At 62.2% G+C, this 57,671-nt stretch carries 43 protein-coding genes, 5 tRNA genes and 1 pseudogene (1 of these 49 running past the window's edge); 24 read left to right on the top strand and 25 right to left on the bottom strand.

Annotated features, from left to right (window positions below; translation table 11 throughout):
• Together ACF8R4_RS19480 and ACF8R4_RS19475 are read right to left on the bottom strand one after the other, a co-directional pair.
• Positions 1-142, bottom strand: the beginning of a protein-coding gene (locus tag ACF8R4_RS19480; protein ID WP_392493243.1) for a hypothetical protein. Its footprint begins 2,354 nt before the window's first position; the window shows 142 of its 2,496 coding nt (coding positions 1-142); it begins with the start codon at positions 140-142; the stop codon falls past the left edge of the window.
• Positions 143-213: 71 nt separating this feature from the next.
• Positions 214-2,046, bottom strand: a complete 1,833-nt coding sequence (locus tag ACF8R4_RS19475) for a hypothetical protein (protein ID WP_156342122.1) — start codon at positions 2,044-2,046, stop codon at positions 214-216.
• A 376-nt stretch (positions 2,047-2,422) separates the two neighbouring features.
• Between ACF8R4_RS19475 and ACF8R4_RS19470 the strand changes: the two genes are divergently transcribed.
• The 3 genes from ACF8R4_RS19470 to ACF8R4_RS19460 all read left to right on the top strand — a co-directional run bounded on the left by ACF8R4_RS19470 (position 2,423) and on the right by ACF8R4_RS19460 (position 11,422).
• Positions 2,423-7,516 carry an RHS repeat-associated core domain-containing protein gene (locus ACF8R4_RS19470; protein ID WP_392493240.1) on the top strand — a complete coding sequence of 1,698 codons (5,094 nt, stop codon included), beginning with the start codon at positions 2,423-2,425 and terminating at the stop codon, positions 7,514-7,516.
• 250 nt (positions 7,517-7,766) lie between these two features.
• On the top strand, positions 7,767-10,340 hold the full coding sequence (locus ACF8R4_RS19465; RefSeq protein ID WP_104835349.1) for a fimbria/pilus outer membrane usher protein: 2,574 nt from the start codon (positions 7,767-7,769) through the stop codon (positions 10,338-10,340).
• Complete coding sequence (locus tag ACF8R4_RS19460; protein ID WP_392493238.1) at positions 10,340-11,422, top strand: fimbrial protein; 1,083 nt, start codon at positions 10,340-10,342, stop codon at positions 11,420-11,422. Before ACF8R4_RS19465 ends, ACF8R4_RS19460 begins: the two co-directional genes overlap by 1 nt.
• A gap of 733 nt (positions 11,423-12,155) precedes the next feature.
• Here ACF8R4_RS19460 and ACF8R4_RS19455 read toward each other — a convergent pair.
• The 5 genes from ACF8R4_RS19455 to ACF8R4_RS19435 all read right to left on the bottom strand — a co-directional run bounded on the left by ACF8R4_RS19455 (position 12,156) and on the right by ACF8R4_RS19435 (position 12,718).
• Positions 12,156-12,231 (bottom strand) — tRNA-Gly (locus ACF8R4_RS19455).
• An 85-nt stretch (positions 12,232-12,316) separates the two neighbouring features.
• Positions 12,317-12,392, bottom strand: a tRNA-Gly gene (locus ACF8R4_RS19450).
• Positions 12,393-12,395: 3 nt separating this feature from the next.
• A tRNA-Glu gene (locus tag ACF8R4_RS19445) sits at positions 12,396-12,471 on the bottom strand.
• A 91-nt stretch (positions 12,472-12,562) separates the two neighbouring features.
• Positions 12,563-12,638: transfer RNA gene (locus ACF8R4_RS19440), tRNA-Gly, on the bottom strand.
• Positions 12,639-12,642: 4 nt separating this feature from the next.
• Positions 12,643-12,718 (bottom strand) — tRNA-Glu (locus ACF8R4_RS19435).
• Between the two features lie 273 nt (positions 12,719-12,991).
• Here ACF8R4_RS19435 and ACF8R4_RS19430 point away from each other — a divergent pair.
• Positions 12,992-13,759 (top strand): hypothetical protein, encoded by a 768-nt coding sequence (locus tag ACF8R4_RS19430; protein WP_104835351.1) that lies wholly within the window; start codon positions 12,992-12,994, stop codon positions 13,757-13,759.
• Positions 13,760-13,826: 67 nt separating this feature from the next.
• On the opposite strand, the gene ACF8R4_RS19425 is transcribed toward ACF8R4_RS19430, so the two are convergent.
• Together ACF8R4_RS19425 and ACF8R4_RS19420 are read right to left on the bottom strand one after the other, a co-directional pair.
• On the bottom strand, positions 13,827-14,309 hold the full coding sequence (locus ACF8R4_RS19425) for a GAF domain-containing protein (RefSeq protein WP_060498725.1): 483 nt from the start codon (positions 14,307-14,309) through the stop codon (positions 13,827-13,829).
• Positions 14,310-15,197, bottom strand: coding sequence for an ATP-binding protein (locus ACF8R4_RS19420; protein WP_060498724.1), 888 nt, complete (start codon positions 15,195-15,197; stop codon positions 14,310-14,312). It abuts the gene before it with no gap.
• A 76-nt stretch (positions 15,198-15,273) separates the two neighbouring features.
• Here ACF8R4_RS19420 and ACF8R4_RS19415 point away from each other — a divergent pair, with 76 nt between their 5' ends.
• On the top strand, positions 15,274-17,631 hold the full coding sequence (locus tag ACF8R4_RS19415) for a response regulator (protein ID WP_060498723.1): 2,358 nt from the start codon (positions 15,274-15,276) through the stop codon (positions 17,629-17,631).
• On the opposite strand, the gene ACF8R4_RS19410 is transcribed toward ACF8R4_RS19415, so the two are convergent.
• Positions 17,621-18,109 (bottom strand): glutathione peroxidase, encoded by a 489-nt coding sequence (locus ACF8R4_RS19410; RefSeq protein ID WP_060498722.1) that lies wholly within the window; start codon positions 18,107-18,109, stop codon positions 17,621-17,623. The genes ACF8R4_RS19415 and ACF8R4_RS19410 overlap by 11 nt on opposite strands.
• 13 nt (positions 18,110-18,122) lie before the next feature.
• Entirely contained in the window at positions 18,123-18,518 is a 396-nt protein-coding gene (gene msrB / locus ACF8R4_RS19405) for a peptide-methionine (R)-S-oxide reductase MsrB (RefSeq protein ID WP_164524229.1), read from the bottom strand.
• Positions 18,519-18,685: 167 nt separating this feature from the next.
• On the opposite strand from msrB, the gene ACF8R4_RS19400 reads away from it, so the two are divergent.
• Positions 18,686-19,897 carry a pyridoxal phosphate-dependent aminotransferase gene (locus ACF8R4_RS19400; RefSeq protein WP_019099440.1) on the top strand — a complete coding sequence of 404 codons (1,212 nt, stop codon included), beginning with the start codon at positions 18,686-18,688 and terminating at the stop codon, positions 19,895-19,897.
• Positions 19,898-20,345: 448 nt separating this feature from the next.
• Positions 20,346-21,233: a protease HtpX gene (gene htpX, locus ACF8R4_RS19395; protein ID WP_016500929.1), complete on the top strand. Its 888-nt coding sequence runs from the start codon at positions 20,346-20,348 to the stop codon at positions 21,231-21,233.
• A gap of 94 nt (positions 21,234-21,327) precedes the next feature.
• Here htpX and ACF8R4_RS19390 read toward each other — a convergent pair whose 3' ends face one another.
• Entirely contained in the window at positions 21,328-21,978 is a 651-nt protein-coding gene (locus ACF8R4_RS19390) for a thiopurine S-methyltransferase (protein WP_060498718.1), read from the bottom strand.
• A 110-nt stretch (positions 21,979-22,088) separates the two neighbouring features.
• Here ACF8R4_RS19390 and ACF8R4_RS19385 point away from each other — a divergent pair, with 110 nt between their 5' ends.
• A complete protein-coding gene (locus ACF8R4_RS19385) occupies positions 22,089-22,856 on the top strand; it encodes a class III extradiol ring-cleavage dioxygenase (RefSeq protein ID WP_164524228.1) in 768 nt (255 codons plus the stop codon).
• A 90-nt stretch (positions 22,857-22,946) separates the two neighbouring features.
• Here ACF8R4_RS19385 and ACF8R4_RS19380 read toward each other — a convergent pair.
• A pseudogene (locus tag ACF8R4_RS19380) lies at positions 22,947-24,660 on the bottom strand (DEAD/DEAH box helicase).
• A 293-nt stretch (positions 24,661-24,953) separates the two neighbouring features.
• The gene (locus ACF8R4_RS19375; RefSeq protein WP_104835354.1) at positions 24,954-25,709 is read right to left on the bottom strand and encodes a spermidine synthase; all 756 of its coding nucleotides are present in this window, start codon (positions 25,707-25,709) and stop codon (positions 24,954-24,956) included.
• A 116-nt stretch (positions 25,710-25,825) separates the two neighbouring features.
• Between ACF8R4_RS19375 and ACF8R4_RS19370 the strand changes: the two genes are divergently transcribed.
• Positions 25,826-27,172: a class II 3-deoxy-7-phosphoheptulonate synthase gene (locus ACF8R4_RS19370; protein ID WP_060498715.1), complete on the top strand. Its 1,347-nt coding sequence runs from the start codon at positions 25,826-25,828 to the stop codon at positions 27,170-27,172.
• A gap of 135 nt (positions 27,173-27,307) precedes the next feature.
• Here ACF8R4_RS19370 and ACF8R4_RS19365 read toward each other — a convergent pair whose 3' ends face one another.
• A complete protein-coding gene (locus tag ACF8R4_RS19365) occupies positions 27,308-27,526 on the bottom strand; it encodes a DUF1127 domain-containing protein (RefSeq protein ID WP_060498714.1) in 219 nt (72 codons plus the stop codon).
• A 97-nt stretch (positions 27,527-27,623) separates the two neighbouring features.
• On the opposite strand from ACF8R4_RS19365, the gene ACF8R4_RS19360 reads away from it, so the two are divergent.
• Positions 27,624-28,475, top strand: coding sequence for a LysR substrate-binding domain-containing protein (locus tag ACF8R4_RS19360; protein ID WP_060498720.1), 852 nt, complete (start codon positions 27,624-27,626; stop codon positions 28,473-28,475).
• A gap of 28 nt (positions 28,476-28,503) precedes the next feature.
• Here ACF8R4_RS19360 and ACF8R4_RS19355 read toward each other — a convergent pair whose 3' ends face one another.
• Entirely contained in the window at positions 28,504-29,253 is a 750-nt protein-coding gene (locus ACF8R4_RS19355; protein ID WP_223624235.1) for a sulfite exporter TauE/SafE family protein, read from the bottom strand.
• Between the two features lie 113 nt (positions 29,254-29,366).
• On the opposite strand from ACF8R4_RS19355, the gene ACF8R4_RS19350 reads away from it, so the two are divergent.
• The 3 genes from ACF8R4_RS19350 to ACF8R4_RS19340 all read left to right on the top strand — a co-directional run bounded on the left by ACF8R4_RS19350 (position 29,367) and on the right by ACF8R4_RS19340 (position 31,403).
• Positions 29,367-30,320, top strand: coding sequence for a LysR family transcriptional regulator (locus tag ACF8R4_RS19350; RefSeq protein WP_060498713.1), 954 nt, complete (start codon positions 29,367-29,369; stop codon positions 30,318-30,320).
• 57 nt (positions 30,321-30,377) lie between these two features.
• Positions 30,378-30,833 carry a MarR family winged helix-turn-helix transcriptional regulator gene (locus ACF8R4_RS19345; RefSeq protein WP_060498712.1) on the top strand — a complete coding sequence of 152 codons (456 nt, stop codon included), beginning with the start codon at positions 30,378-30,380 and terminating at the stop codon, positions 30,831-30,833.
• A gap of 141 nt (positions 30,834-30,974) precedes the next feature.
• Positions 30,975-31,403: an organic hydroperoxide resistance protein gene (locus ACF8R4_RS19340; protein ID WP_060498711.1), complete on the top strand. Its 429-nt coding sequence runs from the start codon at positions 30,975-30,977 to the stop codon at positions 31,401-31,403.
• A gap of 56 nt (positions 31,404-31,459) precedes the next feature.
• Here the strand turns inward: ACF8R4_RS19340 and efp are convergent, their stop codons facing one another.
• Positions 31,460-32,029, bottom strand: coding sequence for an elongation factor P (gene efp / locus ACF8R4_RS19335; RefSeq protein ID WP_012271109.1), 570 nt, complete (start codon positions 32,027-32,029; stop codon positions 31,460-31,462).
• A gap of 48 nt (positions 32,030-32,077) precedes the next feature.
• Entirely contained in the window at positions 32,078-33,205 is a 1,128-nt protein-coding gene (gene earP / locus ACF8R4_RS19330; protein ID WP_104835356.1) for an elongation factor P maturation arginine rhamnosyltransferase EarP, read from the bottom strand.
• A 130-nt stretch (positions 33,206-33,335) separates the two neighbouring features.
• Here earP and ACF8R4_RS19325 point away from each other — a divergent pair, with 130 nt between their 5' ends.
• Positions 33,336-33,734: a hypothetical protein gene (locus ACF8R4_RS19325; protein ID WP_060498709.1), complete on the top strand. Its 399-nt coding sequence runs from the start codon at positions 33,336-33,338 to the stop codon at positions 33,732-33,734.
• A 2-nt stretch (positions 33,735-33,736) separates the two neighbouring features.
• On the top strand, positions 33,737-34,207 hold the full coding sequence (locus ACF8R4_RS19320) for a GreA/GreB family elongation factor (RefSeq protein WP_060498708.1): 471 nt from the start codon (positions 33,737-33,739) through the stop codon (positions 34,205-34,207).
• A 40-nt stretch (positions 34,208-34,247) separates the two neighbouring features.
• Here ACF8R4_RS19320 and ACF8R4_RS19315 read toward each other — a convergent pair whose 3' ends face one another.
• Entirely contained in the window at positions 34,248-35,186 is a 939-nt protein-coding gene (locus ACF8R4_RS19315; protein ID WP_104835357.1) for a LysR family transcriptional regulator, read from the bottom strand.
• Positions 35,187-35,304: 118 nt separating this feature from the next.
• On the opposite strand from ACF8R4_RS19315, the gene ACF8R4_RS19310 reads away from it, so the two are divergent.
• A complete protein-coding gene (locus tag ACF8R4_RS19310; protein ID WP_392493230.1) occupies positions 35,305-36,054 on the top strand; it encodes a 3-oxoacyl-ACP reductase family protein in 750 nt (249 codons plus the stop codon).
• A 41-nt stretch (positions 36,055-36,095) separates the two neighbouring features.
• Here ACF8R4_RS19310 and ACF8R4_RS19305 read toward each other — a convergent pair whose 3' ends face one another.
• The gene (locus ACF8R4_RS19305; protein WP_060498705.1) at positions 36,096-36,980 is read right to left on the bottom strand and encodes a LysR family transcriptional regulator; all 885 of its coding nucleotides are present in this window, start codon (positions 36,978-36,980) and stop codon (positions 36,096-36,098) included.
• Positions 36,981-37,086: 106 nt separating this feature from the next.
• On the opposite strand from ACF8R4_RS19305, the gene ACF8R4_RS19300 reads away from it, so the two are divergent.
• The 3 genes from ACF8R4_RS19300 (at position 37,087) to ACF8R4_RS19290 (ending at position 40,962) form a co-directional block, all read left to right on the top strand.
• Positions 37,087-38,256 (top strand): MFS transporter, encoded by a 1,170-nt coding sequence (locus tag ACF8R4_RS19300; protein WP_392493228.1) that lies wholly within the window; start codon positions 37,087-37,089, stop codon positions 38,254-38,256.
• 116 nt (positions 38,257-38,372) lie between these two features.
• Positions 38,373-38,753, top strand: a complete 381-nt coding sequence (locus tag ACF8R4_RS19295) for a hypothetical protein (RefSeq protein ID WP_060498703.1) — start codon at positions 38,373-38,375, stop codon at positions 38,751-38,753.
• 76 nt (positions 38,754-38,829) lie between these two features.
• On the top strand, positions 38,830-40,962 hold the full coding sequence (locus tag ACF8R4_RS19290; RefSeq protein WP_060498702.1) for a TonB-dependent siderophore receptor: 2,133 nt from the start codon (positions 38,830-38,832) through the stop codon (positions 40,960-40,962).
• A 40-nt stretch (positions 40,963-41,002) separates the two neighbouring features.
• On the opposite strand, the gene ACF8R4_RS19285 is transcribed toward ACF8R4_RS19290, so the two are convergent.
• Positions 41,003-42,130: a GNAT family N-acetyltransferase gene (locus tag ACF8R4_RS19285; RefSeq protein WP_392493225.1), complete on the bottom strand. Its 1,128-nt coding sequence runs from the start codon at positions 42,128-42,130 to the stop codon at positions 41,003-41,005.
• Positions 42,131-42,392: 262 nt separating this feature from the next.
• Here ACF8R4_RS19285 and ACF8R4_RS19280 point away from each other — a divergent pair, with 262 nt between their 5' ends.
• On the top strand, positions 42,393-43,637 hold the full coding sequence (locus ACF8R4_RS19280; RefSeq protein WP_016711900.1) for a putative porin: 1,245 nt from the start codon (positions 42,393-42,395) through the stop codon (positions 43,635-43,637).
• A 137-nt stretch (positions 43,638-43,774) separates the two neighbouring features.
• Here ACF8R4_RS19280 and ACF8R4_RS19275 read toward each other — a convergent pair whose 3' ends face one another.
• Together ACF8R4_RS19275 and hrpA are read right to left on the bottom strand one after the other, a co-directional pair.
• A complete protein-coding gene (locus ACF8R4_RS19275; protein WP_019099150.1) occupies positions 43,775-44,896 on the bottom strand; it encodes a beta-ketoacyl-ACP synthase III in 1,122 nt (373 codons plus the stop codon).
• A gap of 174 nt (positions 44,897-45,070) precedes the next feature.
• A complete protein-coding gene (gene hrpA / locus ACF8R4_RS19270; protein ID WP_104835362.1) occupies positions 45,071-48,976 on the bottom strand; it encodes an ATP-dependent RNA helicase HrpA in 3,906 nt (1,301 codons plus the stop codon).
• 537 nt (positions 48,977-49,513) lie between these two features.
• Here hrpA and ACF8R4_RS19265 point away from each other — a divergent pair.
• Positions 49,514-50,878, top strand: coding sequence for a glutamine synthetase family protein (locus ACF8R4_RS19265; protein WP_104835481.1), 1,365 nt, complete (start codon positions 49,514-49,516; stop codon positions 50,876-50,878).
• Positions 50,879-50,902: 24 nt separating this feature from the next.
• Positions 50,903-52,210: an NAD(P)/FAD-dependent oxidoreductase gene (locus ACF8R4_RS19260; protein ID WP_392493222.1), complete on the top strand. Its 1,308-nt coding sequence runs from the start codon at positions 50,903-50,905 to the stop codon at positions 52,208-52,210.
• Between the two features lie 103 nt (positions 52,211-52,313).
• On the opposite strand, the gene fadD1 is transcribed toward ACF8R4_RS19260, so the two are convergent.
• Entirely contained in the window at positions 52,314-54,011 is a 1,698-nt protein-coding gene (fadD1, locus tag ACF8R4_RS19255; protein WP_060498696.1) for a long-chain-fatty-acid--CoA ligase FadD1, read from the bottom strand.
• Between the two features lie 296 nt (positions 54,012-54,307).
• Positions 54,308-55,996: a long-chain-fatty-acid--CoA ligase FadD2 gene (fadD2, locus tag ACF8R4_RS19250; RefSeq protein ID WP_164524222.1), complete on the bottom strand. Its 1,689-nt coding sequence runs from the start codon at positions 55,994-55,996 to the stop codon at positions 54,308-54,310.
• Positions 55,997-56,214: 218 nt separating this feature from the next.
• On the opposite strand from fadD2, the gene ACF8R4_RS19245 reads away from it, so the two are divergent.
• Both ACF8R4_RS19245 and ACF8R4_RS19240 read left to right on the top strand, forming a co-directional pair.
• Positions 56,215-57,159: an alpha/beta hydrolase gene (locus ACF8R4_RS19245; RefSeq protein ID WP_164524221.1), complete on the top strand. Its 945-nt coding sequence runs from the start codon at positions 56,215-56,217 to the stop codon at positions 57,157-57,159.
• 34 nt (positions 57,160-57,193) lie between these two features.
• Positions 57,194-57,664 (top strand): MaoC family dehydratase, encoded by a 471-nt coding sequence (locus tag ACF8R4_RS19240; protein WP_051099445.1) that lies wholly within the window; start codon positions 57,194-57,196, stop codon positions 57,662-57,664.
• Positions 57,665-57,671: the final 7 nt, after the last annotated feature.

Raw genomic sequence — 57,671 nt, 5'->3', positions numbered from 1 at the left:
CACTGTCCGACCGCAGGATATGTTCCTGCATCAGCAAAAGATTGGCTTTTTGACGGTCATAGATCAAAAATGCGCCCCAGCCGCGGGTGCGCGGAGCCTCTGCCATGTAAGTGTAAAGTTCAGAAAAAGTTGGTCTGGTCATGATCATTCTCCAGTAACGTGGGTGCACGGCCACCTAGGGCCCTGCAGATGAAAAAAAGTCAACAATGAAAATTACGGGTTGAGCGGATATGACTGCGACCTGAACTTCAAAAAGAACTCCCCGCCGTTGAAGCTCACCCGGGCATACAACGTAAAACGCTCGCCCACTTTCAACTTCATGAATTCCGACCTGGGCAGCATTTCACCCACACCGGTGCGTGCTTCGTCGGCCGTCACTGGCTTCGCATCCCTGACCGTAAAGCTCACAGGGTTGTTTTGCAGGTCTACCCCTTCCATCACAATCGTCAGCAGTTGCCCGGGTGCAATGAACATCCAGGTGCCCATCTGCAACCTGGCCCCCGCTGCTGGTAACTGACTGAGGTACACCGGGCCATCGGGCAAGTCGACGGTCGGCAATGTCGCGTTATCCAGTGGTTTGATACGCAACTTGTAAGGCGGCGAGTCGGTGTAGTTGTCTTCATCCCTCACCAGCCTGAAGAACACATTAAAACGAACACTGACATCTACAGGCGAACGCCCCATGTTGGCGGGTACATACGCGGGCGGAATCAGGAAGCGCAACGGCTTATCAGGGGAAACCGGTGCTTTCGCCACATATTCGCCAAGCGCGGTAGCGCCAGACCAGTGCACATGCAGCTCCTCACCCGGCAGCACATTACCGGCAGGCACATTGATATACACACCCGAAGTGGACAGATCAGCCAATATGTTGCCGCTGTCGGCTGCGCCGTCGCCCGTGGCGCCTTCTACCACGGGCACTGGCAGGTCGCGTGCACTTTGCACGTCAACTTGCAGCACTTGCGAACGCAACCCCTCGCCCTCGCGGCCATACAAGTAGGAAACACTTACCGTGGTGCCTTGGCTTTTACTCAGGGCTTCTCGGCCGATCAGGAACGCTATCGAGTCGACAGCCCGCATGCTCGGGTCGACACGCGCCGATGGCATATACTGCAGGCCCCCGGCGCCAGGGACCGACCATAGCAGGGTCAGGTAGTCGGAGTCCGCGATGCCGGGGTAGGCAGGCAGCTTGACCAGCAGACCATTCGGCGATTTGTCCGGGTCCAGCGGGTCACCTTCGTTATACCCATCAATGGCGGGCTTGCTGAGGTAGCCAGGCAAACTGCCTTTGGAGTCAACGTCCAGCCGCTGCACCGGTGATTTAAGGCGCCCACCCACTGCGAACTCGATCTCGTAGGAGGCCAGTACATAGCCTGGGTCGATCCAGTCAAAGTAACTTTTAGGGACCACATCACTGATAGCGTCTTGCACGAAGTGTTTTTCCCCGACGGTGACGACTTTTTTCCAGGTGTCGTCGAGCGTGCCGTCTGGCTCGTAGCACGCTACCGTCAAGGTAACCTTGTCGTTCACCTGCATGGCCTGGTAGCGGGGCACCATCACACTCATCCCGCTGCTTGGCAACTGGTTGGGCTGAATGATCAGGCCATGGGAGTGAACCACTTGCAGGACTGACAATGCTTCAACTTGGCCTCGGGGCCTGATGCCTATGTAACTAAAAGTTCGAAGCGATTGAGCTTCGGGCCTGGGGCCGTCCGCCACGCGGGTATATGAATAAAATGCCTCGCCGCCTGCGGCGCCTGTAATATAGCTATTACCAATAACTACTTTCATACCATCGATCAAATCAGGTGCCTTGACAGTGAACGTCCCGGTAAAATCATACCCTTCACCCGCAGCACCTCGCCCCAGCCAGCGCACCAACACTTCATCGTCAACAGCCATACCGGTATAGTTGACCCAGGTCTCCAGGTCCTGACTGCCAAGTTGATCAAGATCAATCTCATTGAATGCCGTCAAACCCTCGATGGTGGGCGCCTCCAGGGTTTCACCTTCTCTTATTCGCTCATTCATATATAAAACTTCCAAAAAATTGGCGAACGCCTGCCGCTTGCACAAAGAATCCCGTGCACCCGTCAATTAAATAGATGATCGCGTTATGCCAGTGCCTGTTGCCCAGCTCGGTGATCTGCCAGCACATTTTTAGAACAGCCAACCTGCCCCCGCAACTGGCAAAAATAACAGGTAGCCCATACACCGCCTGCGGTGCCGGACGCGCGTACACCTAGTAGTTTTGCCAGGTGCGTGGGAGGGGCTTTTTTTTTAGGCTTCGCGGTAGACAGCTTGTCGTGGATGTCCACTGACCACGGCCAAAGGGCTTATTACGCCCCTGACGACACCCCATACAGGGCCATGCGCTGAACACAGGCTATTCAACGGCTACCGCCCCCCAGGAACCCGCACCATGGCAACTACATCGAATGCTTTCAATTTTTCCAGTTTCATGCAGAGCAGCGTCGACCCTCGAACGGGCCTGTACACGTTGTCCATTGCCCTTCCGGCGTTGAATGCCAACGACCATTGCGGCCCGGACCTGCCCTTGCAATTGAGCTTCAGCCCAATGAGCAATGAAAACAACGGGTTTGGCATTGGCTGGAACCTGAAACTCAGTAGTTTCAATACCACCACCGGGATGCTCTCACTGCACACTGGCGAATCGTTCAAAGTTGCAGACAATGGGCCTGGCAACGCACCCGTCATCGAAGAGCGGAAACTGGACAGTTTTCGTTTCAGCAACATCAGCAAAGGCAACAGAACACGTATTCGCACTGCCCATAAAGGCGGCCTTGTTGAAATACTTGAGCCCCAGGCAAATGACGCGACTACCGCTGTACCTGTTCGGGTAATGGGCGCCGCGGGCCATGGCGTGACTCTCGGCTACGACACAACCCGCAGCAAGGCACGGCTGCAATCCATCGTCGATGACACTGGCCGCTTGCTGCTTGAAATAAAATACCCCACCGATTTCCGCGCAGAGTTCACGGTCAACCCAACCACACGCAACCCGGCCACATACCTGCTCGACCTGGAAAATAACCAACTCAAAAGAATCACATTGCCCACTTCCAGTGATGAATACTGGGAAATGAAGTACAAGATTTTCGACACACTGCCTTTTCTGATCAGTGTCGAAAACCCCGACAAAGGCATAGACACAATCAGTTACCACGAAGGCAACGCGGGCCATAAATACCCAGGTATTCAGCGGTACCTGCCTTCGGTCGATGAACACTGGGTCAAGCCTGATGTGCGCGATAGCAGCACGCACATACTGACCAAATACACGTACTCCACCAATAACTTTTTGGGCAACGGCACCGGCTTGGTTTACGGCAATGAAGACGGTACGGACCAACTCTACCGGTTTACCGGCCATACCTTTGAATACGCCTCTACCGCCGAGCATTACCGGGATGGCGAACGCTACCGAACGGTCGTGAGTACGTTCAACCGTTTCCATTTGATGACGTCCCAGGCCACCACGGACAACGGCTGCGTCGAAACCGTCACCACGAAGTACCACGAAAAGGAAAACTTGCCGTTCAAGGACCAGCCTGCGTACTTCCAGCTTCCTGCTACCGTGACCAAATCCTGGGCGATGGAGGGTGACCCAACGGTCGGCGACGAGGAAATCACGACGACCACCTACGACGACTATGGCAACTTGCTGACCGAGGTTAAACCTGACGGCACACGCATGGTACGTACCTACTACCCTGGTACGGATGACCCGGAAGGCTTCGAACGCAACCTCAAGTCCGTCACCATCTACCCTGCCGCCCCGTCCAGCCCGAACGAACCGCTGGCGCAGACCCTGAGCAGTGAATACACCTATGCCAGCCTGCCCCCGCTGCCACAAGACCCCGACTGGAAGATGCAGGCCTGGCTGTCCCTGGAGCAGGAGGACATGTTCGAGGGCGTGGGTACCGGGCGCAAGTTGCTGAACCGCAAAGTGCGCCGCTACCTGAATAAAACCGACAACCCGTTCCTGCACGGCCGGGTTGACCAACAAGAGTTGCAGGTCAACGGGTTCACGACCACCAGCAGATGGAAGTACGAAAAGGTCAATGATGACGCGGGCCAGCTCACCTGGAGCCGCAGCACCGAAACCTTCACTGACCATACCCGTACGCTGGAAAAGAAAACGGCCACCACCTACTCCCTGCATAACGGCCAGGTGGTGCTGGAGCACGATGCCAATGGCATATTCACGCGCTATGACCACGATGTGCTGGGCCGCGTCACCTCGGAAACCGCCAGCCCCGGCACCGCTTTCGCCACGACCCGTACTACCGCCTACAAGCTGCTTGACGATGACGGGCGTAAACGCGCCTGCGAAGAGGTTACCGACAGCAAGGGCGTGATCACCCGCACCGTATTCGATGGTAGCCGCCGCCCGGTCAGGCAGGAGCGTGAAGCCAAGGATGCGGTCACCGGGAAGATTGTCAAACGCACGGTTGCCGAGCTGAAATATGACTCGGCTGGCCGCCTGGAGCGTGAAACCAGCTATGACTACCTGCCGGCCAAAGACGATGCAGCAGAGCCCCGTGTGCTCAAATTGCAGTCATCCTACCGCTACGACAGCTGGGGCCAACGCTGCGAAACGGTGCGCCCCGATGGCATCCGGGAATGTGTCGAAACCTCGCCGCTGGAACCTGGTGGCCAGCGGGTGACCCGCTGGATCGAGAGCCCGAACAAGCCAGAGCAGAGGCTGCAACAGACTGTCAGCAAACTTAACCGCTTCTACAAGCCGGTTCATGAGTACCGTCTGCTGGAGGAGGAGGTAGACACCCCTGAGGGGGGCAAGAAACGCGTTGCCCGCCAGGCTGGCCGCACAGACTACACCTATGACGGCCTAGGCCGCTGCCTGAGCCGTACCGAGACGACTCAGGCCCCCGAAGGCAATAACCAGTCCATCCAGCGCACCAACCGGTTCACCTATGATGCCCTGGGGCGTATGGCCAGCAATGAGCGGCCAGACGGTGCCATCCTGTTGCGCACGTTCGCCCCTCACAGCATGGGCGAGCTGGTCACCGCACTGCATTTGAAAGCGCACAGCGATGCACCTGAACAGGTGCTGCACGAGCGCAAATTCGATGGGCTTGGCCGCGTCGAGCGCATGACCGTGGGTGCTCGGGTGGAGGCGTACACCTATCAAGGCACCACACACCTGGTCGACAAACGCACGCTCTTCAGCCTGGACACAACAACCAAAGGCACACGCAAGCGGATTATCGGTTATGAATACAAGCAGGAACTGACCGATCAGCCCAGCAAACTTGTTGCATCGCTCGAAGACGAGGACAGCCCCGCACACCTGAAGAGCCAACTGGTTGCAGACTTTGGCTATGACCCGAAAAGCGCGGAAATCACCGAAGCCAGTAATGCGCTGGGTAAACGCCGTTATGTATACACCGACCAGGGCGACCTGTGCGAAGAACACCTGACCGACACCGACGGTACGCCTTACAGCGCCACCTACCAGCAGTCCTGGCAAGGCCTGCCAACGCAGCACAAGCACAGCGATGGCCTGGCCCGTGATTACGATTATGACGAGCACGGCCGGCTCACGACGGTGACACAGGGCAAGGTGGTGTCGACACTGACCTACAACGAAGACACCGGTTTGCTGGAAACCACCGAGACCCGCGACACCACCCACCCCACCCCTGAGCAACAACCTGTCACCCTGTGCATTCAGGCCTACGATAGCCTGGGCAGGGAGACCCTCCGGACATTGAGCGTCAACGGCAAGGTGCGCACACTGGAACACGTGTGGCTGGACAACGACATGCTGCATTCGCGCACCCTTTGGCAAGGTGAGCAAAAACTGCGTGAGGAAACATTCGAGTATGACGACCTCGGTCGCCTGACCAAATACGATTGCCCCATCCAAACCGCGAGTGGCCGACAAATTACCAGCCAGCTGTTCAGGTTTGACGCTGTAGACAATATCGAGCGTTGCCGCACCACGTTCAGTGACGGCGAGCGGGACGACGCGAACTTCACCTACTGTGCTCACGACAGCTTCAGGCTGGAAAAGGTCACGCATACCCTGCCGCCTGAAGGTTGCCCGGCGGAGCAAACATTCAGCTACGACGAGCAGGGCAACATGCTCAACGATGAGCGTGGCAACGCGCTTTACTACGACAGCCTTGGCCGCCTGCACCAGGTACAGGATGCCAATGGCACGGTAACGGCGCAGTATGGCTATGACGGGCATGACCAGTTGCTGTATTCCGGTACTGGCGCGCACAAGGTACAGCGCCGCTATGAAGCGCATCGCCTGGACAGCCTTGTGGAAGACGGCCTGCTCACCGAGTACCTGCATGTTGGCGGCCAACCCCGGGCGCAGCAACAAGCCGGGGCCAGCACACTGCTGCTTACCGACCATGCCGGCAGCGTGAACACCGAGCACGATGCAGACGGCACCCGGCATGCCCACTATGCCCCTTATGGTGAACAACAGCCCGAGGACGCTGACCAGCAAATGCGCAGCCTGTTGGCGTTCAACGGCGAAGCCCGTGAGCGCGCCTTTGACTGGTACCTGCTGGGCAGTGGTTACCGGGCCTATAACCCAGGCTTGATGCGCTTCCACAGCCCCGACTCGTTACCGCCTGAAGAAGCCGGCCTCAACCCGTACACCTACGCCTTGGGCAACCCGGTTTACTGGCACGACCCAACTGGCCACCGCGCGGAGCCCGCAGCACGAGGCCGCCAGGCACCGCTGGAGCGCTTCAAGGAAGAAGAAAAGCCCAAGGTGCCCTGGTATGCCTGGCTTGGCGTCGCCGTCGCCGCAGCCATTTTCGTTGCATCGGCGATAGCCATGCCATGGTCGGCACCGGCTAGTATCGGCTTGACCACCAGCTATGTCATTGGCGTGGTCGGCGTGGCGGCCAACGGTGTTGCCCTGGGCATGCAGGCAGCAGCGACAGCGGTCATGTACAGCGACCCGGAACAGTCCAACCTGCTGTATCAGCTCAGCAATGCTTTCGCGGTTATCGGCATGTTTGCCGCCGGGTACGGCGCCGCTGCCACGAAAGCGGCGGTGAGGGCAGCGAAATCCGCAGCGCAGGGCGCGCAAGCGGCACCTGCGGTGGCAAACGCAGGTGGGAAGGTCATAGTTCAGAACATTAACTCGGAGTCGACCAACACAACCATTATCAATCAAATCAAAAAATTTACCGTTGCCCGCTCACGTCGCACGGTACGCCCGAGTACCGGCTACGCTCGTGCTGAGGCAACCCCACACAGCTCACCAGCCTTAACATCAACATCAACATCAACATCAACAAGCACTAGCCCCACGGTGCTTGAGCCGACAATGGCCAATGGCCCTGGACAAGTCCGTGAAGCGATAACGACAGTGAGTGAGACCTCCAGGGTGATTAACCAGTCAACCGGTGCGCCAGCAAGCCCATGGGGTCATTTCATTGTGGGTCGAAACAAAGGGCGAGATTACGGACCTGTAGGCACAGGACAGTTTGGCCCTCTCTAGAAACGCCGATACCCGAAGCCCGCCGCTAGAAGGCAGCGGGCTTCTTCACTGCAGCATCTTTGAATACAAAGCACGCCATACACCAGAATTTTCCGACATACCAAGCCTCGCCCTCCCGCTTACCCTGCCCCCCGCCTGTAAACCGTGACCCGGCAGCCAAACCTGCCCTGACACCCATCCATTTCCAGCACCAGGCGCCTACCACGAGCCTACCTGTGCATCGTCCGTAGACGCCGCCCAGGAAACGCTCATGCCCCAGCTCGAACGGCGCAGACTTTTGCCGTTGCGCCTGCGCCTCGCCCCGCTGCCGCCACTGCTTGGCAGTTGCCTGGCGCTGACCCTTGCCCACCCAGCCCTGGCCAACCAGGCCGACATCGCCTTCCAGCCCGGCTTCATGCGCCAAGCCCCTGGCCAGCCAGCCGACGCCGGAGCCTTGGCCCTGCAAAACCTTGCCGCCCAGACCCGCCTGCCGCCAGGGCGCTACCGGGTGCAGCTCACCCTTAACCTCAGCCCCCTGCACGAACAGGACATCGACTTCATCGAAGGCCCAGATGGCCAGGGTTTGCAGCCCTGCCTGACCAGCACGCTACTGCGCACCCTCGACCTGCGCGAACAGGCCCTGGATGCCCCCCTGCCTGACGACGACACCTGCCTCGACCTGGCGCAACGGGTGCCACACGCCAGCGTCGACTTCGACCCCGCGCAGTTGCGCCTGTCGCTGTCGATCCCGCAGATCGCCCTGCGCCAGGACCGTTCGGGCAGCGTGCCCGAGGCGCAATGGAGTAACGGCATCAACGCTGCCTTCATCAGCTACCAGGCCTCGGCACAGCACAGCAGCCAGCGTGGCCGGGGCAACCAAAGCAGCCAGGACCTGTACCTGGACAGCGGCATCAACCTGGGCGCCTGGCGCCTGCGCAGCAAGCAGGCGCTGCGCGACGAGGCCGACGGGGCACGCCACTGGACCCGCAGCGACACCTATGCACAGCGCGACCTGCCAGGCCTGCAGGCCAACATCACCTTGGGCGAAACCTTCACCAACAGCGACATGTTCCGCAGCGTACGCTTCACCGGTGCACGCGTGGCATCCGACACGGGCATGCTGCCCGATGCCATGCAGCATTACGCCCCAGTGATCCGCGGCGTGGCCCAGAGCCGCGCCAAGGTAGAAATCCTGCACAATGGCTATCCTATCTATTCCAGCTACGTGGCCCCCGGGCCCTACGCCATCGATGACCTCAGCGTAGGCTCTGGCCATGGCGAGCTGGAGGTGGTCATCACCGAGGCCGATGGCCAGGTCCGCCGTTTCACCCAACCCTATTCCAGCATGGGCACTCTGCTACGCGACGGTGTATGGCGCTACAGCGCGACCGTGGGCCGCTACGACGGGGCCGAGCAGCTCGACGACCCGCTGTTCTGGCAAGCCACACTGGCCCGAGGCGGTGCCTGGGATACCACCCTCTACGGCGGCCTGCTTTCCAGCGAATACTACAAGGCCAGCGTGCTGGGCCTGGCCCGCGACGTCGGCAATTTGGGGGCATTGTCGTTCGATGTGACCCGCTCTTCCACCGACCTGGGCGGTACACTGGGCGAACCCCAGGGCCACAGCTTTGCCCTGCGCTATGGCAAGAGCTTCCCCACCCGCACCAACCTGCGCTTTGCCGGCTACCGCTACTCGACCGAGGGCTACCGCGACTTCGACGAAGCCGTGCAACAGCGCAGCCATGCCAGCAGCTACCTGGGCAACCGGCGCAGCCGCCTGGAAGCTTCGGTGTACCAAACCGTGGGTGAGCGCAGCACGCTGAACCTGACGTTTTCCCAGGACACCTACTGGCAAACCAGCAACCAGCGCCGCCAGTACCAGCTGCAATACACCACCCGCGTAGGCAAAGTGTCGGTCAACCTGTTCGCCTCCCAGGCATTGAACTCGCAAAACGACGACAGCCGCATGTTCGGCCTGAGCCTCAGCGTGCCACTGGACTTCGGCCGACAGCACCAAGCCAGCTTCGACCTGCGCAACGACGGTGGCAAAACCAGCGAACGCGCCAGTTTGAGCGGCGGCTTGTTGGACAACCAGCTCAGCTACAGTACCTCGCTGAGCAACGACGGCCAGGGGCGCAGCAGTGGTGGGATGTCGGTCAATTACCAAGGCAGCCTGGCCAATGTCGGCATGGGTTACAACCAAGGCAGCGATTACCGCACCCTTTCGGTGAATGCCAGCGGCGCCATCATGCTGCATGGCGATGGCGTGGCACTCGGCAGCCAACTGGGCGAAACCATGGCCCTGGTACATGTGCCCGACGTGGCCGGCGTCGGTGTGCAGAACACCCCTTCGGCGCGCACCAATGCACAGGGTTATGCGCTGGTGCCGTACCTGCGCCCCTATCGCCTGAATGCACTGGTGCTGCAAACCGACGACCTGTCGCCGGAAGTGGTGATTGGCAACGCCAGCCAGCACGTGGTGCCGCGCCGGGGTGCGGTGGTCAAGGCCAGCTACACCGCCGAGCATGTGGCACGCCTGGTGCTGACCTTGCGCCAGGCCAACGGCCAACCCGTGCCGTTTGGCGCCCAGGTACTCGATGCCAACGGCCAGAGCCTGGGGGTGGTCGGCCAGGCCGGGCAGGCGCTGGTGTCCACCCGCACCACAGGCCCACAGGCCATACGTGTGCTGTGGGGCGACGCCAGCGATAACGCCTGCCCACTGATTATCGACCCGCAAGCACTTGCGCAAAACGGTGGCTACCGCCTGCAAACCCTGCACTGCCAACCGCCTCAGGCCAGCGGCCAGACCCGCCTGCCCGGCGACAATATCCAGGAAACGCTGTGATGACCGTGTTTACATTCACCCCCCGCCGCCGCATGCGGCTGGCCGCCTGCTGCCTGGCCCTGGGCCTTGGCGCTGGCAACGCGTACGCAAGCTGTAGCTTCTCGACGGGCGCCACCTACATGACCTTCGAGCGTGACATCGGGACATTCTGGGTACCCCGCGATGCTGCAGAGGGGACCGTGATCGGTACCAGTTCAATAACCAAAAGCAGCAATGAAGGCGCGATAGCCAGGTGCGTATGGGACCCCGCCAACCCCCCCAAGTCAACGCTCCCCAACACCGCGGCCATCTTCGCTGGAAGCTTGCCACCTATCGGTGGCAAGAACATCGATGGCCATGTCATGGAAACCAACATCCCCGGCATTGGGGTCTACATAGAGCTTGGTTCACCGTTTGACGGGGTGGCCAATAACTCCTTCGTTCCCGATTCCGGCAGCCGCCCCGTCATCCCTTACAGCGGCACCATGCGCGACCAGCCGTTCAACACCGAATTGTCGACCATCAGGGGGCAGGCCTGGCTCATCAAGACAGGGCCGATCGCCCCCGGTCCCCAGCGTATCAATGGCGAGCTGTTTCATGGCTATATGCATAACCTGGGTAAAATGATGGAGTTCCGCCTGAGCGCAACGGTGAACCAGGCACAGTGCTCCCTGAAAGCCGACGCGGTAAGCGCCGACCCTGTGCAACTGGGCAGCCATCCGCTGGCAGATTTCAAAGGGGTGGGCAGTACCACCCCGGCGGTACCGTTCAATATCAGGCTCAGCGACTGCGAAGATGCCAGCGCCCCCAACCCCACCCCCGCCAACGTTCACCTGATACTGGACGGTGCGAACGGCTCGGTACCTACCGTTCCGGCCGAAGGACGCTTCAGCCTGGGCACGCTGTCCGATGCCGCCGGGATTGAAATCCAGCTGTTGCGCGGTGATGGCAGCCCCATGCCACTGCAATCCGACGAATCGGTCAAGCCGGTGAGTATCGGCATCACCCAGCTGGACTTTCAGGCACGCTATTACCAGAGCGCACCCACTGTAAAGCCAGGCGTCGCCGAAGGGGGCCTGACCTTTACCGTCACCTACAAATAACGCGCAAAAAAAGGTCGCAGGGAATACCCTGCGACCTGTGCAAAGTTGAAAATTAAACGAACAGAATCGAGTAGGAGGCGGGTCACACCCGCCGTCCTCTCACATCAGCGTGCTTACGGTTCCGTACACGGCGGTTAGCGGACGAAGCGATGGCCCCGCCGTTCTAGTATGCGGTCAAGTTCGTCGAGCAGGATATTCGACAGCAGCGACTACGGCTTCGGCTGACTTCTGCATGCTCATCCCGTCGCCTCACGACGCTCGGTAGCACAATGGCAAACGTACAGATCTCCCAGAGTAATTCGCGTGACCTTCCTGCTTATGCCTGTCGGATCTACGTCACAGCGTTCAGGTATTGGGCTTTGGCGATTGTTGCCGCCTAACCCCGCTGTGCCGCCTGATCCGCTTCATGTTCGTCAGGCCAGCATTTTGCCTCTGGCTAACACTTCCCCTTGCCGGGTGTGAACGGGCGCTTCCTGCTGCGACAACTCGAAGGGACAAAAGCTGAGATGTCGCCGGCCGTGACCGCTTACAACCTCAAGCGAGCGATCAGCGTCCTGGGTGCCAAGAAAATGATGCAGCTGATGGGCTGAAGAGCCTTTTTCAGCACAAAAACAAACGCCCCGAACAAGTCGGGGCGTTTGGTCTAAGACCTTTCAGTGTGTTTTCACACAGCCTGTCCGGCCTCTTTTTCCGGATAATCACAACGTTTCAAGGAAACCTGTGAATTTATGTTTGGAGCGGGAAACGAGACTCGAACTCGCGACCCCGACCTTGGCAAGGTCGTGCTCTACCAACTGAGCTATTCCCGCATTTTGAAGCTTTTAACGCTTTCGGCGTGAAGCACCATGAAGACCTTCACCACCACTGCACCGCATAGACGCCACAGTATTTAACTGGAGCGGGAAACGAGACTCGAACTCGCGACCCCGACCTTGGCAAGGTCGTGCTCTACCAACTGAGCTATTCCCGCAAATGGCGTCCCCTAGGGGACTCGAACCCCTGTTACCGCCGTGAAAGGGCGGTGTCCTAGGCCACTAGACGAAGGGGACACACAACACTTTTCATTGCACCAGACTTGAACCTCACGATTCACCCTGGATTTTCTTTTCCTGCCCCGCCGTTAAGCGTTGCCGGAGAAACTGGAGCGGGAAACGAGACTCGAACTCGCGACCCCGACCTTGGCAAGGTCGTGCTCTACCAACTGAGCTATTCCCGCAATTTGGCGTCCCCTAGGGGACTCGAACCCCTGTTACCGCCGTGAAAGGGCGGTGTCCTAGGCCACTAGACGAAGGGGACACGCTGCTGGCATTACTGCCTGCTTTCACTCCCTGCCGCGTTTCGCTGTGTGCTTTACGCTGCAAGTGGCGCGCATTCTAGGGATGGTTCAGAGGTGCGTCAACCCCTTTGTAGAAATTTATTTAAATCAATGACTTCCGGCTGGAGGAAGGTGCAGATGCGGGGCGGGTTGTCGATATAGAGAGAAGCCAGTGTCGGCATATAGCCGCTGTTCGTCCTCCGGCGAACTCACTACACTCAAAGCTGTAATTCTTCTTCAATGAGGCATTAACGGTGACACCACTTCTGATCACCCTGCTCATCGTGGCGGGCATCGCGTTGCTGATCGTGATCGGCTACCTCAACAATGTGGTCGAGAACGGCAAGATCGAACGCGTCCGGACAAGGATCGAGCTGGCCGACCGCCTGCGCCGCTGTGGCGAAATCACCGAGACCTTCCCCGGGCAGTTCATGACCCCGGCCCTCAAATTGCTGCTGGCCCGCCTGGAGCTGAACCTCAACCAGCGCCAGCTGGCGGTGGACAAGCACAACCCCGAGCTGAAGGCGCGCATCGCCGAACTGGAGGGGTTGATTGCCCAGGGCGACAAGATACCGGTGAACAACCCGCCCAACCCGATCCACACCGAGGTCAAGGCCAAGGACGTGCGCTTCTTGCTGGAGGCGATGCACAACCAGGTAACCCGCGCCGCCCAGGAAGGCTTCTTGCCAGCACCCGAGGCCAAGCACTGGGTCAAGGAAATCCGCCATATCCTGGTGCTGTTGCATATCGAGTTCTTCAACAACCTTGGCCAACAGGCCCTGCAAAAGAACCAGCCGGGCCAAGCGCGCCTGGCGTTCGAGCGTGGCGTGCAATACCTGCGCAAGCAGCCGGAGCCGAAGGTGTATGAAGAGCAGCTGACGTACCTGGAAAAGCTGCTGGCCCGGGCCAACGCCCAGGTGCTGGACCGCATGGCACCAGCGGAGGATGAGCACAACGCACTGACAGACGGGCTCAAGACCGATGAGGAAGAGACCTGGAAGAAGAAGGTGATGTACGACTGATGCGTTAACCTGTGCTGGCCTCTTCGCGGGCATGCCCGCGAAGAGGCCAGCACAGACAGCACAATAGTCAGCAGTCTGTCAGCTCCAGAAAGATCGCCGCCAACCGCTCCAACCCCGCCTGATCCGCTTCACTGAAACGTCCAACCTTCGGGCTGTCCAGGTCCAGCACCCCGATCAACCTGCCTTCTTTCACCAACGGGATCACCAGCTCGCTGTTGGACGCGCTGTCACAGGCAATGTGCCCAGGGAACGCATGCACATCTTCCACCCGCTGGGTTTGCCGGGTGGCTGCCGCCGCCCCGCACACGCCCTTGCTGAACGGTATGCGCACGCACGCCACCTGGCCCTGGAACGGCCCCAGCACCAGCTCTTCGTTGCGGTTGAGGTAGAACCCCGCCCAGTTCAGGTCGTCCACCTGGTTGTACAGAAACGCCGAAAACTGCGCGGCATTGGCGATGAAGTCACGCTCGTCGGCAAACAGCGCCTGCACTTGCGCCGCCAGCAGGTTGTAGCCGTCGAGGCCGGCGCCACTGGCATTGAGGTCGATCATTTACTTTTGCTCCAGCAATTGCAGCCCGACCCAGTAGCGGGCGAACTGATAGGCACAACGGCCATTACGGTTACCGCGGCCGGTGGCCCAGCGCACGGCGAGGATGTCGAGTTCTTCTGTACGCTGCCACGCAAGGCCCGCAGGGCGCGCCAGCTGGCCGATCCAGTGTTCGACCACATTCAGGAAGTGGTCTTGGGTAAACGGGTAGAACGACAGCCACAGGCCAAAGCGGTCAGACAAGGCGATTTTGTCTTCCACGGCTTCGCTGGGGTGCAGCTCGCCGTCCACGCGCTTCCAGTTCTCGTTGTCGCTCTCTTTCTCCGGCACCAGGTGGCGGCGATTGGAGGTGGCGTACAGCAGCACGTTGTCCGGAGCCTGCTCCAGCGAGCCGTCAAGCACGCTTTTCAGCACCCGGTAGTCGCCCTCCCCCGCTTCGAACGACAGGTCGTCGCAGAACAGGATGAAGCGTTGCGGCAGCTTCTGCAGCTGCTCGACCACCCGTGGCAGGTCGGCCAGGTGGTCGCGTTCGATTTCTATCAGGCGCAGGCCGGCGCCGGCATGTTCGGCCAGCAAGGCACGTACCAGCGACGACTTGCCAGTACCGCGCGAGCCCCACAGCAATGCGTGGTTGGCCGGCAGGCCGTTGATGAACTGGTGGGTGTTGCGGCCCAGCTGGTCGCGCTGTTTGTCGACACCGATCAGGTCGGTCAGGCGGATATCCAGGCTGACGTCCAGCGGCAGCAGGTAACCACTGCGGCCATCGCGCTGCCAGCGGGCGGCCAGGGTGACGCCCCAGTCGATGTTCGGGCGCTGTGCCGGCAACAGGGGATCGAGGCGCGCCAGTACCGATTCGGCGCGGTCCAGGAAAGCAATCAAGCGAGCGTCCATGACGACTCCTAACAAGACAGGTGAGATTTCCAGCTGAATGTGTGACAGGCCCGCCAGCTGCCGGGGCTATTCGGCTATGCTTGCGCAGCGCAAGGGACGTGAAACCGGCTCGGGACTCATGGATATCAAGTTCACCAATCGCCTGTCATACAAGCAAGCCCGGTTGACAGTCCTGGTCGGCTTCATCCTGGGAACATTGCTCAGTCTCATCCAGATCGGCATCGATTATGCCAGCGAAGACGCGTCCATCAACCGCGAAGTGCGCGCGTTGCTGCAAATCAGCCACAACCCGGCCTCGCGCATCGCCTACAACATCGACGCGGAACTGGCGCTGGAGCTGACCCGTGGCCTGCTGCAATCGCCGGCCATCATCCGCGCGCGGTTGATCGACAACAACGAAACGGTGCTGGCCGACGTCGAGCGGCCCAGGCTGGAGGACCGCTACCGGCCACTGAGCGACTTTCTGTTCGGTGAACAGCGCCAGTTCAAGGAGCGCCTGTACCTCACCCACATGCCCGAGGAATACCTCGGCACCCTGTACCTGGACGTCGACACCTACGCCTTCGGCAGCCGCTTCCTCGACCGCGCCGGCATCACCCTGCTCAACGGCTTTGCCCGCAGCCTGGTGCTGACCGGCATCCTGCTGGCGTTGTTCTACATGATGCTGACCAAGCCACTGGTGACGGTGATCGGCGCACTCAGCGGCAGCGACCCGCGCAACCCCCGGCAAACCCGCCTTGAATGCCCACACGGGCACGAACACGACGAAATCGGCGTGCTGGTGAAGGTCGCCAACCAGCAGTTCGTCAGCATGGCCACCGAGATCGAACAACGGCGCACCGCAGAAAACCGCCTGACCCAGTACCTGAACGAGCTGGAAGACATCGTCTCGGCACGCACCAACGAGCTGAAAGCCAGCAACAGTAGCCTGAGCCTGTCCAACCAGGAGCTGGAACAGGCCCGCAGCCGCGCGCTGGACATGGCCCAGGCGCGCGCCGCCTTCCTGGCCAACATGAGCCACGAAATCCGCACCCCGCTCAATGGCATGCTCGGCATGATCGCCCTGGCGCTGGACAACCCGTCGCCCAGCGAGCAACGCCAGCAACTGGCGATTGCCCACGACTCGGGCAAGGTGCTGGTGGAACTGCTGAACGATATCCTCGACCTGTCCAAGTTCGATGCCGGCCAGCTGGAGCTGGAGCGCATTGCGTTCGACATGGGCTCGATGGTGGAAGACACCGCCAACCTGCTGTCGCAGAACACCTCGCAAAGCGTAGAGCTGACCTGCCTGATCGCCCGCGACTTCCCCAGCAGCGTGCTCGGCGACCCCACGCGGGTACGGCAGATCGTCAGCAACCTGCTGTCCAACGCGCTCAAGTTCACCCGCTTCGGCCGTGTCGACATACGCCTGGTGACGATCGTCGGCGGCGTGCGCCTGGAGGTACGTGATACCGGCATTGGCATCCCCGAAGAAGCCCAAGCGCGGATCTTCCAGCCATTCACCCAGGCCGGTGCCGGCATCACCCGCCAGTACGGTGGCACCGGCCTGGGCCTGTCGCTCACACGCAACCTGTGCAAGGCCATGCAAGGTCACCTGCACATTCGCTCCGAGCCAGGCTTCGGCAGCTGCTTCACGGCCGAGCTGCCATTGCCGGTGCACACCGAAGCCATCCCGCCGACACCGCTGCATGGCCGGGTGGCCGCGCTGAGTGCAGCCGGTAGCGGGCTTAATGAGCTGTTGCAGAACCTGCTGCCCGCCTGGGGCCTGGCCTACCAGCGCCATGACAGCAGCGCCACGCTGGACACCACAGCGATCGACCTGCTGATCACCGACGACGTGGACCACCTGTTCGAACTGCGCCCGGCACTGAAAACGCCGATTCTGCTGGTAACCGCCTACGGCAACTTCCTGCCCAACGAGCAGTCGCTGGCCTTGGCGCCCTTGCATCAACTGGCCCGGCCTTTGGCACGTAACGCCCTGTACCAGACGCTGCGCCGCACCTTGCAAGGCCATGAGCCCGAGCACCCACTGGCCACCCCGGCCATTAGCCTGGAGCAAGGGCGAGCGCGGATTTTGCTGGTAGAAGACAACCCGGTGAATCAGCTCGTGGCCCAAGGCATGCTGGCCAAGCTCGGCTGCCAGGTGCAGCTGGCCACCCAGGGCGCCGAGGCCCTGGAAATGCTGGAGCAAGATGAATTCGACCTGGTACTGATGGACTGCAACATGCCGGTCATGGACGGCTATGAAGCCAGCCGGCGCATCCGCCAGAGCGGCCGCTGGCCACACCTGCCTATCGTTGCGCTCACCGCCAACGCCATGCCCGAAGAGCGCGAACGCTGCCGGGCGGCGGGCATGAGCGACTACCTGGCCAAGCCGTTCCGCCGTGAAGAGCTACTGGCCCTGGTCGACCACTGGGTGCCCTTCAACGGCTGAGCAAACGCTCGATGTCCGCTTCCAGGGCCTGCGGCTTGGTGGTGGGCGCGTAACGCGTGACCTGGCCGCTGGCGGGGTCGACCAGAAACTTGGTGAAATTCCACTTGATCTTCTGGCTACCCAGAATGCCCGGGGCGCGTTGTTTGAGCTCGACGAACAGCGGGTGGGCGCCCGGGCCGTTGACCTCGATCTTGCGAAACAGCGGAAAGCTCACGCCGAAGTTGCGCTCGCAGAACTGCGCAATGTCCCGTGCATCGCCCGGCTCCTGCTTGCCGAACTGATTGCACGGAAAGCCCAACACCACCAGGCCGCGCGCGCGGTAGGCCTGCCACAGTTGCTCAAGTCCCTTGTACTGCGGGGTAAAGCCGCACTGGCTGGCGGTATTGACCACCAGCAGCGCCTTGCCCGGGAAGTCGCCAAGCTTCTTGTGCTCGCCGCCCAGGGTTACGCAGGGGATGTCCAGCATCGATCCAGCCATGGTCGGGCTCCGGTCAGTCGCGTGGGCGCAAGTCGATGCACACCGAGTTGATGCAGTAGCGCAGGCCGGTCGGTGGCGGGCCGTCGGGGAACACATGGCCCAGGTGCGCGTCGCAGCGGGCGCAGGTAACTTCGGTGCGGATCATGCCGTGGGAGGTGTCACGGATCTCGATCATCGCGCTGTCTTCGACCGGTGCGTAAAAGCTTGGCCAGCCGCAGCCGGAATCGAACTTGGTCTGCGCATCGAACAACGCCAGTCCGCAGCAGATGCAATGGTAGATGCCATCGCGGCGCTCGCTGTTGTACTTGCCGCTGAACGGCCGCTCGGTGCCCTTGAGGCGGCATACCTGGTACTGCTCGGGGTCAAGCATCGAGCGCCATTCATCCAGGGTTTTTTCGATCTTTTTCATGCAGGAACCTCGGCAGGCTGAATTTCACCCCGCACCGTCTTTTCCGGGGCGCGGGTGGCACGTATATTAGTTGGCTTCGTGTGCCAGGCGTTCAGTCTGGCACCCGCTTCCTGCCGTTTCAAACCTTTCGGCGTGGGTGGCGTGTTTTCTCATATCGGGATCCCATCATGCAGTTCAGCAAATCGAACAAGCTCGCCAATGTCTGCTACGACATTCGCGGCCCAGTGCTCAAGCACGCCAAACGCCTGGAAGAGGAAGGCCACCGCATCCTCAAGCTGAACATCGGCAACCCGGCGCCGTTTGGCTTCGAGGCGCCAGATGAAATCCTCCAGGATGTCATCCGCAACCTGCCCACCGCGCAAGGCTACAGCGACTCCAAGGGCCTGTTCAGCGCGCGCAAGGCGGTGATGCAGTACTGCCAGCAAAAGGAAATCGAAGGCGTCACCATCGAGGACATCTACCTCGGTAACGGCGTGTCCGAACTGATCGTCATGTCGATGCAGGCGCTGTTGAACAACGGCGACGAAGTGCTGATCCCGGCCCCCGACTACCCGCTGTGGACCGCCGCCGTGAGCCTGGCCGGCGGCAAGCCGGTGCACTACCTGTGCGACGAGCAGGCCGACTGGTTCCCCGACCTTGAAGACATCAAGGCCAAGATCACCCCGAACACCAAGGCCCTGGTGATCATCAACCCGAACAACCCGACCGGCGCGGTGTACTCCAAAGCGCTGCTGCAGGGCATGCTGGAGCTGGCCCGCCAGCACAACCTGGTGGTGTTCTCCGACGAGATCTACGACAAGATCCTGTACGACGAAGCCGTGCACATCAGCACCGCCTCGCTGGCCCCCGACCTGCTGTGCCTGACCTTCAACGGCCTGTCCAAATCGTACCGGGTGGCGGGCTTCCGTTCCGGCTGGCTGATCATCTCCGGGCCCAAGCATCACGCGCAAAGCTACATCGAAGGCATCGACATGCTGGCCAACATGCGCCTGTGCGCCAACGTGCCGGCCCAGCATGCCATCCAGACCGCGCTGGGCGGTTACCAGAGCATCAACGACCTGGTGCTGCCGCCAGGCCGTTTGCTGGAACAGCGCAACCGCACCTATGAACTGCTCAACGACATCCCCGGCGTGAGTTGCGTGAAGCCGATGGGTGCGCTGTATGCGTTCCCGCGTATCGACCCGAAAGTGTGCCCGATTCTCAACGACGAGAAGTTCGCGCTTGACCTGCTGCTGTCGGAAAAGCTGCTGATCGTGCAGGGTACGGCGTTCAACTGGCCGTGGCCGGACCACTTCCGCGTGGTGACCTTGCCGCGGGTGGATGACCTGGAAGCGGCGATTGGCCGGATCGGCAATTTCCTGCGGACTTATTCGCAGTAGGGTTCGACGGGATTGTTGGGGCGGCGCGGAGATTGAGCGCCGCCCGCGCGGCGCATCGCGAGCTGCGCTCGCTCCTACGTTTGTTTCGGGCCAATTATGCCTGTGGGATTTGCTCGCGTACGCCTTGGCGCATGGCGCTATATCGCGTCGTTCACACCAGGCGGTCGCGCGCGCCTGTCACAGGCGTTACTGGCCCGAAACAAACGTAGGAGCGAGCGCAGCTCGCGATGCGCCGCGCGGGCGGCGCTCGATCCCAACGCCAACACACATCCGAAGGCCTGCACCTTTTCTTACATCCTGCAACGCTCTATCCCACAGCTCCCGCGCCATCCTCTGCCATACTCCGCAGTACACAGTTTGAAATAGTCGCCCGATTGAATCGGCGCGGCAGGCCCCTTATATACCCCGCAGTAAGCGACAATTCATCCGTCAGGAGAACGTAACAACCATGATGCGCATTCTGTTGTTTGTGGCCACCAACCTCGCGGTGGTGCTGGTTGCAAGCATTACCCTGAGCCTGTTCGGTTTCAACGGGTTCATGGCGGCCAACGGGGTCGACCTGAACCTCAGCAGCCTGCTGGTGTTCTGCGCCGTGTTCGGCTTTGCCGGCTCCTTGGTCTCGCTGTTCATCTCCAAGTGGATGGCGAAGATGACCACCGGCACCCAGATCATCAGCCAGCCGCGCACCCGCCACGAGCAGTGGCTGCTGCAAACGGTCGAAGAGCTGTCCCGTGAAGCCGGCATCAAAATGCCCGAGGTGGGTATCTTCCCGGCATACGAGGCCAACGCCTTCGCCACCGGCTGGAACCGCAACGACGCGCTGGTGGCCGTGTCCCAGGGCCTGCTGGAGCGCTTCTCGCCCGATGAAGTGCGGGCAGTGCTGGCCCACGAGATCGGCCACGTGGCCAACGGCGACATGGTCACCCTGGCGCTGGTGCAGGGCGTGGTGAACACCTTCGTGATGTTCTTCGCGCGCATCATCGGCAACTTCGTCGACAAGGTCATCTTCAAGAACGAAGAAGGCCAGGGCATTGCCTACTACGTGGCGACCATCGTTGCCGAGCTGATCCTGGGTATCCTGGCCAGCATGATCGTGATGTGGTTCTCGCGCCGCCGCGAATACCGCGCCGACGAAGCCGGTGCGCAACTGGCCGGTACTTCCGCCATGATCGGCGCCCTGCAGCGCCTGCGCGTGGAGCAAGGCCTGCCGGTGCATATGCCTGACACCATGAAGGCCTTCGGCATCAACGGCGGCCTGAAGCACGGCCTTGCCGGGCTGCTGATGAGCCACCCGCCGCTGGAAGACCGTATTGAGGCCCTGCGCCGCCGCGGTTGATCCAACGGGTAATGCAAAAAGGGCGACTTCGGTCGCCCTTTTTTGTGTATGCCTGTACCGACCTCTTCGCGGGCCGGCGAAGGCTACACATCTGTCAGCGGATTATGCGGTACACCCGCTCCAAAAGGCTGGATGCCCCAGCCTGCAAAAACTTCGGGCTTTCCTGAATAAGCTCCGCAACCTCAAGCTCTTCCACCTGCCACCCGGCCAACCCCTGCCGCACCTCTTCATCCCCCACCGAAAACGGCGGCCCGTCCAGCAGCGCCTGGTCATAATCCAGCGTCACCAGCAGCCCCCGACAGCTCACCGGCAGCGATGCGGACAAAGCCTCCACGTACTTCACACGCATCTGCGGCGGCAGCGCAATCAGCGCCGCCCGATCATAAAGCCCCATGCAGTCGCCAATGTCCTGTGCACGCAACGCGAAGAAATCGCCACACCACAGCTCGACGTCACCCTGGCGCCATACCTCGAATGCGCCTTGCTGACGCACCTCGGGTTCAAGCCCGTGCTCACGGAAGAAATCCTCCACCGCCCGCCGCGACAGCTCCACGCCCAACACGCGATACCCCTGCCCCGCCAGCCAGGCTAGGTCCAGGCTTTTGCCGCACAGCGGCACCAGCACGCGGCTGCCTGGCGCCAGGCCCACTGCTGGCCAGTGCGCTTGCAGGTAAGGATTGACCTGCCCCTGGTGAAAGCCGATCTGGTTGTCGGCCCACCGTTTGTGCCAGAACGCTGGCTCCATGGTTGCTCCTTGTTTATCGAGTAAACCGATAGAAAACGCGTAAAACTTGCGATGGAAATCGATCAGTTTCTGATCGAAGATGAGTGCATCTTAACCTTCAGGACCTCGCCATGCTGCCCAGCCTGTTCATCTCCCATGGTTCCCCCATGCTCGCCCTGCACCCAGGTGCCAGCGGGCCGGCCCTGGCCGGGCTGGCCAATAGCCTGCCAAGGCCGAAGGCCATCGTGGTGGTGTCGGCGCACTGGGAAAGCCGTGAACTGCTGGTGACCAGCAGCGCGCAACCCGAAACCTGGCATGACTTCTACGGCTTCCCACCGGCGTTGTACGCCGTGCAGTACCCGGCGCCGGGCGAGCCTGCGCTGGCTGCCAAGGTAAGCGAACGGCTCACGAACGCCGGCCTGCCGGCCCGGCTGGATGCGCAACGGCCATTCGACCACGGCGCCTGGGTGCCGTTGTCGCTGATGTACCCGGATGCGAGCATTCCGGTGGTGCAGGTATCGCTGCCCAGCCGCATGGGGCCGGCGCTGCAGGTGAAGGTAGGCCAGGCGCTGGCGGGGCTGCGTGGCGAAGGTATTCTGCTGATTGGCTCGGGCAGCATCACCCATAACCTGGGCGAGCTGGACTGGCACGCCGGGCCGGATGTGATCGAGCCTTGGGCACTGGCATTCAGGGACTGGGTGGTGGAGCGGTTGCAGGCAGATGACCAGGCGGCGCTGTTGGATTACCGGCAGCAGGCGCCGCATGCGGTGCGCAACCATCCCAGTGATGAGCATTTGCTGCCGCTGTTCTTTGCCCTTGGGGCTGGGAGCAAGTTCGGGGTGGTGCATCAGGGGTTTACCCTAGGCGCGCTGGGAATGGACATTTATCGGTTTGACTGACGGGCCTCTTCGCGGGTAAACCCGCGAAAGGGCCGACACAGGCAAAAAAAATCCCCAGCCAAGGCCGGGGATTTTTTCATTGCGCCAGGATCAATCCTCGCGGTAGCGACGCAGCTTCAGCTGCTTGCCAGCCACGCGGGTGTCCTTGAGCTTGGACAACAGCTTCTCCAGGCCATCTTCCGGCAGCTCGACCAGGCTGAAGCTGTCGCGCACCTGAATACGACCGATGGCGTCACGGGCCAGGCCACCTTCGTTGAGGATCGCACCCAGCAGGTTCTTGGCAGCGATGCCGTCACGGGCACCCAGGGCAGTACGGCAACGCACACGGCCTTCGGCCAACGGCATTGGCGCACGGCGCTCACGGTCGCCACGATCTGGGCGCTCGCCACGCTCACCGCGCTCGGTACGCTCGCCACGCGGAGCAAAACTAGGCACCAGCGGCTGCTCACGCTCTACCGCCGCCAGGTCCAGCGCCTGGCCATTGGTGGCCTTGCGCAGCAGGGCCGAAGCCAGGGCACGGGCACTGCAACCCAGGTCGGTGGTCAGGCGGTCGAACAGGTCGCCGTGGGTGGCTTCGGCTTCGGCTACCAGCGGCGCCAGGCTCGAAGTCAGCTTCTTGATGCGGGCATCCAGCACGGCCTGGGCATTCGGCAGGCGGGCTTCGGCTACCTTCTGACCGGTCACACGCTCGATCACCTGCAGCATGCGCCGCTCACGCGGGGTGACCAGCAGCAGCGCGCGGCCATCGCGACCAGCACGGCCGGTACGGCCGATACGGTGTACGTAGGACTCCGGGTCGTACGGCATGTCAACGTTGAATACGTGAGTGATGCGCGGTACGTCCAGACCACGTGCAGCGACGTCGGTGGCGACGACGATGTCCAGGCGGCCATCCTTGAGCGAGTCGATCACGCGCTCACGCTGGTTCTGGGCGATGTCGCCGTTCAGCGCGGCAGCCTTGTAGCCCTTGGCTTCCAGCGCGGCGGCCAGGTCCAGGGTGGCTTGCTTGGTGCGCACGAAGGCGATCAGCGCGTCGAACTCTTCCACTTCCAGCAGACGCAGCACAGCCGGTATCTTCTGGTCGGCGTGGACCATCAGGTGGGCCTGCTCGATCGCGGTAACGGTCTGGGTCTTGCTCTGGATCTTGACGTGCTTGGGCTCACGCAGGTGGCGCTCGGCGATCGAACGGATCGACGAAGGCAGGGTTGCGGAGAACAGCACGGTCTGACGGGTAGCCGGGATTGCGTCGAAGATCACTTCGAGGTCGTCCATGAAGCCCAGCTTCAGCATCTCGTCGGCTTCGTCCAGTACCAGGTACTGCACGGTCGACAGGACTTTTTCGTCACGACGCAGGTGGTCGCACAGGCGGCCTGGGGTGGCCACCACGATTTGCGCGCCGTTGCGGATTGCACGCAGCTGTGGGCCCATCGGGGCACCACCGTACACGGCAACCACGTTCACGCCTGGCATCTGCTTGGCGTAGGTTTCGAAAGCGGTAGCAACTTGCAGCGCCAACTCACGGGTTGGCGCCAGGATCAGGGCTTGCGGTTCGCGCTTGCTCACATCGATCTTGTTGAGGATCGGCAGGGCGAAGGCAGCGGTCTTGCCGGTGCCCGTCTGCGCCTGGCCGATCATGTCGTGACCGGCGAGGATGATCGGGATCGATTGTTGCTGAATGGCGGACGGCTCTTCGTAGCCGGTCGCCAGAACGGCAGCAACAATATTCGGATTAAGATCGAGAGCGGCGAAGCCGCCGGTTTCCTGGGTCATGGGTCTGCCTCTAGGTGCATCCGCAAAGACCCATGCTCCAAAGCTGCACATGCCTTGAAAGACCGTCAGGTCACCCAGGCAGCTTTGGCGGCGGGGATTTGCGAAAACGATTGAAAAAGAAAACGTGGGAAGGTCCGCCTAGCGGACGTGCAGCCGAAGCTGGACTCGGAGGATTTGCACCACCTGATTTTGAGGTCCGCTAAAAGACCGGCGCGTACTATACCCGAAATCGTGCAGGGACGTGAGGAATATTTTCGCAGTGAAAGGCCATTGTCGGGCCATCAGTTAGCTGGAGCTGAATCGTTATTTCCCTGAAGACTGACGCAGTCAGGTAGCCGGCCGAATCTCGCGGATCAACCCCTCAAGGCTATACCCCAACCGCGGTGCAAGCGCCTCGGCACGCGTCCGCAACCCTTCCAGGTCCAGCGATTGTTCCAGATCCGCCGGCACCAGCAAGATCACATTGCCCTCCTTCACCGGCAGCTCCCAGTAATGCCGATGGTACAACCCACGCAGCAACGCCGCACCCAGCGGCTTGCCATCATCGGTGGCCCACTGGTTGATCACCAGCCAACCGCCCGGGTTCAGCTGCTGCTGGCAGTTCTCCAGGAAGTTCCACGCCAGGTGCCCCACGCCCGGCCCGTGGTCGGTGTACAGGTCGACGAACAGCAGGTCGGCCTTCTCCGCCGTGGGCAGCAACGCCAGGGCATCGCCGATGCGCACATACAGCCGAGGGTCGTCATCCAGCCCCAGGTACTCCATGGCCAGGCGCGGCACGTCCGGGCGCAGTTCGATGGCTTCGATGTCTTCCAGCGGCAGGAACTTCATGCAGGCCTGGGTCAGCGTGCCGGCACCCAGGCCAAGAAATAGCGCGCTCTCGGGCTGTTCGTGGCACAGCGCCCCCACCAGCATGGCGCGGGTGTAGTCGTACTCCAGCCAACTCGGGTCGGCCGTGAACACGCAGCTTTGCTCGATGGCATCGCCGAATTCCAGAAAGCGGTAGTCGTCTACTTCGTACACGCTGATGACGCCAAACGCGTCCTCGACCCGTGCCAGTAGCCGCTCTTCCCGTTCCGCCGTCATGCTTACCACCCGCCCGCGTAAAAACGCGCATTGTCCGTCAACACCCTCGATGCAACAAGCGCAGCGCCAACTGTTACCATGGCCCATAGCCTACAACCGACAAGACCGAGCCCGAGATGAACCAACCGTGGAGCCCTGACAGCTGGCGCGCCCTGCCGATCCAGCAGCAACCGACCTACCCCGACGCCGCGCACTTGCTGAAGGTTGAACAAACCCTGGCCAGCTATCCGCCGCTGGTATTCGCGGGCGAGGCACGCGAGCTGCGCCGCCAGTTTGCCGAGGTGACCGAAGGGCGCGCCTTCCTGCTGCAGGGGGGCGACTGCGCCGAGAGCTTCGCCGAGTTCTCGGCGGCGAAAATCCGCGACACCTTCAAGGTGCTGCTGCAAATGGCGATCGTGATGACCTTTGCCGCCGGCTGCCCGGTGGTCAAGGTTGGCCGCATGGCCGGCCAGTTTGCCAAGCCGCGCTCCTCGGGCGATGAAACCATCGGCGATATCACCCTGCCCGCCTACCGTGGCGACATCGTCAACGGCATTGGTTTCGATGCCAAAAGCCGCATCCCCGACCCGGATCGCCTGCTGCAGGCCTACCACCAGGCCACCGCCAGCCTCAACCTGCTGCGCGCCTTTGCCCAGGGTGGCTTTGCCGACCTGCACCAGGTGCACAAGTGGAACCTGGACTTCATTGCCAACTCGGCGCTGGCCGACAAGTACCACCAGCTGGCCAACCGCATCGACGAAACCCTGGCGTTCATGCGCGCCTGTGGCCTGGACAGCGCGCCACAACTGCGTGAAACCAGCTTCTTCACGGCCCACGAAGCACTGCTGCTGAACTATGAAGAAGCCTTTGTGCGCCAGGACAGCCTGACCGGCGACTACTACGACTGCTCGGCGCACATGCTGTGGATCGGCGACCGCACTCGTCAACTGGACGGTGCCCATGTGGAGTTCCTGCGAGGGGTGCACAACCCGGTCGGGGTCAAGGTCGGCCCCAGCATGAACCCTGAAGAGCTGATCCGCCTGATCGACACGCTCAACCCGGCCAACGACCCCGGGCGCCTGAACCTGATCGTGCGCATGGGCGCGAGCAAGGTTGGCGACCACCTGCCGGGGCTGATCCGCACCGTCGAACGCGAAGGGCGAAAGGTGCTGTGGAGCTCGGACCCGATGCACGGCAACACCATCAAGGCCAGCACCGGCTACAAGACCCGCGACTTTGCGCAGATCCTGGATGAAGTGAAGCAGTTCTTCCAGGTACACCAGGCCGAGGGCAGCCATGCCGGCGGCATTCATATCGAGATGACCGGGCAGAACGTCACCGAATGCATCGGCGGCGCCCGGCCGATCACTGAAGATGCGTTGTCTGACCGGTATCACACCCATTGCGACCCACGGATGAATGCCGATCAGTCGCTGGAGCTGGCGTTTCTGATTGCCGAAACCCTCAAGCAGGTGCGGCGCTAATCGAAGCAAGTCATACGGGCCTCTTCGCGGGCAAGCCCGCTCCCACAAGCACCGCACAACTCTCAAGTATTGTGCAGTACCTGTGGGAGCGGGCTTGCCCGCGAAGAGTCCGGCAAATCCACCGACAACGTTAGCCTATTTCCGCAGCGGATCATCCCAAAAGTGCCGCTCGGCCTCTTGCTGGATATCGGCCCGGCTCAGCCCCAGGTCATGCAAGGTAGCATCGCTGAGGGCGGCCAGTTCTCGCCGCTGGCGGTACAACTCCAGCCAGCGCACCGGCCGCTGCAGGACCGCATGCCACAGGTGGTGCAGGGAGAAGGCAGGTTGCTGGATGCTGCTGACATGACCTTTCATCGTGAAGCCCTCCGTGTTGGATGGCCTCAGTCTCGCGCCGGGCTTAAGATCAATCCAACGAATGTTTCTGATGCCATGCATCTCGGAGATTGATGCAATGTCCCAGTACCAGAGCCTCGATGCAGACGTGCTGCGCACCTTCGTCGCCATCGCCGAGCAAGGCGGTTTCACCCGCGCTGGCGAAGTGGTCAACCGCACCCAGTCGGCGGTGAGCATGCAGATGAAACGCCTGGAAGAAGACATTCTGCAGCGCCAGCTGTTCGAGCGTGACGGCCGCCAGGTCAGGCTCACCGCCGAAGGCCAGGTGCTGTTGGGCTATGCCCGGCGCATCCTCAAGCTGCATGGCGAGGTGTTCAATACCTTGCGCATGCCGCACATGGTCGGGATGGTGCGCATCGGCACGCCAGACGACTACGCCATGCGCTTTTTGCCGACCATTCTGTCGAGCTTTGCCCAGGCCTACCCGCTGGTGCAGGTGGAAGTGCATTGCGACTCGTCCAAACAGCTGATGCTGCGCCAAGACCTGGACCTGACCATCGTCACGCGCGAGCCGGGCAACGAGGTTGGCCAGTTGCTGCGCCAGGAACGCCTGGTGTGGGCCGCCGCCGAAGGCTTTTGCCCGCAAGAGCAGCGGCCGATGCCTGTGGCGCTGTTCAATACCGACTGCTTCTGCCGAGCCTGGACGTGCAACGCACTGGAAGCGCAGGGCATCGACTACCGCATCGCCTATACCAGCCCCAGCCTGGCGGCGATCTTTGCCATTGTCACGGCGGGCTTGGCGGTAACGGCGCAATTGCAGAGCCTGATTGGCGGGAACATCCGCATCCTGGGCGAACAGGACGGGTTGCCGCAGCTGCCCATGGCCAATGTAATGCTGTTGCGCAACACCCAGACCCAGTCCCCCATCACCGACTGCATGGCCGATTACATCGTCGAAGGGTTCAAGTAATTTGGGGCCGTTTTGCGGCCCCACAATCTCAAAGTTCAAACCCGAGCATCACCGCACACACCACCAAAAACACACAGAACATCGCCCGCAATACCTTCTCGGGCAGCGCATGGGCCAACTTCACCCCCCAACTGATGCTGAGCAAGCCGCCCACCGCCAGTGGAATCCCCACGCCCCAATCAACACTATGGTGCACGCCATAGGTCAGCAGCGTGACCAAGGTGCTCGGCGCCGCCAGCGCCAGCGACAACCCCTGCGCCACCACCTGGGTGGTGCCAAACACACTGGTCAAGATCGGCGTCGCCACCACCGCCCCGCCGACACCGAACAACCCGCCCATGGTGCCGGCAAAGCTGCCCAGCACGCCCAGCCACGGCCAGGCATAGCGCAGTTCGGCACTCGGCGGCGACACTTTCATGAACATCCGCGCCACGTTCCACACCGCCAGCGCTACCAGAAAGCCGACAAAACCCAGGCGCATGGAATGCGCATCCAGCCCCACTGCCCAGATCGACCCCAGCCAGGCAAACAGGAAGCTGCACGCCGACAGCGGCACGGCATGGCGCAGCTCAATGCGGTTGCGCTGGTGATACCGCCACAGCGCCAGCAGCACGTTCGGTACCACCATCACCAGCGCCGTACCCTGCGCCAGTTGCTGGTCCAGGCCGAACAGCACGCCCAGCGCCGGAATGGCGATCAGCCCGCCGCCAATGCCGAACAGGCCCCCCATGGTGCCAAGGGCAGCGCCCAACACGATATACAACAACCACTCGATCATCAGGGCCTCATCCGCCTGTATAGATATTGCGAGCATGCTAACGATTGCGGGCTGGCAGGGAAACGCACAGCAGCGCACAATGGCTGTGCGCATTTCGCAAAAGCAAGGCAACCATGAGCCCCGATGCCCTCACCGACCAGCTGAGCCTGTTCCTCGATGTGCTGGAGACCGGCAGTTTTTCAGCCGCTGCCCGCCGCCATCCGCTGACCCCGTCTGCGGTGGCCCGACGCATCGACAACCTGGAAACCGCCGTGGGCAGCCGTCTGTTCAGCCGCAGCACCCACGCCGTGCGCGCCACCCCTGCGGGCAATGCGTTTGCCGAACGGGCCAGGCGCATCATCGAGGAGCTGCGCCTGGCCCGGGCCGAAGCAGTATCGCTGAGCAACGCCCCGGAAGGGCTGATCCGTATCGACGCCCCCGCCGCGTTCGGCCGCCGCCATCTTGCACCGGCCATCGCCGACTTCCTGGTGGCCTACCCTGGCCTGGACGTGCAGTTGCGCCTGATCGACAGCTTCGTCGACCTGCATGGCAGCCACCTGGGCGAGGTCGACCTGGTACTGCGTGCCGGCCCCCTGGCCGACACCCGCCTGGTCGCTACGCCGCTGGCCTACATGGTACGCATCGCCTGCGCCAGCCCGGCTTATCTGGCGAGCCGAGGCATCCCTACCTGCCCCAGCGAACTGCCCGGGCACGACGGCCTGGACTGGGACGGCCTGGCACCGCCGTTCGCCTGGCGCTTCACCGTAGCCGGGCAAACCCGCCTGTACCGCCCGGCGCGCATGCGCATGGCCGCCAACAATGCAGAAACCCTGCTGTTCGGCGCCCTCGCCGGCCTAGGTGTTGCCCACCTGCCCACCTGGCTGATCAGCGAATACCTTTTGCGCGGCGAACTGGTCCCGCTGTTTTGCGGTGGCGGCCTGCCCGAAGCCGAAACCAGCGGTATTTATGCGCTACGCCTGGAACACAAAACGAACTCTCGCAGCCGTTTGCTGCTCGAATTTCTCAAGAGTCGCTTCAGCCCGGTTCCCCCCTGGGACCTGGCCTTGCGCAGTGAACTGCGCGAGTAATGCGCGCACTAATGATCAGCGAGCCAGAATTCCCCATTATTGCCTTCAAGGACCTGCATGAACGCCAACACCCAAGCCTCCTGTGACGAGCTGCTGCTGGACAACCAGGTCTGCTTTGCCCTGCACTCCACCTCGTTGCTGATGACCAAGGTCTACAAACCGCTGCTGCAGGCCTTGGGCCTGACCTACCCACAGTACCTGGCCATGCTCGTGCTGTGGGAGCGCGACGGCCTGACCGTGGGCGAGATCAGCCAGCACCTGCTCACCGACCCGGGCTCGCTGACCCCGCTGCTCAAGCGCCTTGAAAGCGAGGGCCTGCTGCAACGCAACCGCAGCCGCGAGGACGAACGGGTGGTGATGGTGCAACTGACCGACAAGGGCCGTGCCCTGCAACAACAGGCCAAAGAGGTGCCTCAGTGCATCCTCAAGGCCAGTGGGTACAGCCTGGCGCAGCTGCAACAACTGCAGGCCGACCTGCTGAACTTGCGCGAGAACCTGCAGAAAAACCTCTGAAAGCTATGCTGTGCAATGGCCGTTCGGATGAGCGGTGACGATTTATCTTGCGCACAAACTAATTGCGCGCTAATTTAAATCCAACACCAACCCGCGCCCTCCCCCGAACAGGAAGCGCACAGCACATTAGCGAGGCTCAAGATGCAAAAGGTCACTCCGCTGTACATCGCAGAAGCTACCTCCACCGGTGGGCGCGACGGCAAATCCAAGTCCAGCGACGGTAAGCTGGTCGTCAGCCTGAGCACCCCCAAGGAACTGGGCGGCGCCGGAGGTGACGGCACCAACCCCGAGCAGATGTTCGCCGCCGGTTACTCGGCCTGCTTCATTGGCGCCCTCAAATTTGTAGCCGGGCAAGAGAAAAAAGCCCTGCCGGCCGATGCATCGATCACCGCCAACGTGGGCATCGGCCAGATCCCGGGTGGTTTCGGCCTGGACATCGACCTGCACATCAACCTGCCGGGCCTGGCCCAGGCCGATGCCGAAGGGTTGGTGGAAAAAGCGCACAAGGTGTGCCCGTACTCCAACGCTACCCGCGGCAATGTGGATGTACGCCTGCATGTGACCGTGTAAATCACAGGCACAAAAAAACCCGGCCAAGGCCGGGTTTTTGCGTTTCACAAGAAGAATTACTTCTTGGAGCGGCCTTTGAAGCTGTTGTCGCGAGTGTCGATGTCGATCCACTCGTCGATCTGGATGAAGTCGGCAACCTGGATCTCGGTACCGTTCTTCAGTTTGGCAGGCTTCATGACCTTGCCCGAGGTGTCGCCGCGAGCAGCGTTCTCGGTGTAGACAACCTGACGGCTGATGGTGGTCGGCAGTTCAACCGATACCAGGCGGCCTTCAAAGAACACGGCTTCGCAGATGTCTTCCATGCCTTCTTCGATGTACGGCAGAACGGCGTCGATGTCTTCGGCGTTCAGTTCGTACATGGTGTAGTCGGTGGTGTCCATGAAGGTGTACGAGTCACCGCTGATGAACGACAGGGTCGCTTCTTTGCGATCCAGGATCACGTCGTCCAGCTTGTCGTCCGCACCGTATACGGTTTCGGTCTTGTAGCCGGTCAGCAGGTTCTTCAGCTTGGTCTTCATGATCGCGCTGTTACGGCCCGACTTGGTGAACTCAGCTTTTTGAACCAGCCACGGGTCGTTGTCGATCCGCAGGACGGTACCGGGTTTCAGTTCTTTACCAGTTTTCATTACGAAGTATCCGAATCTGGATGGATTTATAAAAATCGAGGCCGCGTATCATAGCGAATTTCGGTAAAAGTGTACTAGCGCTGTGGCAAGGTCCGGCTGAGCGGCCTGTTGCACACCCCAAAGGCGGGCATGCTGCTGCAGTTCTGGCCAATGGTGACGGGCCGCCCGCCAGGCCTGGCCCATGTCGAAATCCATGTTCCAGGCACGCCATAGGCCCAGCAGTGCGGCATCGGCATCGTCTGACAGGCCGCGTCGATAATGCCCGAGAAACGCTTCGAGCTTTTCCCAGTGAGCATTTTCGTCCTGTACGTAGATGTGCCACAGCATCGGTTGCCCGGCCCACTGTGCACGCACGAACGAATCTTCGCCGCGCACGGCGTTGAAATCACAGCTCCACAGCAGCCGGTCGTAGTCGTCCTGGCTGACGAAAGGCAGCACCTGCACCGTCAGTGCCCCTCGTTTGCGCACGCTGCCCACGGGTAGCGGCGCCTCGCCAAGCCACTGGCTGAGCCCCGCGACAACGCGCCCCAGCGGCACCAGCAGGTGACAAGGCTGCTCGCTTGTGGCCAGGGCATCAAGCCAGTTGCCCAGCTGCGGGTTTTCGTAGGCGAACAGCGAAACCAGCAACGCCCCTGCTTCGGGGTTTACACCAAGCCCCTGCAAGAAGGCCTGCCTTGCCCCCTGCTCAAAGGCGTCACGCCGCGCCAGCAGCGAGCCCTCGCGCAGCAGGCCACCGGTTTTCTCGGTAAAGCCGGGGAAGAAAAACACCTTGCGCAGGCCGTTGGGCTGCGGCGACGGCAAGCCGTGGCAGCCTTCCACCCAGTCCTCGGCACTGAGGTATTCCAGGTTCAGCCACAGCGGCGGCGTGGCGCAGGCACGCATGGCCTCCACATAAGGCGCCGGCAACTGGCAGGCGAATGCGCCGATCACCACATCAGCCGGATCCACCGGCAACCAGGCCGCCGGCCATTGGCGCACGTCCACACCCTGCTGCCACTGTTGCGTAGCAGTGGCATCGGCGCCGGGGCACATGGGCGTGAAGGCGTTCAGGTCATCCACCCACAGGCGCACCGCCAGGCCATGCTCAGCCACCAGCTGCCGAGCCAGGCGCCAGGTCACGCCAATATCGCCGTAGTTATCGACGACACTGCAGAAGATGTCCCAGGTGGCTTTCATGCGCCCCTCCCGTACCGGTGCAAAAACCGCGAATTCTGCGCATAAATTGTCGCCGACAAAAGCACCTGCGCGGAAAAATGCGCAAGTGCATGCGACAATGCACCCCGACCGACCTTGCCAGGAGGCTGCCATGCCCCGCCAGCGTGAACTGAAAATCACCCTCAAGCCGTTGCCGTTGATCCTGTGCGTTGCCTTTGGCCTTTGGCTGGGCGCGGTGGCCATTGTGGCGAGCGCCTGGCTGGCCCTGTCGGTGTGGCCGCAGCAGGTACAGCCGCTGGCCCAGGCCCTGCCCCCCAGCGTCTACCCGCCAGCATCGGCACCGGCAGCCGCCACGCCAGCGGATGCCCAGGCCGAGATGTTCGACCGCTACAAGGACATCCTGCACAAGCAGGAACAGCAACAGGCCGCCGAAGCCGCGCAAGGCAACCCGCGCAACCTCAACAGCCCCAAGTGCCAGTTCTGGCTGCAGCAGAACCGCACCGCCCCCACCGAAAAAAGCCAGGCCAATGTGCTGGAGTTCTGTTACTGACCATGGACAAGCCCCACCTGCTGGCGCAGATCGTCGCCATCCTCACGCATGATCTGGACGTGCTGACCCGTGCAGCGCAAACCGCCTACGAGGCCGCCATCGCCGAAGAGAACATCGCCGAGAACAAGTACGACACCCTGGGCCTGGAAGCCTCCTACCTGGCCACCGGTCAGGCCCGGCGCAGTGCAGAGATTCGCCAGGCGCTGCTGATCTACCAGCAGTTGCTGCTGCGCGACTATGACCCGGCACGGGGAGTGCAGGTGAGCAACCTGGTGACGCTGGAGGATGAGGATGGCGGGCAGCGGCGGGTGTTCATCGGCCCTGAAGCGGCAGGGCTGAAAATTGGCGAGGGGGATGGGTTGGTAACTGTAATTACCCCACGCTCGCCGCTTGGGCAGCAGTTAATGGGCAAGAAGACTGATGATGAGGTGAGCCTGGGCGTGCAGGCATTGTTCATTGTTGATGTTGTCTGAACTTGCCCGCGAAGGGGCCGGAACAGGCAATAATGCACACCTAATGGTCTTGCAAGGCATCAAACCGCCCCGCCAACCCCTGCTCGGCAAACTTCTCCACCACAAAATCGATGAACGCCCGGGTCTTTCCCGGCAACAGCTTGTGCTCGGCGAAATACAGGCTGATGTGCCCGTCGTCCACATACCAGTCCGGCAACACCCGCCGCAGCCGCCCACCCTGCAGGTAGGGCACGGCAAACGGCAGGCTCACCAGGGCAATCCCCAGCCCCTGCTCGGCCACCGCGCACGCCGCGTCCGAATCGCTCATGGTCATCGCCTGGCGCAGTTGCAACGGCTGTTGCGCCTGCCAGCGGCTAGTCAACGGCCACGAACGCACCCGCCCGGTCTGCGGTGAGCGGATCAGGATACCGTCGTGGCGCTGCAGCACCTCCGGGTCTGCAATCGGCGCATGCCGCTCAAGATAAACCGGCGCCGCCACCAACACCCGGTGCGCAGGCGTCAGCTTGCGCGCCACCACCCCCGGCGGCAGTTCAAAACCACCGCCAATCGCCGCATCGAACCCTTGGCCAATCAAGTCGACCTGGCGGTTGTCGAAATGCCAGTCCGGGGTAATAGCCGGGTAACGGCGCAAAAACTCACTCAGCAACGGCAACACGTACAAGCGCCCGAACACCGTACCCATACTTACCCGCAACAGCCCGGCCGGCTGGCCTTCGGCGCTGGCCAGGTTGGCCACGGCGTACTGGATGGTGCGAAAGCTGTCACTGACCTCACCGAGAAAACGCTGCCCCGCTTCGGTCAAAGTCAGCTTGCGGGTACTACGCTGGAACAACCGCACCCCCAGGCGCGCCTCCAGTTGGGCCACATGCTTGCCCACAGCGGCCGGGGTAATGCTCAGGCGCCTGGCAGCCTCGGCAAAGCTGCCGACCTCGGCACTGCGGATGAAGCATTCCAACGCGTTGAACGATTCCATGGCCATGATTGGCAACCAAAGGTTTACTCTGCTGATAGTGATTGCCATCTTATCAGCAGGTAATCGAGCGCCGATACTGCGCCCATCCAAGGCATTCCGGCCTGGCTTCCAGCAGGAGATCAGCATGTCCAAGCAACTTACACTCGAAGGCAAAGTGGCCCTGGTACAGGGCGGTTCCCGCGGCATTGGTGCGGCCATCGTGCGGCGCCTGGCCCGCGAAGGCGCACACGTGGCCTTTACCTATGTCAGCTCTGCCGGCCCGGCAGAAGCACTGGCCCAGGAAATTACCGAAAACGGCGGCAAGGCCCTGGCCCTTCGCGCCGACAGTGCCGAGGCAGCAGCCGTGCAACTGGCGGTGGATGACGCCGTGAAGGCCTTCGGCCGACTGGATATCCTGGTCAACAACGCCGGCGTGCTGGCAGTGGCACCGGTAGCCGAATTCGACCTGGCCGACTTCGACCGCATGCTGGCGGTGAATGTACGCAGCGTGTTCGTCGCCAGCCAGGCCGCCGCACGCTACATGGGCCAGGGCGGGCGCATCATCAACATCGGCAGCACCAACGCCGAGCGCATGCCGTTTGCCGGTGGCGCACCCTATGCCATGAGCAAGTCGGCGCTGGTTGGCCTGACCCGCGGCATGGCCCGTGACCTGGGGCCGCAAGGCATTACCGTGAATAACGTGCAGCCAGGGCCGGTGGACACCGACATGAATCCGGCCAGCGGCGAGTTTGCCGAGAGCCTGATCCCGCTGATGGCGATTGGGCGGTATGGCGAGGCGGATGAGATTGCCAGCTTTGTGGCTTACCTCGCGGGCCCAGAGGCCGGGTACATCACCGGGGCAAGCTTGACGATTGATGGCGGGTTTGCTGCTTGAGCTGATGGGCTGCCTGTGCCGGCGACAGGGCCGGTACAGGCTTATCCACTCCCAGACCCCAGCCGCTGTTCCATCACCTCCAGAAAAGCCCGGGCAGCGGGCGTCGGGCTGGAGGACCACACGGCATACAAGTGCCGCACCGGCGCATCCACCAACCGCGCCACCGTCACACCTTCGAAGCCCTGGGCCACCCGCTCCGGCACCAGGCCCACCGCCATGCCCCGCTGCACAAACTTTTCCACCAGACGCACATGCCCGATTTCAAACTGCACCCGGCGCTGCAACCCTGCGGCGTGAAACGCCTCATCCGTCTGCCGCCGTGCCCCGGTGCCTTCAGGGAAGTCCACCAGCACCTCGTCCGCCAGGTCGGCCAACGCCAACGGCGTACGGCCGGCAAGTCGATGACCAACCGGCAACAACGCCACCAGTTCCTCCCTGGCCAGCAAGCGGTGCTCCACGCCCTGCACGACCTCGCCCTGCCACAGGCCTATAAAGCCCACATCCAGGCGCCGCTCGACCACATCGGCGATCAGCAATTCGCTCTTGGCCGTGATCCAGCGCACATCCACATCCGGGAAACGACCATGAAACAGTGCCAGCAGGTCGACCAGGTCCAACGCCGTGAGCGAGCTGATTTCACCAATCGCCAGTCGCCCTCGCACCTGTCCGCAAGCCGCCGCCACGTCATCGGCAATGCGCCGGGCCGCTTCCACCGCCGGCCGGGCGCTAAGCACAAAAGCCTCGCCGGCAGGGGTCAGGCGCACCCGTCGCGAACTACGCTCGAACAGGCTGACGCCCAACTGTGCCTCCAGCCGCGCCACCTGATGGCTAAGCGCCGACTGCACCACATGGCAGCGCTCGGCCGCGCGGGTAAAGCTGCCCGTGTCGGCAACGGCAAGGGCATATTCGAGCTGCTTGAGGTTCATAGATCTATCTGCTTTCAAGATGGATAAGTTGAAAACTATACATTGGTGTCATGCCAGACACTTCCTGATAATCCTCCCACTTACTACTGCCCGCCACGAGAACCGCATGAACGCCCCCACTCTCAGCCGCGCCCTGATCCTGCTGATGGCCACCGCCACCGGCCTGGCCGTGGCCAGCAATTACTACGCCCAACCACTGCTGCACAGCATCGCCGAGCAGTTCGGCCTGAGCACCGCCAGCGCCGGCAGCATCGTCATCGCCGCCCAACTCAGCTATGGCGCCGGCTTGTTGTTGCTTGCGCCGCTGGGTGACCTGTTCGAGCAGCGCCGGCTGATCACCGTTATGACCGCTATTTCCACGCTGGGCCTTGTCATCAGTGCCTGTGCGCCGAGCCTGCCCTGGCTGATCCTGGGCACGGCGCTCACCGGGCTGTTCTCGGTGGTGGCGCAGATCCTGGTCCCCATGGCCGCGACCCTGAGCGCGCCAAATCAGCGCGGCCGTGCGGTCGGCACGCTGATGAGCGGCCTGCTGCTGGGGATCCTGCTGGCGCGCACCGCAGCCGGGTTCATGGCCGAACTGGGCGGCTGGCGTAGCATCTATGTGCTGGCCGCCGTGCTGATGGCGATTACCACCCTGGCCCTGTACCGCAGCTTGCCACAGCACCACAGCCATGCTGGGCTAAAGTACCCGGCGCTGATCGCTTCGGTGTTCCGCCTGTTCTTCGAAGAGCCCGTGCTGCGCCTGCGCTCACTGCTTGGGCTGCTGGCGTTCAGCCTGTTCGCACTGTTCTGGACACCGCTGGCGTTTCTGCTCGCACAAGGCCCCTACCACTATTCCGATGCCGTGATCGGCCTGTTCGGTCTGGCTGGTGCGGCGGGTGCGCTGTCGGCCAACTGGGCCGGGCGGCTGGCCGACCGTGGCAAAGGCTCGCTGGGTACCACTGTGGGCTTGGTCGTGTTGCTGCTGTCGTGGGTGCCGCTGGGGTTTGCCCAGCAGTCGCTGCTGGCCTTGCTGCTGGGCGTGCTGATGCTCGACCTGGCAGTGCAACTGGTGCACGTGAGCAACCAGAACGCAGTGATTGCCCTGCGGCCCGAGGCACGCACGCGGCTGAATGCCGGGTACATCACCTGCTACTTCATTGGCGGGGCGCTGGGCTCGCTGCTGGGCACACAGTTGTTCCAGCACCAGGGCTGGATGGGCATTGTGGTAGCAGGCCTGGTGATAGGCGGGCTGGCGCTGCTGGCGTGGGGGCTGGCCAATCGAAAGGCCGTTTGATTGACACAGGGGCGACATCGCACCGCACTACCCTCCGTCGTATTGGCGTTGACTTGCCTGCCCGGGCAGCGCTCAGTAGGCGCTGGTCAATGCCCTTTCCCTGACAGGACGACTTTATGACAAGACTCACGGTGCAATCCGGCGATTTCTTGCAAGGTGAAGGCGAGTATCGCAACGGATCGCTCACACTCAAGACCCCGCGCAGCCCCTCCCCGGGCGAGCGGATTTCACTCGCGCGCATCAGCGACCTCAGGCTGGCCAGCCTGGAATCAAGCCGCAGCCTGGGCAGCGCCCTGGGCTGGGGTGTGGCCGGCGCTCTGGTGGCGGGCCCGGTAGGGTTGCTGGCCGGGCTGTGGCTGGGTGGCAAGGAGGAAGAAGCCACCTTCCTGGCCACCTTCAAGGATGGGCGCAAGCTCATGGCGATAACCGACGGCAAAACCTGGTCAAAGATCGATGACAGCTGGCGGCAGCACAAGCGGCCCGCCAACCAGGACTGAATATCGCGGGGCCCGGATCGTTTTATGCAGAAGGCGGCTGTTAAGATGCCGCCTTTTTCATGGTCGGAGCCCCCGCATGCCGCCGCGTCACCCCCGCCTGCCCCTGAGCCTGCTCAGCCTGGGCTTGGCCCTGCATTGCCACCATGTGCTCGCCGAAGACAGCGTGGTGCTGGCGCCGCTGCAGGTGTCCGACACCTATGCCAACGATGGCTACCAGGCACGCCAGGCCGCGGTGGGTGGCTTGCAGCCCGCGCCCTTGCTCGATACGCCCGCCTCGGTCAGCGTATTCACCCAGCAACTGCTGGAAGACCGCCAGGTGCGCAAGCTCAGCGAAGTGCTGCAAAGTGACGCCTCGGTTGGCGACAGCTATGCCCCCATCGGCTACTACGAAAATTTCAATGTGCGCGGCTTCGAGCTGAATGCCGCCAGCAGCTACCGCATCAATGGCCAGACCATCGCCGGTGAGCAGAACGTGGCCCTGGAGAACAAGCAGCAGGTGGAGTTGCTCAAGGGCCTGTCAGGGCTGCAGAGCGGCATGTCGGAGCCCGGCGGCTTGGTCAACTACGTGACCAAGCGTGCCGAAGACGTGCGCAGCGTCACGGTATCGACCAATGAGCAAGGCGAACGCTACCTGGCCACCGACCTGGGCGGCTGGTTCGGCAGCGAAAAACAGTTTGGCCTGCGCGCCAACCTGGCCCATGAAGACATCCGCGCCTACGTCGACCACGCCGACGGCAAGCGCGACTTCGCCTCGCTGGCGTTCGACTGGCAGATCAACCCGGATGCCACCCTGCAGCTGGATGCCGAATACCAGCACCGCGAACAGCGCTCGGTGCCGGGTTACCAATTACTGGGCGGCACTGAAGTGCCCCACGGCATCGACCCGGATGACCGCCTGGCCTACCAGGATTGGGCCAAGCCGGTGCAGAACGACTCGCTGAACCTGGGCGGGCGCTTCGAGTACCGCTTCAACGAGGCCTGGACCGGCACCTTGAGTGCCTCGCGCAGCAAGGTGGTGATCGACGACTACAGTTCGTTCGCCTGGGGTTCGAGCGAAGGCGCATTTTTCGGCAACAATGGCGACTACGACATCTACGACTTCCGCAGCCCCGACGACACCCGCCGCACCGATGAGGCGCAGGCCATGCTCAATGGGCGGTTCGATGCGTTGGGCTTGGGTCATGAGCTGACCGTGGGGACCAGTGCGCAACGGCGTACGCTGGATCAGCGACCCAGCTATATGGAATGGGTCGGTACAGGCAACCTGTATACTGGTGCACCGGCTTTTGATCCATCCGATAAGTCCATCAGGTCAAGCGAGCGTCGCCTGGACAGCCGCCAGTATGGGCTGTTTTTCAGCGACCGAATCAGCTTCAACGAGCAATGGCAGATCGTGCTGGGTGCACGTGAAGTACGCCTGGACGAGAAAACCTGGAATGAAGACGGCGCAACTGGTCGCCACACCCGGCAGTACGAGTTGCTGCCTAACGCAGCGCTTATATACAAACCGCAGCCGGATACCACGGTATACGCCAGCTATTCCAAAGGCCTGTCGGCCGGCGGCACAGCGCCGTGGTTTGCGCTGAACAAATTCGAAATCCTCGCGCCCACTACCTCGCACCAACTGGAACTGGGCCTGAAGCACGATTGGCAAGGTGTGAGCTTCAGCGCCGCGCTGTTCCAGATCCGCCAGGCCTACCAGTACGCACGCCCGGACGGCGCCGGCAACTTCACCTATGTGCAGCAAGGCCAGCAGAAAAACACCGGCCTGGAACTGGGCGTCAGCGGCTGGGTGACCCACAACCTGCAGGTGCAAGCCAGCGCTGCGGCCATTCGGGCGCGGGTGCAAAACAGCGGCACCGAGGCCTATGAAGGCCATCAGGCGATCAACGTGCCCAGGTTCCGGGCAGCGCTGCAGGCAGAATACACACTGCCGGTGCCAGGCCTGGCGTTGCTGGGCGGGGCGCGCTACAGCGCCGGCAAGTCTGCGAGCCAGGCGGGAAACGTGGAGGTTGGCGGCTATGCGGTATTCGATCTTGGCAGCCGCTACCGAACGCGTATTGCCGGGTATGACACGGTGCTACGGCTGACCGTTGATAACGTGTTCGACAAACGCTACTGGCGTGATGCAGGGGATTACCTGGGGGATAACTACCTGTTCCAGGGGGCGCCACGTACGGCTCGGCTGTCGGCTTCGGTCAGTTTCTAGATTAGAGGCGCACCAAAGCCAACCTGCATCACCGAAGGCATCATTCCTGGCGGAAGGGCAACATTCCCCGTGCCTCCTCGGCATACCCCCTTACCCCTTCCCGCTCCTGCGCCAGGAAATCCTCCACCGCCCGCCGCAACCCGGGGTGCAGCAGGTAATGCCACGACCGCGTCAACACCGGCTCGAACCCGCGTATCAACTTGTGCTCCCCCTGCGCCCCGGCATCGAAACGCTGGTAGCCCTCGGCAATGGCAAAGTCCATGCCCTGGTAGAAACACGTCTCGAAATGCAACCGGTCGAATTCATCCAGGCAGCCCCAGTAACGACCAAACAGGCTGTCGCCCCCCACCAGGCTCAGCGCCATCGCCACATCGCGCCCACCCTGACGCGCCATCACCACCCGCACAGCCTCGGGCATGCGCTCGGCCAGCAGGCTGAAAAATACGCGGGTCAGGTAGGGGGCACGGCGGCGCACCGCATAGGTGTTGGCGTAGCACAGGAAGACGAAATCCCACTGCGCCTCGTCCAGCTCATCGCCACGGTACCAGCGAAAATCAATGCCCTGCCCGGCCACCTGCTCACGCTCCTTGCGCATCTGCTTGCGCTTGCGCGAACTCAGGCTGTCGAGAAAGTCCTGAAAGTCCCTGTAGCCCCGGTTGCGCCAATGGAACTGACACCCAAGGCGCTCCATCCAGCCCGGCAGGCCTGCCAGCTGTGTGTCCAGTGCCGGGTCGGTGAAGTTGATGTGCGCACCGGATAACCCGCCCTTGCCAAGGTACTCGGGCATGGCCTGCAGCATCATCAAACCGTCGGCAGGGTCCGCCGCCAACAGGCGTGGGCCGCTGACCGGGCTGAACGGTACTGCCCCCAGCAGCTTGGGGTAGTAGGCAATACCTGCCCGCTCACAGGCATCGGCCCAACCATGGTCGAAAACGTACTCGCCAAACGAATGCCACTTGCGGTAAGCCGGCAACAACGCCCTCACCTGCCCGTCACGCTCCAGCACCAGGTGCTCGGCAGCCCATCCCGTGCTGCGCTGCACGCTGCCGCTGTCCTCCATCGCACTGAGGAAGGCATGGCGCAGGAACGGTTGGCCTGCGGGCACCAGGGCGTCCCAGGTGGCTGCCGGAAGATCACGCAAATGGGCAAGGCTGTACAGGCTGGTCACGGTTTCGGCTCGCTGTGTGAAGGCCTTCAGTATCCTCAAGGAAGGCCCGGCACTCAAATGACGAACGTCGGGCTGACCCTTTTATTCTCAATTACTTAACCGCAGTGCCACTAATTAGACATTAATCTGTCATTGGCCCCCGCAATACTTGCGCCTGTTTTCCGGAACCTCAGAACCTGTCTAGTCAGGCCCTTTCCGAAGACATGCCAACGCAGGGGCAGGCGCTTGAGCCTCCCCCATTTTTTTCAGTAGGGAGAACCTTATGCGTCTTGTTTCTACACTTACCGGAGTGAGCCTCACCGGCATGATGCTGGCTCTGAGCGCCCCGGCCAGTGCTGCTGTCGACGCCAAGCTGCTCGAAATGCTCCGCGCCAACGGCTCGATCAACCAGGCGCAGTACAACGAACTGCAGGGCGACCTGGCAAAAGAAACCAAGGAAAGGGCCGACCAGAAAGCTCAGTCTGAACGGATGAGCAACTTCGAACAGAAAGTGGCATGGGCCGCCAAGACCCAGATTAAGGGTGATGTGCGCCTGCGTTACGAAGACGTCAACGTTGACAACCCGATCTCCCGCAGCGGCAACCAGGACCGTGAGCGCGTACGTGCCCGTGTCGGCTTCTACAGCGAGATCAACCCGCAGGTTGACGCTGGCGTGCGTGTGGCCACCGGCAGCAGCGCCGATGCCCGTTCGACCAACCAGAGCCTGGACAACTACTTCGAGAAGAAATCGCTGTGGGTCGACCTGGCCTACCTCGACTGGCACCCGACTGCCGTACCTAACCTGCACCTGATTGGCGGCAAGATGATGCAGCCATGGGTGAGCATGGGCGACATCATCTGGGACAGCGACATCAACCCGGAAGGCGTGGCAGCTACCTACAAGACCAACCTCGGCCCGGCCGAAGTGTTCGGCAGCATCGGCCACTACAACCTGAAGGACAACGTCGACGGCGACGGCGTGCAGTTCAAGCACGACGCGCAACTGTACGCGGCCCAGCTGGGTACCAAGTTCAACGCGGCTGACACCGTCAAGGTTACCGTTGGCGGCAGCGTATACGGCTACGACAACGACAAGGCCTCGGCTGCTCTGCGCTCGCTGGGCAACACCACCGACGAGTTCAACCTGGTTGAAGGCTTCGGTCAGGTCGATTTCACCGGTTTCGCCATTCCACTGTCGGCTTACGGCCAGTTCGTCAAGAACACCGAAAGCACCGACGGCAAGGACAAGGCCTGGCTGGCTGGTTTGAAGAGCAAGATCGGCGCCTGGAGCCTGGACTACAACTACCGCGACGTACAGCGTAACGGTGTTGTCAGCCTGTTCACCGACTCCGACTTCGGTAACGGCTTCACCGGTTCCCGTGGCCACAAGTTCAAGGTGGGTTACGAAATCGACAAGAACTTCGCCCTGGGCGCGGCCTACATGATGGCCAAGACCGACTACTCCAATCTGCCGAACAGCGATGCTGATGTAGACACGCTGCAGGTGGACCTGGAAGCCAAGTTCTAAGCACCCCCCTCCTCTGCTTCACCTGAAGCGGGAAATGCCGACCCCATCCGGCGTTTCCCGCTTTTTTTGCCTGTGAGAAATGCGCCGGCCTCTTCGCGGGCTCGCCCGCGAAGAGGCCGGTACAGGCTGACTAAGGATCAGCGCTTGCGCAGAATCACGCTACCAATCGAATACCCTGCACCAAACGAGCTCAATACGCCCAACGACCCCTTGGCCAGGTCGTCCTGATACAGGTGGAAGGCAATCACCGACCCTGCCGAACTCGTATTGGCATAGCGGTCCAGAATCACCGGCGCATCTTCCTCGGCCACTTCACGCCCCAGCAACTTCTTGACGATCAGGTGGTTCATGCTGAGGTTGGCCTGGTGCAGCCAGAAGCGCTTCACATCGCTCGGTTGCAGGCCATTTTCCTGCAGGTGCTCACCGATCAGCTCGGCCACCTTCGGGCACACCTCACGGAACACCTTGCGGCCTTCCTGGATGAACAGCTTGTCTGCGGCGCCCTCGCCCTCTTCCGCTGCCCGGTTGAGGAAGCCGAAGTTGTTGCGGATATTGTTGGAAAACTCGGTCCACAGCTTGGTGCTGACGATGTCGAACTGGTGCGCCGAGGTGGCCTTGTCAGCACGCTCGAGCAACACCGCAGTGGCGGCATCACCGAAAATGAAATGGCTGTCGCGGTCACGGAAGTTCAGGTGCCCGGTGCACACTTCCGGGTTGACCATCAGCACCGCACGCGCCTGGCCCAGGGCCACGCTGTTGGCGGCAGTCTGGATGCCGAAGGTGGCCGACGAGCAGGCGACGTTCATGTCGAAGGCAAAGCCCTGGATGCCCAGCGCCTGTTGCACTTCGATGGCGATGGCCGGGTACGGGCGCTGCAGGTTGGAGCAGGCGACGATCACGCCATCGACATCGGCAGCTGTGCGGCCAGCGCGCTCCAGGGCCTGGCGGGCAGCGGCCACGGCCATTTCGCAGAGCACCGAGGGCTCGTCGTTGGAACGCTCGGGCAGGCGTGGTTTCATGCGCTGCGGGTCGAGGATGCCAGCCTTGTCCATCACGAAGCGGCTCTTGATGCCCGAGGCCTTTTCGATAAAGGCCGCATCGGACAGCGGCGCTGCTTCAACTTCACCGCGCTCGATGGCAGCGGCGTTGTCCTGGTTGAACTGCTGCGACCAGGCGTTGAAGGAAGCCACCAGTTCTTCATTGGAAATGCTCTGGGCCGGGGTGTACAGGCCGGTGCCGCTGATCACGACATTATGCACGGTCGTTCCTCTGGTCAAAGGCCATCGCCACAGGGCGCTGGCTGGGAATATGACAAGTTAGTGGCACTTTAGTACCAATTCAGGGGCGTACGTGCACCCTGTGGGAGCGGGTTCGCCCGCGAAGGGCCGCAACGCGGCCCCAAACTCCCTGAAGTTTGCCACAAATCGGGCAGGTTAGCCTTCCACCTGGCTCCACTGTTTGCTCAATCTTTTGTCGGAAATCGGCACCTTGGTGCCCAACTGCTGGGCAAACAGCGACACCCGGTATTCCTCCAGCCACCAGCGGTACAACGTCAGTTGCTCATCGCGCTTGCCTTCCTGGGCATGCTTGTCGGCACGGGCCTTGTACTGTGCCCACAAATTGGCCAGCTCACCGCTCCATACCCGGTCCTTCTGCACCTGCGAACCCAGCTTCTCCAGGCGCAGCTCCACCGCCTTGAGGTAACGCGGCAGCTCCTTGAACCAAACCCCGGGCGTTTCACGCACAAAGCCCGGGTACACGAGGTTGCCCAGCTGTTGCTTGATGTCGTTCAGCGCCACCGCCTGGGTCAGGTCGATCTTGCCCTTGAAGCGCTTCTGCAGCCCATGCCACAGCTTCAGCACCTCCAGCGTCAGGCGCGCCAGCCGCTCGGCATATTCGGCCCAGTTGCCGCGCTTACGCTCAGCCAGCCCGGCCAAGGCCGCACCATCACGCGGTAACGGCTGTTCGCCTTCAAGGATGCAGCTGTCCAGGCTGGCCAGCAGGATGTCCTCGACCAGTGCCTCGACCCGGCCCATTTCACGGTACAGCAGGCCAAGCTCGGTCAGGCCCGGCAGCTTGCCGCGCAGGTACTTGGCCGGCTCGGCCAGTTGCTGCAACAACAGGCGCTGCAGGGCGCGGCGGTGCTGGAACTCGGCTTCGGCCTGGGTCGAGAAACGCCCTTCGCGCACGCTACCGCCCTCTTCCACCAACGCCGGGTACACGGTCATCGACAGACCGGCAATCTTCTGTTGGGCGGTCTGCTTCACTTCGCTGAAGGCCTTGGCCTGCACCGGCTGCTCGCTCTTTTCAGTGCGCGGCACTGCCAGGGCAGCCTGGCTGGCGGCAGCAAAGCGCGCGGTCAGCTCGGCCAGATCGCGGCCCTCGCCAAGGAACTTGCCCTGGCCGTCGACCACTTCGATGTTCATGCGCAGGTGGCCTTCGACCAGCTGGACCGACTCGTCCCAGGCTTCGTCGGACACCCGCGCACCGGTCATGCGCAGCAGCTCCTGGCCCAAAGCCTGCGGCAGTGCGCCCTGACCGAAGGTCATACGCGCCAGCGAAGCCTTGACGAAGTCCGGCACCGGCACGAAGTTCTTGCGCAGGGCCTTGGGCAGGTTGCGTATCAGCGCCACGCACTTGGCTTCCAGCAGGCCTGGCACCAGCCATTCCAGGCGCTCGCCGGGCAGGCTTGGCAGCAACGGTGCCGGCACCCGCACGGTCACGCCGTCACGCGGGTGGCCGGGTTCAAAGTGGTAGCTCAGCGGCAGGCGCAGCTCGCCGACCTGCATGCTGTCGGGGTACTGCGCGGCAGTGACTTCGCTAGCCTGGCGGGCCAGCACGTCTTCCTCACGCATGATCAGCAGGTTGGCATCCTTCTGGCTGCCCATGCGGTACCAGCTGTCGAAGGTCGCGGTCTGGTGGATTTCCGCCGGCAGGCGCGCTTCGTAGAAGGCGTACAGCGTTTCCTCGTCAGCCAAGATGTCACGCCGGCGGGCCTTGGCCTCCAGCTCGTCGAGTTCTTCGAGCAGGCGTTTGTTGGCCGCCAGGCACTTGGCCCGCGACTGTATTTCGCCACCCACCAAGCCCTCGCGGATGAACAGCTCACGCGAAGTGACCGGGTCGATCGGGCCGAAATGCACCGGGCGGCGGCCGACCAGAATCAGGCCGTACAGGGTGATCTGCTCATAAGCCACCACCTGCCCGCGCTTCTTCTCCCAGTGTGGTTCGAAGTGGTTTTTCTTGACCAAATGGCCGGCCAGCGGCTCGATCCAGTCCGGCTCGATCTTGGCGACCATGCGCGCATACAGCTTGGTGGTCTCGACCAGTTCCGCGGCCATGACCCACTGCGGTCGCTTGCGCCCCAGGCCCGAAGACGGGTGCACCCAGAAACGCCGTTGACGCGCCCCCTGGTAGTCGCCCTCTTCGGTCTTCTGGCCGATCTGGCTGAGCAGGCCGCTGAGGATGGCCTTGTGCATCTTCTGGTAGTCGGACGGTTCCTTGTTCACCGTCAACTGCAGGTCACGGCAGATCAGCGCCAGCTGGCGGTGGGCATCGCGCCACTCGCGCAGGCGCAAGTAATTCAGGAAATGCTTGCGGCACCAGTTGCGCAGCGGGTTGGCCGTCAGCGCCTGGCGTTGCTCTTCAAAGCCGCGCCACAGGTTGACCAGCGCGGCGAAGTCGGAGTCCACGTCCTTCCATTGCGCATGAGCCTGATCGGCCGCCTGCTGACGCTCCGGTGGGCGCTCGCGCGGGTCTTGCACCGACAGTGCGCTGGTAACGATCAGCACTTCCTGCAGGCTGCCCAGTCGGGCGCCTTCGAGCAGCATGCGGCCCAGCCGCGGGTCGATGGGCAGGCGCGCCAGTTGGCGGCCAATCGGGGTCAGCTGGTTTTCGCGGTTGACCGCCGACAGTTCCTGCAACAGGTTGAAGCCATCGCTGATGGCCTTGCCATCCGGCGGCTCGATGAACGGGAACGCATCGATCGCGCCCAGGCGCAGGTGCAACATCTGCAGGATCACCGCCGCCAGGTTGGTGCGCAGAATCTCCGGGTCGGTAAACGCCGGCCGGCTGTTGAAGTCCTCTTCGCTGTACAGGCGTACGCAAATGCCCGGCTCGACCCGGCCGCAACGGCCTTTACGCTGGTTGGCACTGGCTTGGGACACAGCTTCGATGGGCAGGCGCTGCACTTTGGCGCGGTAGCTGTAGCGGCTGATGCGTGCGGTGCCGGTGTCGATCACGTAGCGGATGCCCGGCACGGTCAGCGAGGTTTCGGCCACGTTGGTGGCCAGCACCACACGGCGCCCGGTGTGCGGCTGGAAGATACGCTGTTGCTCGGCCGGCGACAGGCGTGCGTACAGCGGCAAAATCTCGGTGTGGCGCAACTGCGCCTTGCGCAGAATTTCAGCGGCATCGCGGATTTCCCGCTCGCCGGGCAAGAAGATCAACACATCGCCCGGGCCTTTGCCTTCACTGCGTTCGTGGTGCGCCAGCTCGTCCAGGGTGGCGAGGATGGCCTGGTCGACGGTGAGGTCGTCCTCGATCTGGTTGCCTTCCTCGTCCTGCTCGCTGGTGAGCGGGCGGTACCAGGTTTCCACCGGGAAGGTACGCCCGGACACCTCGATAATTGGCGCGCCATCGAAGTGTTTGGAAAAGCGTTCCAGATCGATGGTGGCCGACGTGATGATCAGTTTCAGGTCCGGCCGGCGATGCAGCAGTGTCTTCAGGTAGCCGAGCAGGAAGTCGATGTTCAGGCTGCGTTCATGGGCTTCGTCGACGATGATCGTGTCGTAGCGCTCAAGAAAGCGGTCGTGCTGGGTTTCGGCCAGCAGGATGCCATCGGTCATGAGTTTGACCAAGGTATTGGCATCGCTCTGGTCTTCGAAACGTACCTGGTAACCGACCAGCCCGCCCAGCGGCGTGCCCAGTTCTTCGGCAACCCGCGCTGCCACGCTGCGCGCGGCGATCCGGCGTGGCTGGGTGTGGGCGATCAGGCCATGGCTGCCACGGCCCAGTTCCAGGCAAATCTTCGGCAGCTGGGTGGTCTTGCCCGAACCGGTTTCGCCGGCGATCACCAGCACCTGGTTTTCGGCCAGGGCCTTCTTGATTTCGTCACGCTTGGCGGCGATCGGCAGGTTGTCGTCGTAGCGCACGGTCGGCACGCTCTGCTGACGTGAAGTGACCTGGGCGCAGGACGCCTGGACCTTTTCCACCCACTGCGAAAGCTTCGCTTCGTCGGGGCGCTTGCGCAGTTCGTGCAGTTGCCGGCGCAGACGATGGCGGTCGGCAATCATGGCGTGGTCGAGGTTTTGCAACAGTTTGTCGATGGCGTGGTCAGTCATGGGGCTTTTTAGTGATGCAGGTGAGCCTGCTTTTTCATGATCAGCATTCGGAAAGTTGGGCGATTGTCGCAGATTTGCCGGTTTTCTGCTGCCTGTACCGGCCTCTTCGCGGGCTTGCCCGCTCCCACAGGGATCGCATCAGGGCTCAGACCTGTGGGCTCCCTGTGGGAGCGGGTGCGCCCGCGAAGAGGCCAGTGGCAGCCGCACAAATGTTTAGCCATGTGCGATGTAAAGGTTGCCATTCACTGCTTTAATCAACCTTACGCCGCATGTGAGTATCAAAAGCATGACTCCCGCCCAGCCCATCGCCCCACCGTCTTCCCGCCCTTCGCTACCGAAGGCCCGGAGCCGTGCCGGGGAAAATCCGCTGGTGCACATCATCCTCGCCTTCTGGGCACTGTGGCACTGCCGCCACGCGCGCCCACCGGACTGCTCGCTCACGCCTTTGTGACCAAACCCGGCCATCGTCTGGCCGTTTGACTCAACTGGACCGCGCGTTTTGCGCGAATGTCCTGTGCGCTTGTGAGCGAATTCATCATGCACTTTGCACCTGTAGAGCAGGCTACCCGTTTCCTGGCTGAAAACCCCGATGTCGAGTTGTTCGAGCTGTTCATCCTCGACGCCAACGGCGTACCACGCGGCAAGCTGCTGCACCGTGATGAACTGTTGGCCGTGTACCAGACCGGCCGGCCGCTGCCCAGCACTATCCTTGGCCTGACCCTGAACGGCGACGACGTTGAAAACTCGGGCCTGGTGTGGGACGTGGGCGACATCGACTGCCGCGCCTACCCACTCGAAGGCAGCCTGGTGCGTCTGCCCTGGCGCCGGGTGCCGACCGCCGCAGTGCAGGTCAGCATGCACCCCAGCGAAGGCCTGCCAGCCAGCATCGCCGACCCGCGCCATGTGCTGCTACGCACCATCGAGGCGCTAAAAGCCGACGGTTACCGCCCGGTAATGGCCTGCGAACTGGAGTTCTACCTGCTCGACCAGGAGCGTGACGCCCAGGGCCGCCCGCAACCGGCACTGGACAATGATGGCGGCCGCCCGCGCAGCACCCAGGTCTATGGCCTGCGTGAACTGGAACAGATCGAACCCTTCCTCGCCGACCTGTACGCCGCCTGCAAGGCGCAGGGCATCCCGGCGCGTACTGCGATTTCCGAGTACGCCCCCGGCCAGGTGGAAATTACCCTCGAACACGGCGACGCCCTGCAGGCAATGGACCAGGCCGTGCGCTACAAGCGCCTGGTTAAAGGCGTGGCCCACGCCCACGGCATGCAGGCCTGCTTCATGGCCAAGCCGTTTGCCAACCTGGCCGGCACCGGCATGCACATGCACCTGAGCCTGGCCGACAGCACGGGCAACAACCTGTTCGCCAGCGAAGACAAGGCCGGCACCCCGCTGCTGCGCCAGGCCGTGGCGGGCATGCTGCGCCACCTGCGCGACTCGCTGCTGCTGTTTTGCCCCAATGCCAACTCGTTCCGCCGCTTCCAGGCCAACAGCTATGCGCCGCTGGCGCCGACCTGGGGCGTGGACAACCGCACCGTAAGCCTGCGCGTGCCCGGCGGCCCGGCCAACAGCCGGCATGTAGAGCACCGCATTTGCGGCGCCGACGCCAACCCTTACCTGGCTGCCGCAGCGATCCTCGCTGCCAGCCATCGCGGCATCCGCGAACAGCTGGACCCAGGCGCACCGGTGGAAGGCAACGGCTATGCCCAGGCCACCGAGCACCTGCCCACCGACTGGCTGACCGCCCTCGATGCCCTGCAGCATTCCCATTGGGCTCGCGAAGCCTTGGGCGACGACTTCCTTGGCGTGTACCTGAAGGTAAAGCGTGCCGAGTACCGCCAGTTCATGGCCGAAGTCAGCGAGCAGGACTGGCGCTGGTACCTGCACCAGGCCTGAGCCCCTACCTAACAAGGAACACCCATGAACGCAGCATTGAACAAAGGCCCGGCGCAGCGTGCGCCGTCCTATTACACCGCCTCCCTCAACGACCACACCGAGTACCCGCAACTCAAGGGCACGGTGCAGGTGGATGTGGCCATCATCGGCGGAGGCTTTACCGGCGTGGCCACGGCGGTGGAGCTGGCCGAGCGTGGCCTGAAGGTGGCCATCGTCGAAACCAACCGCATCGGCTGGGGTGCCAGCGGGCGCAATGGTGGCCAGGTCACCGGCAGCCTGTCGGGTGATGAGGCCATGCGCTCGCAGATGCGCAACCACCTGGGTGGCGAAGTCGACGACTTCATCTGGCACCTGCGCTGGCGCGGACATCAGGTGATCGAGCAGCGCGTGGCGCGCTATGGCATCGACTGCGACCTCAAGCGCGGCCACCTGCATGCGGCAATGAAACCTTCGCACATGGACGAACTGCGCGCCTTCGAGGCCGAGGCCCGCCGCCGTGGCATGGGCGAGCAGGTGCAATTGCTGGACCGTGCGGCAGTGGCCGATCACCTGCAAAGCCCGCTGTACCTGGGCGCACTGAAAAACCTGCGCAACCTGCACCTGCACCCGCTCAACCTGTGCCTGGGTGAAGCCCGTGCGGCCTACAGCCTGGGTGCACTGATCTTCGAGAATTCCGAGGTGCTGGACATCGTTCACGGCCCGCGCCCGGCAGTGGTCACTGCCCATGGCCGGGTCGAAGCGCGCCAGGTAATGCTGGCCGGTGATGTGTATCACAAGCTGGAAAAGCGCCAGCTCAAAGGTAAGATATTCCCGGCCATGGGCGGCATCGTCACCACCGCGCCGCTGGGTGAGCTGGCCGAGCAGATCAACCCGCAGGACCTGGCGGTATACGACTGCCGCTTCGTGCTCGACTACTACCGCCTGACCGCCGACAAACGCCTGCTGTTTGGTGGCGGCGCCAATTACTCGGGCAAGGACTCACGCGACATCGAAGGCGAACTGCGCCCGTGCATCGAACGCACCTTCCCGGCGCTCAAGGGCGTGCCGATCGAGTTCCAGTGGAGCTGTGCCATGGGCATCGTGGTCAACCGCATTCCGCAGTTGGGCAAGCTGTCGGACAACGTGTGGTATTGCCAGGGTTACTCGGGGCATGGCATTGCCACCAGCCACATCATGGGCGAGATCATGGCCGAGGCGTTGACCGGGACGCTGGAGAAGTTCGACACTTTCGCGCAGTGCAAGCATGTGCGGGTGCCGATGGGGGACTTGCTGGGGAACCCGCTGCTGGCGGCGGGGATGTGGTACTACCAGTTGCTTGAGAAACTGCGCTGAAGCATTCGCGGGCACGCCCGCTCCCACAGTTACAGCGCAGCCCTCTGGCTCAGCGCGATACCTGTGGGAGCGGGCGTGCCCGCGAAGAGACCAGTGAGGTCTATCAGGCGATCTTCTTCAGGCCCTGCTTCTTCAGCTCTTCATCACGCAGCTCGCGACGCAGGATCTTGCCCACGTTGGTAGTTGGCAACGAATCACGGAATTCGATCTGGCGCGGTACCTTGTAGCCGGTAACGTTGGCACGCATGTGCTCCATCACCTGCTCCTTGGTCAGGGTCATGCCCGGCTTGACCACGATGAACACCTTGATCACTTCACCCGACTTCTCGTCCGGCACGCCAATGGCAGCGCACTGCAACACGCCCGGCAAGGCCGCCAGCACATCTTCCAGTTCGTTGGGGTACACGTTGAAGCCCGAGACCAGGATCATGTCCTTCTTGCGATCGACAATGCGCATGTAGCCGTCCGCCTGGATCAGGGCGATGTCACCGGTTTTCAGCCAGCCTTCGCTGTCGAGGATTTCGGCGGTGGCGTCTTCGCGCTGCCAGTAGCCCTTCATCACCTGCGGGCCCTTGACGCACAGCTCGCCCACTTCACCCAAAGGCAACTCGTTGCCGGCGTCGTCGATGATCTTGCACAGGGTCGAAGGCACCGGAATACCGATGGTACCCACCTGGTTGGCCTCTGCCGGGTTCACCGCCGCCACCGGGCTGGTTTCGGTCATGCCGTAACCTTCGCAGATGGCGCAGCCGGTAACGGCCTTCCAGCGTTCGGCCACGCTCAGTTGCAAGGCCATGCCGCCCGACAGGGTGATTTTCAGCGCTGAAAAGTCCAGGGCGCGGAACGCCTCGTTGTTGCACAGGGCAACGAACAGGGTGTTGAGGCCGACAAAGCCGCTGAACTTCCACTTGCCCAGTTCCTTGACCATGGCCGGCAGGTCACGCGGGTTGCTGATCAGCACGTTGTGGTTGCCGATCAGCATCATCGCCATGCAATGGAAGGTAAAGGCATAGATGTGGTACAGCGGCAGCGGCGTGATAAGGATTTCGCAGCCTTCGTGCAGGTTGGAGCCCATCAGCGCCCGGCACTGCAGCATGTTGGCCACCAGGTTGCGGTGGGTCAGCATCGCCCCCTTCGCCACGCCCGTGGTGCCGCCGGTGTACTGCAGCACCGCCACGTCGTTGGCCTGCGGGTTGGCCTCGGTTACCGGCTGGCCCTTGCCCAATGCCAACGCGTCGTTGAAGCGTATGGCACGCGGCAGGTTGTAGGCCGGTACCATCTTCTTCACGTACTTGATCACGCTGTTGATCAGCAAGCGCTTGAGCGGCGGCAGCAGGTCGGCCACTTCGGTGACGATAACGTGCCTGACCTGGGTCTTGGGCACCACCTTTTCAGCCAGGTGGGCCATGTTGGCCAGACACACCAGGGCCTTGGCGCCGGAGTCGTTGAACTGGTGTTCCATCTCCCGCACGGTGTACAGCGGGTTGGTGTTGACCACGATCAGCCCGGCACGCATGGCACCGAATACCGCGACCGGGTATTGCAGGACATTGGGCAGTTGCACGGCAATGCGGTCACCCGGCTTGAGGTCGGTGTGCTGCTGCAGCCAGGCCGCAAACGCCCCCGACAGCGCATACAACTCGCCATAAGTGATAGTCTTGCCCAGGTTGCTAAAGGCCGGTTTGTCGGCAAAGCGTTGGCAGGATTGCTTGAGTACTGCCTGGATATTGGGGAATTCGTCAGGATTGATTTCCGCCGTAATCCCGGCTGGGTACTTATCCTTCCAAAAATGTTCGATCATGGAAGCCCACTCCTTCAGCAACAGCGAAGTTCGATTGGCGCGTCGATGCGCTTATTATTGATATGAGACGGCGGTTCGTTGCAAACCGGATCGTCTGAAAGCGGGCCGAGAGTAACAGCTTTGCCTGGGGTCGCCTAGAGGCCAAAACAGGCCTTACAGTCACAAAAATGACTCAATGAACAATACAAGTCATTTTTAGAGTTTTTAACCAAAATGTCGCAGATCAGGCTGTAACAAGCCGGTTAGAGCCGTTTAAAGGCATTCGCGGGCAAGCCCGCGAAGCAGCCAACCCGGCATTAAGCGATGTCGCGCAGCTCCCGCCGCAAGATCTTGCCCACCGGCGTCATCGGCAACGACTCGCGCAGCACAATGTGCTTGGGCACCTTGTAGCCGGTAAAGTTGGCCTTGCAGTAGGCCTTGAGCTCATCCACGCTCAGCCCCCCCTCACGCGGCACCACGAACAGCTTCACCGCCTCGCCGGAACGCTCGTCCGGCACGCCGATGGCTGCACAGTTGGCGACCTTGGGGTGGCCCATCACCACATCCTCGATCTCGTTGGGGTAAACGTTGAAGCCCGAGACGATGATCATGTCCTTCTTGCGGTCGACAATGCGGGTAAAACCGTCCGGGTCGATCACCGCAATATCACCGGTCTTGAACCAGCCGTCCGTATCCAGGGCCTGGGCCGTGGCCTCGGGCTGCTGCCAGTAGCCCTTCATCACCTGCGGGCCCTTGATGCACAACTCGCCCCGCTCGCCCAGCGGCATCTCGTTGCCGTCATCGTCGATCACCTTGAATGCGGTACCCGCCACCGGGATGCCCACCGTGCCCAGTCGGGCAAGCTTGCCATAGGGGTTGGTGCTGGCCACCGGCGAGGTTTCGGTCAGGCCGTAGCCCTCGACGATGCGGCATCCGGTAAGCGCTTCCCAGCGCTCGGCAGTGGCCTTGACCAGCGCAGTGCCGCCGGAGTTGGTGACCTTCAGCGCCGAGAAGTCCAGCTGACGGAACCCCGGGTGATCCATCAGCGCAACGAACAGGGTATTCAGCCCCAGCAGTGCGGAGAAACGCCACTTGCCCAGCTCCTTGATGAAGCCCGGGATATCCCGTGGGTTGGTAATCAGCACGTTGTGGTTACCGGTGACCATCATGCACATGCAGTTCGCGGTAAAGGCATAGATGTGGTACAGCGGCAGCGGCGCGATCATCACCTCTTGCCCGTCCTTGAGCAGCTTTTGCCCGTCGGGGCCGTGCTGCGAGAAGCAGGCCAGCACCTGCAGCATGTTGGCCACCAAGTTGCCGTGGGTGAGCATCGCGCCTTTGGCCAAGCCGGTAGTACCGCCGGTGTATTGCAGCACGGCGATGTCGTCCAGGCTCAGCGGCACCGGTTTGGGTGACAGCTCGCGCCCTTGGCGCAGCACCTGTTTGAACGATACCGCCTGGGGCAAGTGATAGGCCGGCACCATCTTCTTCACTTTGTCGACCACGGTGTTGATCAGCCAGCCTTTGGCGGTGGGCAGCAGGTCGCCCATCTTCGCCTCGATCAGGTATTCGATGCCGGTATCGGGCAACACCTCCTGCACACGCTTGCCAAACATGTTCAGGTACACCAGTGCGCGCGCGCCGCTGTCCTTGAACTGGTGGCGCATTTCGCGCTCGGTGTACAGCGGGTTGGTGTTGACCACGATCAGGCCGGCGCGCATGGCACCGAAGACGGCGATGGGATACTGCAGCACGTTGGGCATCTGCACCGCGATGCGGTCACCCGGTTTGAGGTCGGTGTGCTGCTGCAACCAGCCGGCGAAGGCGGCTGAATGGCGCTCCAGCTCGGCGTAAGTCAGGGTCACCCCCAGGTTGCTGAACGCCGGGCGGTCGGCAAAGCGCTTGCAGCAGCGCTCGAACACCTCGACGACCGAGGTGTATGCATTGATGTCGATGGTGGAAGGCACGCCCGCCGGGCGCTTGTCATTCCAGAAGTCGGCTTGCATTTATTATTGTTCCTCTGCCTGGACCTGCACTGCGTCCTTTAGTCCATTACCTGATCGCCAGCCGGCGAACAGGCGTTGATCCGACGTTAACAGGTAAGTCCAAGGTGGCATATACGCCAAGTGCCGCCATTAACATTGTGAATCTTATTTGTGCCCTTCCTGCAATCCGGCCGGTTGTGCATACACTGTTCGGGTACCTGTGCGCACAAGGACCCGCCATGCCTCACGACGCCTTCTGGCTACCCGCCAGCGAGCACTGCAGCCTGTATGTGCACCAATGGCTGCCGGCCAAACCGGCGAAAGCCGTGGTGCTGCTGGCCCATGGCATGGCCGAGCATGCCGGGCGCTACCAACGCCTGGGGCAGGCCTTGAGCGAGGCCGGCTTTGCCCTGTTCGCGGCCGACCAGCGCGGTCACGGGCGCACTGCCGAACAGGGCAACCTCGGCCTGTTCGCCCGCCATCATGGCTGGAATGCCGTGGTCAACGACCTCGGCCGGGTGGCCCAGCACATCGGTCAGCAATACCCGTGCACACCGCTGTTCCTGTTCGGCCACAGCATGGGCAGCTACATCGCCCAGGCCTACCTGCTGCACCACAGTGCCAGCCTGCACGGGGCCATCCTGAGTGGCTCCAACTACCAGCCGGCGACGCTTTACCGCGTGGCCCGGCAGATTGCCCGGCTGGAAGCCTGGCGTCAGGGGCCGTTGGGCAAAAGTGCACTGATCGAATGGTTGTCGTTCGGCTCGTTCAACAAGGCTTTCAAGCCCAACCGCACGGCATTCGACTGGCTCAGCCGCGACCCGGCCGAAGTCGACCTGTACGTCAAAGACCCGTTGTGCGGCTTTCGTTGCAGCAACCAGCTGTGGCTCGACCTGTTGCAAGGCTTGGCGCAGATCAGCCAGCCGAGTAACCTCGCGCAGATCGATCCGAACTTGCCGATGCTGGTGATCGGTGGTGAATGTGATCCGGTCAGTGCCGGCAAGCGTCTCACCCATCTGGCCGACGCCCTGCGCGCGACCGGCAATCGACATGTACAGCTGCGCGTCTATCCTGAGGCGCGGCACGAAGTGCTCAACGAAACCAACCGTGACGAGGTCACCGCCGATATTCTCGGCTGGCTTGAACAGGCGCTGGCCCTCGGCCGCCCTGTGCGCAGTGAATGATAGCCGCCCTCGCCCACCGCTTAAGGAAGCCCCGATGTCCCAGGTCACCAACACGCCTTACGAAGCCCTCGAAGTCGGCCAGAAGGCCGAATACAAGAAGTCTGTTGAAGAGCGCGACATCCAGCTGTTCGCCGCCATGTCCGGCGACCACAACCCGGTGCACCTGGACGCCGAGTTCGCCGCCAAGAGCATGTTCCGCGAGCGCATTGCCCATGGCATGTTCAGCGGCGCATTGATCAGTGCAGCAGTGGCCTGCACCCTGCCCGGCCCTGGCACCATCTACCTGGGCCAGAAAATGAGCTTCCAGAAGCCGGTGAAAATTGGCGACACCCTGACCGTGCGCCTGGAAATTCTTGAGAAGCTGCCGAAGTTCAAGGTGCGTATCGCCACCAATGTGTACAACCAGAACGATGAGCTGGTGGTCGAGGGTGAGGCCGAGATTCTGGCACCGCGCAAACAGCAGACTGTCGAGCTGGTGTCGCCGCCGAACTTTGTGGCCAGCTGAAGGTTGA

Source organism: Pseudomonas sp. FYR_2 (genome assembly GCF_043106425.1).
Classification (GTDB): Bacteria; Pseudomonadota; Gammaproteobacteria; order Pseudomonadales; family Pseudomonadaceae; genus Aquipseudomonas; species Aquipseudomonas monteilii.
The sequence above is the reverse complement of the archived record's forward strand: the minus strand, read 5'-3'. Positions and strand labels throughout refer to the sequence as shown.

What these genes read in the sequence shown, in the direction of transcription:
- ACF8R4_RS19245 (WP_164524221.1), top strand. Translation starts at nt 56,215, where the DNA reads ATGCCTCACGACGCCTTCTGGCTACCCGCCAGCGAGCACTGCAGCCTG.
- ACF8R4_RS19300 (WP_392493228.1), top strand. Translation starts at nt 37,087, where the DNA reads ATGAACGCCCCCACTCTCAGCCGCGCCCTGATCCTGCTGATGGCCACC.
- ACF8R4_RS19360 (WP_060498720.1), top strand. Translation starts at nt 27,624, where the DNA reads ATGTCCCAGTACCAGAGCCTCGATGCAGACGTGCTGCGCACCTTCGTC.
- fadD1 (WP_060498696.1), bottom strand. Translation starts at nt 54,011, where the DNA reads ATGATCGAACATTTTTGGAAGGATAAGTACCCAGCCGGGATTACGGCG.
- earP (WP_104835356.1), bottom strand. Translation starts at nt 33,205, where the DNA reads ATGAAAGCCACCTGGGACATCTTCTGCAGTGTCGTCGATAACTACGGC.
- ACF8R4_RS19385 (WP_164524228.1), top strand. Translation starts at nt 22,089, where the DNA reads ATGCTGCCCAGCCTGTTCATCTCCCATGGTTCCCCCATGCTCGCCCTG.
- ACF8R4_RS19340 (WP_060498711.1), top strand. Translation starts at nt 30,975, where the DNA reads ATGCAAAAGGTCACTCCGCTGTACATCGCAGAAGCTACCTCCACCGGT.
- ACF8R4_RS19280 (WP_016711900.1), top strand. Translation starts at nt 42,393, where the DNA reads ATGCGTCTTGTTTCTACACTTACCGGAGTGAGCCTCACCGGCATGATG.
- ACF8R4_RS19320 (WP_060498708.1), top strand. Translation starts at nt 33,737, where the DNA reads ATGGACAAGCCCCACCTGCTGGCGCAGATCGTCGCCATCCTCACGCAT.
- ACF8R4_RS19400 (WP_019099440.1), top strand. Translation starts at nt 18,686, where the DNA reads ATGCAGTTCAGCAAATCGAACAAGCTCGCCAATGTCTGCTACGACATT.
- ACF8R4_RS19470 (WP_392493240.1), top strand. Translation starts at nt 2,423, where the DNA reads ATGGCAACTACATCGAATGCTTTCAATTTTTCCAGTTTCATGCAGAGC.
- ACF8R4_RS19410 (WP_060498722.1), bottom strand. Translation starts at nt 18,109, where the DNA reads ATGGCTGGATCGATGCTGGACATCCCCTGCGTAACCCTGGGCGGCGAG.
- ACF8R4_RS19350 (WP_060498713.1), top strand. Translation starts at nt 29,367, where the DNA reads ATGAGCCCCGATGCCCTCACCGACCAGCTGAGCCTGTTCCTCGATGTG.
- ACF8R4_RS19465 (WP_104835349.1), top strand. Translation starts at nt 7,767, where the DNA reads ATGCCCCAGCTCGAACGGCGCAGACTTTTGCCGTTGCGCCTGCGCCTC.
- hrpA (WP_104835362.1), bottom strand. Translation starts at nt 48,976, where the DNA reads ATGACTGACCACGCCATCGACAAACTGTTGCAAAACCTCGACCACGCC.
- ACF8R4_RS19290 (WP_060498702.1), top strand. Translation starts at nt 38,830, where the DNA reads ATGCCGCCGCGTCACCCCCGCCTGCCCCTGAGCCTGCTCAGCCTGGGC.
- ACF8R4_RS19305 (WP_060498705.1), bottom strand. Translation starts at nt 36,980, where the DNA reads ATGAACCTCAAGCAGCTCGAATATGCCCTTGCCGTTGCCGACACGGGC.
- ACF8R4_RS19260 (WP_392493222.1), top strand. Translation starts at nt 50,903, where the DNA reads ATGAACGCAGCATTGAACAAAGGCCCGGCGCAGCGTGCGCCGTCCTAT.
- ACF8R4_RS19460 (WP_392493238.1), top strand. Translation starts at nt 10,340, where the DNA reads ATGACCGTGTTTACATTCACCCCCCGCCGCCGCATGCGGCTGGCCGCC.
- htpX (WP_016500929.1), top strand. Translation starts at nt 20,346, where the DNA reads ATGATGCGCATTCTGTTGTTTGTGGCCACCAACCTCGCGGTGGTGCTG.
- ACF8R4_RS19325 (WP_060498709.1), top strand. Translation starts at nt 33,336, where the DNA reads ATGCCCCGCCAGCGTGAACTGAAAATCACCCTCAAGCCGTTGCCGTTG.
- ACF8R4_RS19345 (WP_060498712.1), top strand. Translation starts at nt 30,378, where the DNA reads ATGAACGCCAACACCCAAGCCTCCTGTGACGAGCTGCTGCTGGACAAC.
- ACF8R4_RS19295 (WP_060498703.1), top strand. Translation starts at nt 38,373, where the DNA reads ATGACAAGACTCACGGTGCAATCCGGCGATTTCTTGCAAGGTGAAGGC.
- ACF8R4_RS19390 (WP_060498718.1), bottom strand. Translation starts at nt 21,978, where the DNA reads ATGGAGCCAGCGTTCTGGCACAAACGGTGGGCCGACAACCAGATCGGC.
- ACF8R4_RS19265 (WP_104835481.1), top strand. Translation starts at nt 49,514, where the DNA reads ATGCACTTTGCACCTGTAGAGCAGGCTACCCGTTTCCTGGCTGAAAAC.
- fadD2 (WP_164524222.1), bottom strand. Translation starts at nt 55,996, where the DNA reads ATGCAAGCCGACTTCTGGAATGACAAGCGCCCGGCGGGCGTGCCTTCC.
- ACF8R4_RS19420 (WP_060498724.1), bottom strand. Translation starts at nt 15,197, where the DNA reads ATGGACGCTCGCTTGATTGCTTTCCTGGACCGCGCCGAATCGGTACTG.
- ACF8R4_RS19370 (WP_060498715.1), top strand. Translation starts at nt 25,826, where the DNA reads ATGAACCAACCGTGGAGCCCTGACAGCTGGCGCGCCCTGCCGATCCAG.
- msrB (WP_164524229.1), bottom strand. Translation starts at nt 18,518, where the DNA reads ATGAAAAAGATCGAAAAAACCCTGGATGAATGGCGCTCGATGCTTGAC.
- efp (WP_012271109.1), bottom strand. Translation starts at nt 32,029, where the DNA reads ATGAAAACTGGTAAAGAACTGAAACCCGGTACCGTCCTGCGGATCGAC.
- ACF8R4_RS19365 (WP_060498714.1), bottom strand. Translation starts at nt 27,526, where the DNA reads ATGAAAGGTCATGTCAGCAGCATCCAGCAACCTGCCTTCTCCCTGCAC.
- ACF8R4_RS19415 (WP_060498723.1), top strand. Translation starts at nt 15,274, where the DNA reads ATGCTTGCGCAGCGCAAGGGACGTGAAACCGGCTCGGGACTCATGGAT.
- ACF8R4_RS19240 (WP_051099445.1), top strand. Translation starts at nt 57,194, where the DNA reads ATGTCCCAGGTCACCAACACGCCTTACGAAGCCCTCGAAGTCGGCCAG.
- ACF8R4_RS19315 (WP_104835357.1), bottom strand. Translation starts at nt 35,186, where the DNA reads ATGGCCATGGAATCGTTCAACGCGTTGGAATGCTTCATCCGCAGTGCC.
- ACF8R4_RS19425 (WP_060498725.1), bottom strand. Translation starts at nt 14,309, where the DNA reads ATGATCGACCTCAATGCCAGTGGCGCCGGCCTCGACGGCTACAACCTG.
- ACF8R4_RS19355 (WP_223624235.1), bottom strand. Translation starts at nt 29,253, where the DNA reads ATGATCGAGTGGTTGTTGTATATCGTGTTGGGCGCTGCCCTTGGCACC.
- ACF8R4_RS19375 (WP_104835354.1), bottom strand. Translation starts at nt 25,709, where the DNA reads ATGACGGCGGAACGGGAAGAGCGGCTACTGGCACGGGTCGAGGACGCG.
- ACF8R4_RS19310 (WP_392493230.1), top strand. Translation starts at nt 35,305, where the DNA reads ATGTCCAAGCAACTTACACTCGAAGGCAAAGTGGCCCTGGTACAGGGC.